The organism is Achromobacter sp., assembly GCF_049647645.1.
GTDB lineage: Bacteria > Pseudomonadota > Gammaproteobacteria > Burkholderiales > Burkholderiaceae_B > Achromobacter.
Window position 1 is genome coordinate 1 of the sequence record NZ_JBARYB010000046.1, and the last position, 57,498, is coordinate 57,498.

At 64.1% G+C, this 57,498-nt stretch carries 49 protein-coding genes, 1 tRNA gene and 1 pseudogene; 32 read left to right on the forward strand and 19 right to left on the reverse strand.

Annotated elements, in window-relative coordinates; all coding sequences use genetic code 11:
- The 8 genes from WBB14_RS04255 to WBB14_RS04290 form a co-directional block, all read left to right on the forward strand.
- On the forward strand, positions 1-455 hold a 455-nt coding region (locus tag WBB14_RS04255), incomplete at its 5' end, for a DNA polymerase III subunit gamma/tau C-terminal domain-containing protein (RefSeq protein ID WP_424238707.1).
- Between the two features lie 45 nt (positions 456-500).
- Positions 501-827: a YbaB/EbfC family nucleoid-associated protein gene (locus tag WBB14_RS04260; RefSeq protein ID WP_057283582.1), complete on the forward strand. Its 327-nt coding sequence runs from the start codon at positions 501-503 to the stop codon at positions 825-827.
- Between the two features lie 19 nt (positions 828-846).
- The gene (gene recR, locus WBB14_RS04265; protein ID WP_424238708.1) at positions 847-1,455 is read left to right on the forward strand and encodes a recombination mediator RecR; all 609 of its coding nucleotides are present in this window, start codon (positions 847-849) and stop codon (positions 1,453-1,455) included.
- 67 nt (positions 1,456-1,522) lie between these two features.
- Positions 1,523-2,782, forward strand: coding sequence for a CaiB/BaiF CoA transferase family protein (locus tag WBB14_RS04270; RefSeq protein WP_424238709.1), 1,260 nt, complete (start codon positions 1,523-1,525; stop codon positions 2,780-2,782).
- An 11-nt stretch (positions 2,783-2,793) separates the two neighbouring features.
- Entirely contained in the window at positions 2,794-3,834 is a 1,041-nt protein-coding gene (locus WBB14_RS04275) for an ABC transporter substrate-binding protein (protein ID WP_332013889.1), read from the forward strand.
- Complete coding sequence (locus WBB14_RS04280; protein ID WP_424238710.1) at positions 3,827-4,636, forward strand: ABC transporter ATP-binding protein; 810 nt, start codon at positions 3,827-3,829, stop codon at positions 4,634-4,636. The genes WBB14_RS04275 and WBB14_RS04280 overlap by 8 nt, the downstream gene beginning before the upstream one ends.
- A 3-nt stretch (positions 4,637-4,639) precedes the next feature.
- Positions 4,640-5,434 (forward strand): ABC transporter permease, encoded by a 795-nt coding sequence (locus WBB14_RS04285; RefSeq protein ID WP_088142186.1) that lies wholly within the window; start codon positions 4,640-4,642, stop codon positions 5,432-5,434.
- Positions 5,435-5,444: 10 nt separating this feature from the next.
- Positions 5,445-5,972, forward strand: a complete 528-nt coding sequence (locus tag WBB14_RS04290) for a carboxymuconolactone decarboxylase family protein (RefSeq protein WP_424238711.1) — start codon at positions 5,445-5,447, stop codon at positions 5,970-5,972.
- Positions 5,973-6,043: 71 nt separating this feature from the next.
- Here the strand turns inward: WBB14_RS04290 and tal are convergent, their stop codons facing one another.
- Positions 6,044-6,997 carry a transaldolase gene (tal, locus tag WBB14_RS04295; RefSeq protein ID WP_424238712.1) on the reverse strand — a complete coding sequence of 318 codons (954 nt, stop codon included), beginning with the start codon at positions 6,995-6,997 and terminating at the stop codon, positions 6,044-6,046.
- Between the two features lie 219 nt (positions 6,998-7,216).
- Here tal and carA point away from each other — a divergent pair, with 219 nt between their 5' ends.
- From carA to WBB14_RS04310, 3 genes are all read left to right on the forward strand, one after another.
- Positions 7,217-8,371, forward strand: a complete 1,155-nt coding sequence (gene carA / locus WBB14_RS04300) for a glutamine-hydrolyzing carbamoyl-phosphate synthase small subunit (RefSeq protein ID WP_424238713.1) — start codon at positions 7,217-7,219, stop codon at positions 8,369-8,371.
- 10 nt (positions 8,372-8,381) lie between these two features.
- Positions 8,382-11,621 carry a carbamoyl-phosphate synthase large subunit gene (gene carB / locus WBB14_RS04305; protein ID WP_424238714.1) on the forward strand — a complete coding sequence of 1,080 codons (3,240 nt, stop codon included), beginning with the start codon at positions 8,382-8,384 and terminating at the stop codon, positions 11,619-11,621.
- Positions 11,622-11,710: 89 nt separating this feature from the next.
- Complete coding sequence (locus WBB14_RS04310) at positions 11,711-12,475, forward strand: SDR family oxidoreductase (protein ID WP_424238715.1); 765 nt, start codon at positions 11,711-11,713, stop codon at positions 12,473-12,475.
- Positions 12,476-12,479: 4 nt separating this feature from the next.
- Here the strand turns inward: WBB14_RS04310 and WBB14_RS04315 are convergent, their stop codons facing one another.
- From WBB14_RS04315 to WBB14_RS04340, 6 genes are all read right to left on the reverse strand, one after another.
- Positions 12,480-13,124, reverse strand: coding sequence for a histidine phosphatase family protein (locus WBB14_RS04315; protein ID WP_424238716.1), 645 nt, complete (start codon positions 13,122-13,124; stop codon positions 12,480-12,482).
- A gap of 18 nt (positions 13,125-13,142) precedes the next feature.
- Positions 13,143-14,051 (reverse strand): LysR family transcriptional regulator, encoded by a 909-nt coding sequence (locus WBB14_RS04320; RefSeq protein ID WP_424238717.1) that lies wholly within the window; start codon positions 14,049-14,051, stop codon positions 13,143-13,145.
- Positions 14,052-14,061: 10 nt separating this feature from the next.
- Complete coding sequence (locus tag WBB14_RS04325) at positions 14,062-15,147, reverse strand: ABC transporter ATP-binding protein (RefSeq protein ID WP_424238718.1); 1,086 nt, start codon at positions 15,145-15,147, stop codon at positions 14,062-14,064.
- Positions 15,144-16,856 (reverse strand): ABC transporter permease, encoded by a 1,713-nt coding sequence (locus tag WBB14_RS04330; protein WP_424238719.1) that lies wholly within the window; start codon positions 16,854-16,856, stop codon positions 15,144-15,146. Before WBB14_RS04330 ends, WBB14_RS04325 begins: the two co-directional genes overlap by 4 nt.
- A gap of 91 nt (positions 16,857-16,947) precedes the next feature.
- Positions 16,948-18,273: an ABC transporter substrate-binding protein gene (locus tag WBB14_RS04335; protein WP_424238720.1), complete on the reverse strand. Its 1,326-nt coding sequence runs from the start codon at positions 18,271-18,273 to the stop codon at positions 16,948-16,950.
- 129 nt (positions 18,274-18,402) lie between these two features.
- Positions 18,403-18,831 (reverse strand): FlxA-like family protein, encoded by a 429-nt coding sequence (locus WBB14_RS04340; RefSeq protein ID WP_424238721.1) that lies wholly within the window; start codon positions 18,829-18,831, stop codon positions 18,403-18,405.
- Between the two features lie 136 nt (positions 18,832-18,967).
- On the opposite strand from WBB14_RS04340, the gene WBB14_RS04345 reads away from it, so the two are divergent.
- A complete protein-coding gene (locus WBB14_RS04345; protein ID WP_424238722.1) occupies positions 18,968-20,278 on the forward strand; it encodes a solute carrier family 23 protein in 1,311 nt (436 codons plus the stop codon).
- 52 nt (positions 20,279-20,330) lie between these two features.
- Here WBB14_RS04345 and WBB14_RS04350 read toward each other — a convergent pair whose 3' ends face one another.
- On the reverse strand, positions 20,331-21,950 hold the full coding sequence (locus tag WBB14_RS04350) for a methyl-accepting chemotaxis protein (RefSeq protein ID WP_424238723.1): 1,620 nt from the start codon (positions 21,948-21,950) through the stop codon (positions 20,331-20,333).
- A 656-nt stretch (positions 21,951-22,606) separates the two neighbouring features.
- Here WBB14_RS04350 and greA point away from each other — a divergent pair.
- Positions 22,607-23,083, forward strand: coding sequence for a transcription elongation factor GreA (gene greA, locus WBB14_RS04355; protein WP_025139566.1), 477 nt, complete (start codon positions 22,607-22,609; stop codon positions 23,081-23,083).
- Between the two features lie 130 nt (positions 23,084-23,213).
- Here greA and WBB14_RS04360 read toward each other — a convergent pair whose 3' ends face one another.
- The gene (locus tag WBB14_RS04360) at positions 23,214-23,813 is read right to left on the reverse strand and encodes a YhbY family RNA-binding protein (RefSeq protein WP_013395592.1); all 600 of its coding nucleotides are present in this window, start codon (positions 23,811-23,813) and stop codon (positions 23,214-23,216) included.
- Positions 23,814-23,831: 18 nt separating this feature from the next.
- On the opposite strand from WBB14_RS04360, the gene WBB14_RS04365 reads away from it, so the two are divergent.
- The 5 genes from WBB14_RS04365 to WBB14_RS04385 all read left to right on the forward strand — a co-directional run bounded on the left by WBB14_RS04365 (position 23,832) and on the right by WBB14_RS04385 (position 29,782).
- Entirely contained in the window at positions 23,832-24,464 is a 633-nt protein-coding gene (locus WBB14_RS04365) for an RlmE family RNA methyltransferase (protein ID WP_175206205.1), read from the forward strand.
- A gap of 213 nt (positions 24,465-24,677) precedes the next feature.
- Positions 24,678-26,564: an ATP-dependent zinc metalloprotease FtsH gene (ftsH, locus tag WBB14_RS04370; RefSeq protein ID WP_424238724.1), complete on the forward strand. Its 1,887-nt coding sequence runs from the start codon at positions 24,678-24,680 to the stop codon at positions 26,562-26,564.
- A gap of 18 nt (positions 26,565-26,582) precedes the next feature.
- Entirely contained in the window at positions 26,583-27,428 is an 846-nt protein-coding gene (gene folP, locus WBB14_RS04375; protein ID WP_041654233.1) for a dihydropteroate synthase, read from the forward strand.
- A complete protein-coding gene (gene glmM / locus WBB14_RS04380) occupies positions 27,425-28,768 on the forward strand; it encodes a phosphoglucosamine mutase (protein ID WP_424238725.1) in 1,344 nt (447 codons plus the stop codon). The genes folP and glmM overlap by 4 nt, the downstream gene beginning before the upstream one ends.
- A 213-nt stretch (positions 28,769-28,981) precedes the next feature.
- A complete protein-coding gene (locus WBB14_RS04385; protein ID WP_424238726.1) occupies positions 28,982-29,782 on the forward strand; it encodes a GNAT family N-acetyltransferase in 801 nt (266 codons plus the stop codon).
- A gap of 174 nt (positions 29,783-29,956) precedes the next feature.
- Here WBB14_RS04385 and ppx read toward each other — a convergent pair whose 3' ends face one another.
- The gene (gene ppx, locus WBB14_RS04390; protein ID WP_207465381.1) at positions 29,957-31,444 is read right to left on the reverse strand and encodes an exopolyphosphatase; all 1,488 of its coding nucleotides are present in this window, start codon (positions 31,442-31,444) and stop codon (positions 29,957-29,959) included.
- Between the two features lie 219 nt (positions 31,445-31,663).
- Here ppx and ppk1 point away from each other — a divergent pair, with 219 nt between their 5' ends.
- The 5 genes from ppk1 to pstB all read left to right on the forward strand — a co-directional run bounded on the left by ppk1 (position 31,664) and on the right by pstB (position 38,008).
- On the forward strand, positions 31,664-33,739 hold the full coding sequence (gene ppk1 / locus WBB14_RS04395; protein WP_424238727.1) for a polyphosphate kinase 1: 2,076 nt from the start codon (positions 31,664-31,666) through the stop codon (positions 33,737-33,739).
- A 348-nt stretch (positions 33,740-34,087) separates the two neighbouring features.
- Positions 34,088-35,128: a phosphate ABC transporter substrate-binding protein PstS gene (pstS, locus tag WBB14_RS04400; RefSeq protein WP_424238728.1), complete on the forward strand. Its 1,041-nt coding sequence runs from the start codon at positions 34,088-34,090 to the stop codon at positions 35,126-35,128.
- 157 nt (positions 35,129-35,285) lie between these two features.
- Positions 35,286-36,302: a phosphate ABC transporter permease subunit PstC gene (gene pstC / locus WBB14_RS04405; protein WP_013395583.1), complete on the forward strand. Its 1,017-nt coding sequence runs from the start codon at positions 35,286-35,288 to the stop codon at positions 36,300-36,302.
- A gap of 26 nt (positions 36,303-36,328) precedes the next feature.
- Positions 36,329-37,183: a phosphate ABC transporter permease PstA gene (gene pstA, locus WBB14_RS04410; protein ID WP_424238729.1), complete on the forward strand. Its 855-nt coding sequence runs from the start codon at positions 36,329-36,331 to the stop codon at positions 37,181-37,183.
- 48 nt (positions 37,184-37,231) lie between these two features.
- The gene (gene pstB / locus WBB14_RS04415) at positions 37,232-38,008 is read left to right on the forward strand and encodes a phosphate ABC transporter ATP-binding protein PstB (protein WP_006221056.1); all 777 of its coding nucleotides are present in this window, start codon (positions 37,232-37,234) and stop codon (positions 38,006-38,008) included.
- Positions 38,009-38,069: 61 nt separating this feature from the next.
- On the opposite strand, the gene WBB14_RS04420 is transcribed toward pstB, so the two are convergent.
- Positions 38,070-38,363, reverse strand: a complete 294-nt coding sequence (locus WBB14_RS04420; protein WP_424238730.1) for a hypothetical protein — start codon at positions 38,361-38,363, stop codon at positions 38,070-38,072.
- Positions 38,364-38,621: 258 nt separating this feature from the next.
- Between WBB14_RS04420 and WBB14_RS04425 the strand changes: the two genes are divergently transcribed.
- Positions 38,622-38,698 (forward strand) — tRNA-Pro (locus WBB14_RS04425).
- Between the two features lie 81 nt (positions 38,699-38,779).
- On the opposite strand, the gene WBB14_RS04430 is transcribed toward WBB14_RS04425, so the two are convergent.
- Positions 38,780-39,298, reverse strand: coding sequence for a TetR/AcrR family transcriptional regulator (locus tag WBB14_RS04430; protein ID WP_424238731.1), 519 nt, complete (start codon positions 39,296-39,298; stop codon positions 38,780-38,782).
- 533 nt (positions 39,299-39,831) lie between these two features.
- Here WBB14_RS04430 and WBB14_RS04435 point away from each other — a divergent pair.
- The 4 genes from WBB14_RS04435 to WBB14_RS04450 all read left to right on the forward strand — a co-directional run bounded on the left by WBB14_RS04435 (position 39,832) and on the right by WBB14_RS04450 (position 44,599).
- Entirely contained in the window at positions 39,832-41,127 is a 1,296-nt protein-coding gene (locus WBB14_RS04435; RefSeq protein WP_424238732.1) for a cytochrome P450, read from the forward strand.
- A gap of 33 nt (positions 41,128-41,160) precedes the next feature.
- Positions 41,161-42,126: a PDR/VanB family oxidoreductase gene (locus tag WBB14_RS04440; protein ID WP_424238733.1), complete on the forward strand. Its 966-nt coding sequence runs from the start codon at positions 41,161-41,163 to the stop codon at positions 42,124-42,126.
- Positions 42,127-42,218: 92 nt separating this feature from the next.
- The gene (locus WBB14_RS04445) at positions 42,219-43,640 is read left to right on the forward strand and encodes an aldehyde dehydrogenase family protein (protein ID WP_424238734.1); all 1,422 of its coding nucleotides are present in this window, start codon (positions 42,219-42,221) and stop codon (positions 43,638-43,640) included.
- A 122-nt stretch (positions 43,641-43,762) separates the two neighbouring features.
- Entirely contained in the window at positions 43,763-44,599 is an 837-nt protein-coding gene (locus tag WBB14_RS04450) for an SDR family oxidoreductase (RefSeq protein ID WP_424238735.1), read from the forward strand.
- A 71-nt stretch (positions 44,600-44,670) separates the two neighbouring features.
- On the opposite strand, the pseudogene WBB14_RS04455 reads toward WBB14_RS04450, so the two are convergent.
- Positions 44,671-45,294, reverse strand: a pseudogene (locus tag WBB14_RS04455) (HD domain-containing protein).
- A 150-nt stretch (positions 45,295-45,444) separates the two neighbouring features.
- Between WBB14_RS04455 and WBB14_RS04460 the strand changes: the two are divergent.
- The 4 genes from WBB14_RS04460 (at position 45,445) to WBB14_RS04475 (ending at position 49,820) form a co-directional block, all read left to right on the forward strand.
- Positions 45,445-47,268 (forward strand): flavin-containing monooxygenase, encoded by a 1,824-nt coding sequence (locus tag WBB14_RS04460; protein WP_424238736.1) that lies wholly within the window; start codon positions 45,445-45,447, stop codon positions 47,266-47,268.
- 83 nt (positions 47,269-47,351) lie between these two features.
- A complete protein-coding gene (locus tag WBB14_RS04465; RefSeq protein WP_424238737.1) occupies positions 47,352-48,410 on the forward strand; it encodes an alcohol dehydrogenase catalytic domain-containing protein in 1,059 nt (352 codons plus the stop codon).
- A 55-nt stretch (positions 48,411-48,465) separates the two neighbouring features.
- A complete protein-coding gene (locus tag WBB14_RS04470; protein WP_424238738.1) occupies positions 48,466-49,353 on the forward strand; it encodes an alpha/beta hydrolase in 888 nt (295 codons plus the stop codon).
- Between the two features lie 32 nt (positions 49,354-49,385).
- On the forward strand, positions 49,386-49,820 hold the full coding sequence (locus WBB14_RS04475; RefSeq protein WP_424238739.1) for a GFA family protein: 435 nt from the start codon (positions 49,386-49,388) through the stop codon (positions 49,818-49,820).
- 57 nt (positions 49,821-49,877) lie between these two features.
- On the opposite strand, the gene WBB14_RS04480 is transcribed toward WBB14_RS04475, so the two are convergent.
- The 6 genes from WBB14_RS04480 to WBB14_RS04505 all read right to left on the reverse strand — a co-directional run bounded on the left by WBB14_RS04480 (position 49,878) and on the right by WBB14_RS04505 (position 57,398).
- Entirely contained in the window at positions 49,878-50,891 is a 1,014-nt protein-coding gene (locus tag WBB14_RS04480; protein ID WP_424238740.1) for an AraC family transcriptional regulator ligand-binding domain-containing protein, read from the reverse strand.
- Positions 50,892-51,179: 288 nt separating this feature from the next.
- On the reverse strand, positions 51,180-53,540 hold the full coding sequence (locus tag WBB14_RS04485) for a TonB-dependent siderophore receptor (protein WP_424238768.1): 2,361 nt from the start codon (positions 53,538-53,540) through the stop codon (positions 51,180-51,182).
- A gap of 155 nt (positions 53,541-53,695) precedes the next feature.
- Positions 53,696-54,691 (reverse strand): FecR domain-containing protein, encoded by a 996-nt coding sequence (locus tag WBB14_RS04490; RefSeq protein WP_424238741.1) that lies wholly within the window; start codon positions 54,689-54,691, stop codon positions 53,696-53,698.
- 25 nt (positions 54,692-54,716) lie between these two features.
- On the reverse strand, positions 54,717-55,220 hold the full coding sequence (locus WBB14_RS04495) for a sigma-70 family RNA polymerase sigma factor (RefSeq protein ID WP_424238742.1): 504 nt from the start codon (positions 55,218-55,220) through the stop codon (positions 54,717-54,719).
- A gap of 108 nt (positions 55,221-55,328) precedes the next feature.
- Complete coding sequence (locus WBB14_RS04500) at positions 55,329-55,979, reverse strand: HD domain-containing protein (protein ID WP_424238743.1); 651 nt, start codon at positions 55,977-55,979, stop codon at positions 55,329-55,331.
- An 87-nt stretch (positions 55,980-56,066) separates the two neighbouring features.
- Positions 56,067-57,398 (reverse strand): purine-cytosine permease family protein, encoded by a 1,332-nt coding sequence (locus tag WBB14_RS04505; RefSeq protein ID WP_424238744.1) that lies wholly within the window; start codon positions 57,396-57,398, stop codon positions 56,067-56,069.
- Positions 57,399-57,498 lie beyond the last annotated feature (100 nt).

Genomic DNA, 57,498 nt, shown 5'->3' on the forward strand with positions numbered 1-57,498 from the left:
GGCGGGAAGGCCCGGCGCCCGCGCGCAAGCGGCAGTCGTCGCGCGCGCGCATGGCGGACATGACTTCCGAGACCTGGCCCGAGCTGGCCGCGCGCCTGCCGGTCACCGGCCTGGCGGCGGAGTTGGCGCGCCAGAGCGCATGGGCCGGCGTGCAGGGCGATGCCATCATCCTGCGCGTGGCCGTCAAGACACTGGCCGAAAGCGAAAGCCGCGTCCGTCTGCAGACCGTGTTGTGCGAACATTTCGGCCAGGGCATACGGCTGGACGTCGAGGTCGGCGTAACGGGCGAGGCGACGGCGCATGCCGTGGCCCAGGCCGAACGCGCCGCTCGCCAGCAGGCCGCCGAAGACGCGGTCGCCGTCGATCCATTTGTACAAGCGCTGGTCGCCGATTTCGGCGGCCAGGTCGTGCCCGGCTCGATCCGCCACGTCGATTCACCCGCCGCCGCTGCCTGAAGCGGCGGCCATCTCTCATTCCCCTCATTCAAGGAAGCATCGATCATGATGAAAGGACAACTGGCCGGCCTGATGCGCCAGGCGCAGCAAATGCAGGAAAACATGAAGAAGGCGCAGGACGCGCTGGCCGACATCCAGGTCGAAGGCGCCTCCGGCGGCGGCCTGGTCAAGGTCACCATGACCTGCCGCCACGACGTCAAGCGCGTGGTCATCGATCCGTCGCTGCTGGGCGACGACAAGGACATGCTGGAAGACCTGGTTGCCGCCGCGTTCAACGACGCACTGCGCAAGGCTGAAGCCACCTCGCAGGAAAAGATGGCATCGGTCACCGCCGGCATGCCGCTGCCCCCGGGCATGAAGCTGCCGTTCTGAGCGCAGTCCCAAGGCCGCAATGGATCCGCTACTGCCTGAACCCGAGCCGCTCGTCTCGCTGATCGAGGCGCTGCGGCGCCTGCCTGGCGTGGGCGTGCGCTCCGCAAGACGCATGGCCTATCACCTGCTGCAGCATGACCCGCAAGGCGCGGACATGCTGGGGCGGGCGCTGGCGGGTGCGGTGCAGGACCTGAAGCATTGCGCCCGCTGCAACAGCTTTTCGGAAGAAGAGGTCTGCGGCACCTGTATCAATCCCAAGCGCGATCCTTCGCTGCTGTGCATCGTCGAGACGCCGGCAGACCAGAACATGATCGAGTCCAGCCATGGCTACCGCGGCCTGTACTACGTGCTGATGGGCCGCGTCGCGCCACTCGAGGGCATCGGGCCGCGCGAGCTGGATTTCGACCGCGTGATCAAGCGCGCGACCGACGGCATGGTGCAGGAAGTCATCCTGGCGACCAACTTCACCGCCGAAGGCGAAACCACCGCTCATTTCCTGGGTGAAGCGCTGAGCGAGCGCGGGCTGCGCGTCACGCGCCTGGCGCGAGGCGTGCCTGCCGGCAGCGAACTGGAATATGTGGACGCCGGCACCATTGCGTGGGCCCTGATGGAACGCAAGACCACCTGATTCCGCAGTGCCAGAACGCCTGCCGGCAACGTATCGGCAACGGCAAAAACAGTGAGGAAGACAAGCCATGTCAGCGCTGACCGGACTGAAGGTCCTGGAACTCGGCACGCTCATCGCCGGCCCGTTCGCCGCGCGCATCTTCGGCGAATTCGGCGCCGACGTCATCAAGGTGGAAACGCCTCACGGGCCTGACGGCACGGGCGGCGGCGATCCCATCCGCAGTTGGCGCCATCTGCACGAGGGCAATTCGCTCTGGTGGACAGTCCAGGCCCGTAACAAGCAATCCATCGCGCTCAACCTGAAGGACCCGCGCGCGCGGGAAATCGCCCGCAAGCTGGCGCTGGACGCCGACGTGGTGGTCGAGAACTACCGGCCGGGCGTGCTCGAGAAGTGGGGCCTGGGCTACGAGCAGCTGCGCGCGATCAATCCCGCGCTCATCATGGTGCGCCTGTCAGGCTACGGGCAGACCGGGCCCATGAAGGACCAGCCGGGTTTCGGCGCCATCGGCGAATCCATGGGCGGGCTGCGCTATGTGTCGGGCCATCCGGACCGGCCGCCCCTGCGCGTCGGCATCTCCATCGGCGATTCGATCGCCGCGCTGCACGGCGTGATCGGCGCGATGATGGCGTTGCGCCACCGCGATGCCACCGGCGGACGCTGGAACGGCAAGCAGGGCGCGGATTGCCAGGCGGGACAGGGGCAGATGGTGGACGTGGCGCTGTACGAGGCCGTGTTCAACATGATGGAAAGCCTGGTGCCCGAGTACGATGTTGCCGGCGTGGTGCGCGAGCGCACGGGCGGCGCGCTGCCCGGCATCGTCCCATCGAATACCTACACCACCCGCGATGGCCAGAACATCGTCATCGCCGGCAACGGCGACGCGATATTCCACCGGCTGATGCGCGCCATCGGCCGCGATGATCTGGCCACGGATCCGGGCCTGGTGCGCAACGACGGCCGCGCCAAACGCGTGGAAGAGATCGACGGCGCCATCCAGCAATGGTGCGGCGAGCGCGGCATCGAAGAGGCCCTGGGCGTCCTGAAGGCCGCCGACGTGCCCGTGGGCAAGATCTACAGCGTGGCCGACATGTTCAGCGATCCGCAGTTCCTGGCGCGCCGCATGATAGAGCAGCATCGCTTCCCCGACGGCACGCCGGTCAAGCTGCCGGCCGTGGTGCCCAAGCTGTCGGAGACGCCTGGCGAGACGCGTTGGGTGGGCCCTGTATTAGGGGAACATACCGAGGAAGTCCTGAAATCGCTGGGGTATGATTCAGCGGCTATAGAAGAGCTGGCAAAGACCGGCGCTATCGGTCTGCCCGACAACTAGGAGACAACCACATGTCAGTCACTCGCCGTGATCTGCTCAAGATGGCCGGCGCCGCCGGCGTCATGGGCATGGCGCCCGCCATCGTGCGCGCGCAGAAGCTGGAGAAGACCAAGGTCCAGATCGCAGTCGGCGGCAAGCCGCTGATCTACTATCTCCCCCTGTCCATCGCGGAAGCCCGCGGCTACTTCAAGGATGAAGGGCTGGACGTCAGCATCGCCGACTTCGCGGGTGGCTCCAAGGCCTTGCAGGCCGTGGTGGGCGGCAGCGCCGACATCGTGTCGGGCGCGTTCGAACACACCTTGTCCATGCAGTCCAAGGGCCAGGCCTATCGCGCCTTCGTGTTGCAGGGCCGCGCACCCATGATAGGCGTGGGCGTGTCCAAGAAGAACCTGCCCAACTACAAGGGCCCCGCCGACCTGAAGGGCAAGAAGATCGGCGTGACCGCGCCGGGCTCGTCCACCAATATGGTGGTCAGCTTCTTCCTGGCCAAGCACGGCCTGAAGGCCTCGGACGTGTCCATCATCGGCGTGGGCGCTGGCGCCGGCGCGGTGACTGCGCTGCGCAGCGGCCAGATCGATGCCATCTCCAACACCGACCCCGTGGTGTCGATGCTGGAAATGCCGGGCGACATCCAGATCATCGTCGACACGCGCACGCTCAAGGACACCCAGGACATCTTCGGCGGCAACATGCCGGCGGGCTGCCTGTATGCGCCGCAAGCCTTCATCGACGCCAACCCCAACACCACCCAGGCCCTGGCCAACGCCCTGGTGCGCGCCGACAAGTGGATCCAGAAGGCCGGCGCCGACGAAATCGCCAAGGTCGTGCCGGAAACCTATCTGCTGGGCGATCCGGCCGTCTACAAGGCTGCCATCGCCAAGAGCCTGGAAGGCCTGTCGCCGGACGGCATGATCCCCGAGGATGGCGCCGCCACCGCGCTTAAGGCGCTGGCGGCCTACCAGGCGGATTTCGATGGCGCCAAGATCGACCCGTCCAAGGTCTGGACCAACGACTACGCCCGCCGCGCCAACGAGAAGTACCCCAATGGCTGAAGCCGCGCTGTCGCTGGAAAACATCAGCTGCACCTTTGTCTCCCGCGACGACCGGTCGCAGCGCTACACCGCTGTCAGCGACACTACCCTGGCCATCGAGCCGGGCGAGTTCGTGTCGGTGGTGGGCCCGACCGGCTGCGGCAAGTCCACCCTGCTCAACGTTGGCGCGGGCCTGCTGGCGCCGTCGTCGGGCAGCGTGAAGGTGTTCGGGCAGCCGCTGTCCGGCATCAACGAGCGCGCCGGCTACATGTTCCAGGGCGAAGCCTTGCTGCCCTGGCGCAGCGCGCTGGACAACGTGGTGGCCGGACTGGACTTCGCCGGCGTGCCGCGTTCGCAGGGGCTGGAACGCGGCCGCGAATGGATGCGCCGTGTGGGACTGGGCGGCTTTGAAAGCCGCTATCCGCACCAGATGTCGGGCGGCATGCGCAAGCGCGCGATGCTGGCGCAGACGCTGATCCGCGATCCCGACATCATCCTGATGGACGAACCGTTCTCGGCGCTGGACATCCAGACCCGCCAGCTCATGGAGAACGAGGTCCTGGACCTCTGGATGGCCAAGCGCAAGGCCGTGCTCTTCATCACCCACGACCTGGACGAGGCCATCGCCATGAGCGACCGCGTGGTGGTGCTGTCGGCGGGACCAGGCACACATCCCATCGGCGAATTCGTCATCGACCTGCCGCGCCCGCGCGACGTGGCCGAAGTGCGCACGCATCCGCGTTTCGTCGAACTGCACGCCGCCATCTGGGGTGTGCTGCGCGAAGAAGTATTAAAGGGCTACGCCCAACAGAAGCGAGCCTAGGCCATGCCCAAACTGATCAAACCCGGTTCGGCCAGCCTGCGCTTCTGGCAGTTGCTGCTGCTCGTCATCATTTTGCTGGTCTGGCATTTCGCCTCGCGCGATCCCAAGGTGGCCTTCTTCTTTGGCGAACCGCTGAAGGTATGGGGCCGCATCTGGGCCTGGTTCGTCACCAATGCGGACATCTATACCCACCTGGGCGTGACGCTGACCGAGACCGTGCTGGCCTTTTTCATCGGCACCATTGCCGGGCTGGCTTTCGGCTTGTGGCTGGGGCTGTCGCCGGGCGCCAGCGCGATTCTGGATCCGTACATCAAGGCCGCCAATTCGATGCCACGCGTCATCCTGGCGCCCATCTTCGGCATGTGGTTCGGCCTGGGCATCTGGTCCAAGGTGGCGCTGGCCGTGACGCTGGTGTTCTTCATCGTGTTCTTCAACGTCTACCAGGGCGTGCGCGAAGTCAGCCCCACCTTGCTGGACAACGCCCGGATGCTGGGCGCGCGCCGGCGTCAGTTGCTGCGGCACGTGTACCTGCCGTCGGCCACCAGCTGGGTGTTCTCCAGCTTGCATACCTCGGTGGGCCTGGCCTTCGTGGGCGCGGTGGTGGGCGAGTACCTGGGCTCGGCCAGCGGCGTGGGCTACCTGATTCTGCAGGCCGAAGGCACTTTCGACGTGAACACCGTGTTCGCGGGCATCATCGTGCTGACGGCGTTCGCGCTGGTGTTGGATGCCGTTGTCGGCATGGGTGAAAAACGCCTGATGAAATGGCAGCCCCGGTCCGGCGAAACCGAAAAGATCTGAAGGAGTTCCCATGGCCCGTCTGCCCTACGCCGACCTGACCCATCCCGAAGCCAAGCCGCTGGTCGACCGCATCGTAGCCGAGCGAGGGAGTGTGTTGCATCTGTACCAGATGCTGCTGCACAGCCCCGCGGTGGCGGGCGGCTGGCTCAACTACCTGACTTCGATCCGCCAGCTCAGCGCCTTGCCGGGCGACTTGCGGGAACTGGTGATCATGCGCGTGGCGGTCATCAACGGCGCGCCTTACGAGGCCGACCAGCATGCGCCGATCGCGCTGAAGGAAGGCGTGTCGCAGGCTCAGTTGGACGAGCTGAATAACTGGGAAGCCTCCGGCCTGTTCGATGAACGCGAGAGGGCGGTGCTGGCCTACACCGACGCCATGACGCGTCAGGTGCAGGTGCCGGAACCCGTATTCCAGGCGGCAAAGGCGGCGATGGGTTCCGAAAAGCTCATCGTGGAACTGACTGCGACGGTGGCCGCCTACAACATGGTGTCGCGCTTTCTGGAAGCGCTGCAGGTGCATTCGCACGATCACCGCTGACGCAGGCGCGCGGCCGCCGGTCGCGCATCTCTTCGCCTGCGTAGCGACGGGCGCCGCGGCGCCCGCCCGGTTCAGGTCCGCTGCGCCTCGATCAGCGCATCCAGCTTGACCGCGTCCGCCACGAACAGGCGGATGCCTTCCGACAGCTTTTCGCTGCCCATCGCGTCTTCATTGAGCAGGGTGCGGAACGTGACTTCGTCCGCGCCGATGCGGGCGATGTCGGCCGGGACGTCGTCCGCGCGCAATTGCGCCGGCGCGTCGCCCTCGGTGCCGGCCAGCTTGGTCAGCAGTTCCGGGCTGATGGTCAGCAGGTCGCAGCCCGACAGCGCCAGGATCTGGCCCACATTGCGGAAGCTCGCGCCCATGATTTCCGTGGGGATGTCGAAATGCTTGTAGTACTGGTAGATGCGGGTGACGGACACGACGCCCGGATCGCGCGCGCCGGCGTTGTCGGTCTCGACCCAGTTGGCGCCGGCGGATTTCTTGTGCCAGTCGTAGATGCGGCCGACGAAGGGCGAAATCAGCTGCACGCGCGCATCGGCGCAGGCCACGGCCTGCGGCAGCGAAAACAGCAGAGTCAGGTTGCAGCGCACGCCTTCCGACTGCAAGGCGCGGGCCGCCTGGATGCCTTCCCAGGTCGAAGCTATCTTGATCAGCACGCGCTCGCGCGGTACGCCGGCGGCTTCGTACAGGGCGATCAGGCTGCGGGCGCGCTCGATGGTGGCGCGGGTGTCGAACGACAGGCGGGCGTCCACCTCGGTCGACACGCGGCCGGGGACGATGTCCAGGATGGCCCGGCCGAAGGCGACCAGCAGGCGGTCCATGAGCTCGGCGGTGGGCGCGCCACGGTGTTCGCGCGCGGTCTTTTCCAGCAGGGGGCGGTAGGCGTCTTGCTGGACGGCCTTGAAAATAAGGGACGGGTTGGTCGTGGCATCGGTGGGACGCAGCGCCTTCATGGCTTCGAAATCCCCCGTGTCGGCGACGACGGTGGTGTGGTTGCGCAGGGCGTCAAGTTGGCTGGACATGGACGGTACGGCTCGCAGCAGGCTAGGGTTGAAGGTGTCCTAGCGTATCACCGAGGCCGCCAGGCCGCTGTCGGCTGGATGAAGGAGGGGGACGGCGGGATGCGGAAAAACAGGCCAAAACGCCGTTTCCGGCCTTATTTGGCGCGGTTCGCCAGGGAAAACGGCCGCTCAGGGTATAATCCGAAGGTTTGATTATCGATTCTAAAACCGGGGTTTACTGTGCTGCCGCAACTCTTTCCCGAGGGGATCAACCGCTTCCCTCCTGCAATTCTGGCTCTGGCGGACGGTACCATTTTTCGAGGCGTGTCGATCGGTGCGCCTGGGCATACCGTTGCCGAAGTGGTGTTCAACACCGCGATGACCGGGTACCAGGAAATTCTCACCGATCCCAGCTATAGCGGCCAGATCGTCACGCTGACCTATCCGCATATCGGCAATACCGGCGTCAACGCCGAGGACGTGGAAGCCAAGCGCGTCTTCGCCGCCGGCCTGGTGGTCCGTGACTGTCCCGCCCGCGTGTCGAACTTCCGTTCCACGCAATCGTTGCCTGAGTACCTCTCCGAGCAAGGCGTCGTCGCCATTTCCGGCATCGACACCCGCAAGCTCACCCGCATCCTCCGCGAAAAGGGCGCCCAGGGCGCCTGCATCTTCGTCGGCGCCGATGCCGAGCGCGCCGTCGAGCTGGCCCGCGGCTTTGCCGGCATGGCCGGCCAGGATCTCGCCAAGGTGGTGTCGGTCAAGGCCAGCTCCGAATGGACCGAAGGCACCTGGCAGCTGGGCGAGGGCTTCTCCAAGCCTGACCAGTCCAAGTTCCACGTCGTGGCCTACGACTTCGGCATCAAGACCAACATCCTGCGCCTGCTGGCCGACCGCGGCTGCCGCCTCACGGTGGTGCCGGCCCAGACCAGCGCCGAGGAAGTCTTCAAGCTCAATCCGGATGGCGTGTTCCTGTCCAACGGCCCCGGCGACCCCGAGCCCTGCGACTACGCCATCGAGGCCACGCGCGCCTTCCTGGACAAGAAGCTGCCGGTGTTCGGCATCTGCCTTGGCCACCAGATCATGGGCCTGGCGCTGGGCGGCAAGACGCTCAAGATGAAGACCGGCCACCATGGCGCCAACCACCCCGTGCAGGATCTCCAGTCCAAGCGCGTGTTCATCACCAGCCAGAACCATGGCTTCGCGGTCGACGCGGCCAGCCTGCCGGCCACCGCGCGCGTGACGCACGTTTCGCTGTTCGACGGCACGCTGCAGGGCTTCGAGCTCACCGACCGCCCGGCCTTCTGCTTCCAGGGTCACCCCGAAGCCAGCCCGGGTCCGCACGACATCCTCGAGCTGTTCGACAAGTTCATCAGCCTGATGTCCGGCCAAAAGTAAAGATTGCATCATGCCCAAGCGTACAGACCTAAAAAGCATACTCATCATCGGCGCCGGCCCCATCATCATCGGGCAGGCCTGCGAATTCGACTATTCCGGCGCACAGGCGTGCAAGGCGCTCAAGGCCGAGGGCTACCGCACCATCCTGGTGAACAGCAACCCGGCCACGATCATGACGGACCCGGAAACGGCCGACGTCACCTACATCGAGCCCATCACCTGGCAAGCCGTCGAAAAGATCATCGAGCGTGAAAAGCCCGATGCGCTGCTGCCCACCATGGGCGGCCAGACCGCGTTGAACTGCGCGCTGGACCTGGCCCACCACGGCGTGCTGAAGAAGCACAACGTGGAACTGATCGGCGCCAACGAGCACGCCATCGAAAAGGCCGAGGACCGCCAGAAGTTCAAGCAGGCCATGACCGACATCGGCCTGGAATCGGCCAAGTCGGGCGTGGCCCACAGCATGGACGAAGCCTGGGAAGTGCAGCGCCGCATCGCGGCCGAAGTCGGCACCTCCGGTTTCCCGGCCGTGATCCGCCCCAGCTTCACCATGGGCGGTTCGGGCGGCGGCATCGCCTACAACGCCGAAGAATTCGAAACCATCTGCCGCCGCGGCCTGGAAGCTTCGCCCACCAGCGAACTGCTGATCGAAGAGTCGCTGCTGGGCTGGAAGGAATTCGAGATGGAAGTGGTCCGCGACAAGGCGGACAACTGCATCATCGTCTGCTCCATCGAAAACCTGGACCCGATGGGCGTGCACACGGGTGACTCCATCACCGTGGCGCCGGCCCAGACGCTGACCGACAAGGAATACCAGATCATGCGTAACGCATCGATCGCGGTATTGCGCGAGATCGGCGTGGATACGGGCGGCTCGAACGTGCAGTTCGCCGTCAATCCCCGTGACGGCCGCATGATCGTCATCGAGATGAACCCGCGCGTGTCGCGTTCGTCGGCGCTTGCCTCCAAGGCCACCGGCTTCCCCATCGCCAAGGTCGCCGCGCGCCTGGCCGTGGGCTACACGCTGGATGAACTGAAGAACGAAATCACCGGCGGCGCCACGCCCGCCTCGTTCGAACCCTCGATCGACTACGTCGTCACCAAGGTGCCGCGCTTCGCCTTCGAGAAATTCCCGACCGCCGACGCGCGCCTGACCACCCAGATGAAGTCCGTGGGTGAAGTCATGGCCATCGGCCGCACCTTCCAGGAATCGTTCCAGAAGGCGCTGCGCGGCCTGGAAGTCGGCGTCGACGGCCTGAACCAGAAGACCACCGACCGCGAGAAGCTGCAGGTCGAACTGGGCGAACCCGGTCCGGAACGCATCTGGTACGTGGGCGACGCCTTCGCGCAGGGCTTCACGCTGGACGAAGTGCACAACATCACGCACATCGACCCGTGGTTCCTGTCGCAGATCAAGGAAATCGTCGATATCGAGCTGGCGCTGGAACAGAAGACGCTGGCCGACCTGGACTACGCCACGCTGTGGGAACTGAAGCGTCGCGGTTTCTCCGACCGCCGCCTGGCTTTCCTGCTGGATTCCTCGGAATCCGAAGTGCGCAAGCTGCGCCACCAGCTGAACGTGCGTCCGGTCTACAAGCGCGTCGACACCTGCGCCGCTGAATTCGCCACCCGCACGGCCTATATGTACTCGACCTACGAGGAAGAGTGCGAAGCCGCGCCCACCGACCGCAAGAAGATCGTGGTGCTGGGCGGCGGTCCGAACCGCATCGGCCAGGGTATCGAGTTCGATTACTGCTGCGTGCATGCCGCGCTGGCGCTGCGCGATGACGGGTACGAGACCATCATGGTCAACTGCAACCCGGAAACCGTGTCCACCGACTACGACACTTCCGACCGCCTGTATTTCGAGCCGCTGACGCTCGAAGACGTGCTGGAAATCGTCCACAAGGAAAATCCGGTCGGCATGATCGTCCAGTACGGCGGCCAGACTCCGCTGAAGCTGGCGCGCGCCCTGGAAGCCAACGGCGTGCCCATCATCGGCACCAGCCCCGAATCCATCGACGTGGCCGAAGACCGCGAGCGCTTCCAGAAGCTGCTCAACAAGCTCGGCCTGCGCCAGCCGCCCAACCGCACCGCGCGCACGGAAGGCGAGGCCCTGGCCCACGCCGCCGAAATCGGCTATCCCCTGGTGGTCCGCCCCAGCTACGTGCTGGGCGGCCGCGCCATGGAAATCGTGCACGAGCAGCAAGACCTCGAGCGCTACATGCGCGAGGCCGTGAAGGTCAGCAATGACTCGCCCGTGCTGCTGGACCGCTTCCTGAACAACGCCACCGAAGTGGACGTGGACTGCCTGGCCGACGGCGAAACCGTCTTCATCGGCGGCGTCATGGAACACATCGAGCAGGCCGGCGTGCACTCGGGCGACTCGGCTTGCAGCCTGCCGCCGTACTCGCTGTCGGCGGAAGTCATCGCCGAGATCAAGCGCCAGACCACGATGATGGCCAAGGCGCTCAACGTCAGCGGCTTGATGAACGTGCAGTTCGCGATCCAGGGCGGCGACGTCTACGTGCTGGAAGTGAATCCGCGCGCCTCGCGCACGGTGCCCTACGTTTCCAAGGCCACCGGCCTGCAACTGGCCAAGATCGCCGCGCGCGCCATGGCCGGCCAGACCCTGGCCGCCCAAGGCATCACCAAGGAAGTCGTGCCGCCTTATTTCTCGGTCAAGGAAGCCGTGTTCCCGTTCGTGAAGTTCCCGGGCGTGGACACCATCCTGGGGCCGGAAATGAAGTCGACCGGCGAAGTGATGGGCGTGGGCACGAGCTTCGGTGAAGCCTTCGTCAAGTCGCAACTGGCCGCGGGCGTGCGTCTGCCGGAATCCGGCACGGTGTTCATCAGCGTCAAGAACCAGGACAAGCCCCTGGCGGTGGAAGTGGCGCGCGGCCTGCACGCGCTCGGCTTCAAGCTGGTCGCCACGCGCGGCACCGCTGCCGAGATCGAAGCTGCCGGCATCCCCGTGCAACTGGTGAACAAGGTCAACGAAGGCCGTCCGCACATCGTCGACATGGTGAAGAACGGCGAAATCGCGCTGGTCATCAACACGGTCGAAGAGCGGCGCAACGCCATCGCTGACTCGCGCACCATCCGCACCCAGGCGCTGGCCGCCCGCGTGACCTTCTTCACGACCATCGCCGGCGCCCGCGCCGCGGTCGAAGGCATGCAATACCTGCGCCAAGGCCTGGGCCTGCAGGTGTATCCGCTGCAGGAGCTGCACGCTTCCTTGCAAGGCTAAGCCGGCAAGCGACACAATAGGGCACGCGTAAGCGTGCCCTATTTTTTTGCAACGCAATTCTGCAACGCCACTACAGGCATCAGGCACACATGGAAAGAGTCTTCATCACCGGCGCCAGCAGCGGCCTGGGACGCGCCCTGGCGCAGCAATACGCCACCGCCGGCGCCACCCTGGGCCTGCTGGGCCGGCGCGAGGACGCCTTGCGGGAATTGGCCGACAGCCTGCCGGGCGAGCACCGCTGCTACGCGGTGGACGTGCGCGACCGCCAGGCTCTGCATGCCGCGGCCCAGGATTTCATCGCCTTCTGCCAGGGGCGGGTGGACGTGGTCATCGCCAGCGCCGGCATCAGCGCCGGCACGCTGACCGAGCATGGCGAGGACTACGACGTCTTCAAGGCTATCGTCGACACCAATCTGCTGGCCACCGTGGCGACCTTCGAACCCTTTATCGCGTCCATGCGGGCGGCAGGATCGGGCCGGCTGGTGGGCATCGCCAGCGTGGCGGGGGTGAGGGGGCTGCCGGGAGCGGGCGCCTATAGCGCGTCCAAATCGGCGGTGGTGACCTACTGCGAAAGCCTGCGGCTGGAGCTGGCGGCTGAGGGCGTGGATGTGGTGACGATCGCGCCCGGCTACATCAAGACGGCGATGACGGCGCATAACCCGTATTCCATGCCTTTCCTGATGGAAGCGGATGCGTTTGCGCGCCGCGCGCGCAGCGCGATCGGGCGAGGCACGTCCTATGTGGTGATTCCGTGGCAGATGGGCATCGTGGCCAAGCTGATGCGCCTTCTGCCCAACGCCGTCTACGACAGGCTGGCGCGCAACGCGCCGCGCAAGCCGCGCCGCGCGCGCTGAGGGCTCAAGGCACCACGTCGTCGCCGACTTCGTCGGTCACGTGGCCCACGTCGCCCCAGTCCAGCACCTGCCACTTGCGGCCCTGTACGCCGACGCGATTGATGCTGACGTTCAGCAGCGAGGCGTCGCGCGGCCCGTTCAGCGGCACGCCCGAGGCATGGCGCCAGATGATGTCCAGCACGCCGCCGTGGGTGAACATCAGGATGCGTTCGTCGTCGTGGCGGCTGGCGATGTCATCCACGGTGGAGATGACGCGGGACTGGAACTGGCCCAGCGTTTCGCCGCCGTCCAGCGGGCGCAGCGGATCGCGGCTTTTCCAGGCGGCCGCGGCCTCGGGGGCCAGCACGTCGATGCGTTCGTGGTCCAGGCCTTCCAGCACGCCGAAGCCGCGCTCGCGGATGCCCGGCTCGACGCGCACGCGCAGGCCGAGCTGCTCGGACACGGGCACGGCGGTGGCATGGGCACGCTGCAGATCGCTGCTGTAGATGGCGTGGATGGGCGTGCGGCGCGCTTCCTCGCGCATGCGCGCGGCCAGCAGGCTGGCCTGGTTGACGCCGAATTCGTTCAGGGGGATGTCTTGCCAGCCTTGCAGGCGCCGCTGGCGGTTCCAGTCGGTTTCGCCGTGGCGGATGAACCAGATTTCAGTCATTACGGTATAGATGCGGGATTAAAGCTGGGCCGGCGCAATGGGCGCGCGCGGTTTCCAGATGGTTTGAATGATCGAGCTTAACGCGACCAGCGCGGGCTCGCTAGCGCGCTCGTAGGGCAGGATGAAGCCCAGCATGGCGTCGACGCGCGCCTGGCCCCAGACGATGAAGTCATTGGAGGCCGCGCCCGCCAGGGCGGTTTCCTCGCGCAGCAGCGCGCAGCCCGCGCCGGCTCGCACCAGCGCGTCCAGGTTGGCCTGGTCGTCATTTTGCATCACGACGCGCGGCGACAGCCCGTGGCGTTCGAACATGTCGCGCAGCAGCAGGTGCGTGTGGCTGCCCGAAGGGCCGTCCAGCCAAGGCAATTGCGCCACCTCGCGCCAGCCGCCGCGCTTGAGCACAGCCGCGTGCTCCTTGGGCATGGCGATGCGGTAGCGCACGCTACGCAGCGGCTGCCAGAGCACGCCGCGCGGCGGATTGGCGGCGATGATCAGGGCCGCCGGCAGGCGGCCGGTGCTAACCTGCTCCGCCAGGGTGGCGGCAGGCAGGGTCTGGGTTTTGAGCTCGACCAGCGGCAGGCGCTGGGTGACGGCCGAGGCCAGTTCGCCCAGGCGCAGGAAATCCGGCTTTTCGCTGGGCACGCCCAGCTCGACCGCGCCGTGCAGGCTGCCCTGCAACTGCTGGGCTTCGGATTTGAACTGCGCGCCCAGCACCAGCAGCGACTCCGCGGTGGGCAGCAGTACCTCGCCGGCCTTGGTCAGGGCCAGCCGGCCGCCGCTACGGTCGAATAGCGCCACGCCCAGGCTTTGCTCCAGCGCCTTGATCTGCGCGGTGACGGCTGGCTGGGTCAGCGACAGCGCCTCGGCCGCCTTCGTCAGGTTGCCCAGCCGGGCGACCGTGACGAAGGCGCGGATCTGATAGATTTCCATGGGCCCGAGTTTAGGCCGCCAACAGCCGCACTTGGGTAGGTTCCAGCCCGATGGAGACGGGAGCGCCGATGGGGAAGGGCGACAGCCCGGCCAGATGCGATTGGTCCGCCGTCAACCGCTGTTCGCCGATCTGCACCTGATAGCGGGTGAATTCGCCCAGGAACTCGCTGCTCTCCACGATGCCCGGCAGCCAGACATAACGCGCGTCGCCCAGCCCGTCCGCCATTTCGATCTGCACGGTGTGCGGACGGAAGCTGGCCGCCAGCCGCGACGCGGCCGGCGCTTCGCCGGCGAGCGGCAGGTGCAGGTCGCCCACGCCTTCCACCGCCAGCACCACGCTACTGCTGGTGCGCTCGCGCACGTTGCCTTCCAGCACGTTCATTGTGCCCACGAAGTTGGCGACGAAGCGGTTCACCGGATAGTCGAACAAGGTGCTGGGCGCGCCAATTTGCTGGACCACGCCATGGTCCAGCACCGCCATGCGGTCGGCGGTGGTCATGGCTTCTTCCTGGTCGTGGGTGACGAAGATGGTGGTGATGCCGAGCCGGCGCTGCAGGCTGAGCAGGTCCTGGCGCATCTGCACGCGCAGCTTCTTGTCCAGGTTGGAGAGGGGTTCGTCCAGCAGCAGCACCTGCGGCTCGATGACGATGGTGCGGGCCAGGGCCACGCGCTGCTGCTGCCCGCCGGAAAGCTGGTTGGGGCGGCGCTTGCCGTACTGGGACAGGCCGACCAGTTCGAGCGCGGCTTCCACCTTGGCGCGGATCTCGGCGCGCGGCAGCTTGCGTTCGACCAGGCCGAAGGCCACGTTGTCCCACACCGTCATGTGCGGCCACAACGCATAGTTCTGGAACACCATGCCGATGTTGCGGTTCCAGGGCGGAGTGCCGCTGATGTCCTTGCCGTCCACCAGCAATTGTCCCGCGCTGTGCCGGTTGAAGCCGGCGATCAGCCGCAGCAGCGTGGACTTGCCGGAGCCCGACGGCCCCAGCAGCGCGAAGAACTCGCCGGGTTCGATGCTGATGTTGACGTCCTTGAGCACTTCCGTCTTGCCATAGGACAGCCGGATGTTGCGGCATTCGACGCTGACTTTCTTCATGCGGATTCCCCTTCATTGCGAGCCGGCCGCTGGCGCACCTGGGCGCGCTCCACCAGCAGGTGCGATACATACGTGCCGATGGCCACCGCGGCCACCGCCAGGACGCCGAGCGCGGCGCCCGGGCCCCGACCCGCCGCGCTCTGCATGTACAGATAGATGCCGTAGCTCATGGGCGCCTGGCTGTCCTTGGTCACCAGCATGATGGTGGCCGACAGTTCCACCGCCGCCGTCACGAAACTGGTCACGAAGCCTGCCAGCATGCCGCCCGCCATCAGCGGCACCACCACGCGGCGTATCGTGCTCATGCGCGTTGCCCCCAGCGATTGCGCGGCTTCCTCCAGCGAAATGTTGATCTGCTGCAGCGACGCCACGCAGGAACGCAGGGCGTAGGGCAGCCGCCGCACCGAGTACGCGATCATGATGATGATCCACGACGATGTCAGCAGGGTGCCGGTGCCGGGCAGTTCGATGCCGCGGAAGGTGCGCAGAAAGCCGATGGCCAGCACGATGCCCGGGATCGCCAGCGCGGCGGAGGCCAGGAAGTCCAGCCACTGGCGCGCCGGCAGGCGGGTACGCAGCATCAGGTAGGCGATGGCGGTGCCGAGAATCACGTCCACGCCCGCGGCCAGGCCGCAGTAGAGCAGGGTGTTGGCGATCATCCCCTGCGATTCGGAGAACACGGCGGAGTAATGCGCCAGCGTGTAGCCGTCCGGCAGCGGCGCGAAGCTCCAGACGCTGGCCAGCGACAGCAGCAGCACGCCCATGTGCGGCGACAGCACCAGCAGCAGCACCAGGATGATCCAGCCATAGGCCAGCACGCTTTCCATCGGACCCAGCTTGCGTTTCTGGATTGAGCTGCCGCCCTTCTGCAGGGTGGAGTAGTCGCGGCCCTTGAGCACGCGCGCCGACAGCCACAGCGCCAGGATCGAGAAGCCGACCATGATGACGCTGATCACATAACCCAGCGGATCCTCCAGGCCCACCTGCGTGATGCGCAGATAGGCTTGCGGCGCCAGCATGTTGGTGGTGCCCAGCACCAGTGGGGTGCCCAGGTCGTCGAACACCTTGACGAATACGAGGGACGCGCCGGCCACGTAGCCCGGCAGCGCCAGCGGGAAAATCACGCGGCGGAACAGGCGAAAACCCCGCGAGCCCAGGTTGAAGGCCGCTTCCTCCATGGCACCATCGATATTGCGCAGCGCCACCACCAGGTTCATCAGGATGAAGGGGAAGTAGTGCAGCGACTCCACGAAAATGACGCCGTTCAAGCCTTCCATGAACGGGATGGTGAAGCCGAACCAGTCGTTGAGCAGCAGGTTCACGCTGCCCGAGCGGCCGAAGATCAGCTGCATCGCGACCGCGCCCACGAAGGGCGGCATGATCAGCGGCAGCACGCCCAGCGTCTGGATCAGCAGCGCGCCGCGGAAATCGAAGCGCACGGTGAAGTACGCCAGCGGCACGGCGATCAGGGACGCCAGCAGCGCCGACCAGCCCGCCACGTACAGGCTGTTGAAGAACGCTTCCTTCATCAGCGGCTGGTTGAAGAAGGCGCCGAAATGGCCCATGGTGAAGCTGCCGTCGGCGTTCACGAAGGCGCTGTAGAACACCGTGCCCACGGGCACGGCCAGGAACAGCAGCAGAAAACCGAACACCAGTAGCGCCGTCAGCAGGGGGCCGACGGGCAGGCGCGAGTGGCCCGAAAAATTCATCGAGATTCCCGAAATCGTTGCCAGGGGAAAACCGCGGCGGCGGACGGGATGGATCCCGTCCGGCTCGCGCGCGTCCTGCGGGTGTAACGGCCTAGAGCGCCGCGGCCTGCTTGGCGAGCTTCACGGCTTCTTCGTAGTTCGCCTTGGAACGGCCGTTCCATTCGCCTTCCAGCTGGGTGATTTGCTGGTTCACGGCGGCGTCCTTCTTGTTGCCCGCGAAGATCGCCAGGAAGGCCGGATCCGCGGCCTTCTTGCCGTCGATCAGCGGCGCCCAGGTCAGCTTGCGGGCCTGCGCCAGCAGCTCGGCAGCCTTGCCGCTTTTGGCCTTTTCGCCCAGCTTGGCTTCGGCGTCGTAAATGGCCTTGGTGGCGGCCTGCAGTTCCTTCAGGCGGAACGTGACCGTCTGGTCATACAGCGATTGCACGACGTAGTAGCGCGACTGCGACAGGTCGGCGTTGAACTGCACCTTGCTGCGCTTGGCGATTTCGGCGGGGTCGGGATAGCCCTGGGGAATTTTGCCGGCCAGCGCCGTGTAGGGCAGCACCGGCAGGCGCGAGATCTTGGGCTCCAGCAGCAGTTCCTGCCCGGCCTGGCTGAGCGTGAAGGCGATGAACTTCTTGCCTTCCTCGGTGTTCTTCGCGCCCTGGATCAGGGCGATGTTGGCCGGCACGATGGCGGTTTCGGAGGGGTAGACGAACTCGACCGGGAACTTGGAATACTTGCTGGACAGGCCGAAGAAGTCGATGACCGGCCCGGCGCCGAACTGGCCGTTGTTCACGCCGTCCGGCACGCCGAACGAGCGCTCGGTGACGGCGCTGCTGTTGCCCGACATGCGCAGCAGGGTACTCCAGCCCTCATCCCAGCCTTCGCCCTGGAGGATGGTTTCCACGGTCAGGTGCATGGTGCCCGAGCGCGACGGCGAGGTGATGCCGACGTGGCCGAACCATTGCGGCGACAGCAGGTCCTTCCATTCCACCGGCGCCGGGATCTTGTGCGCCGCGATGTAGCGCGTGTTGTAGATGATGCCGTAGCCGGCCAGCGCCTGGCCCAGGTACATGCCGCCCGGATCGTTGATGGGGTAGTTGCCGATCTTGTCAGGCACCTGCTTGTTGGCCACGTCGGCGGAACTCGCCAGCAGCTTGTCGCGGCCCAGCACTTCGAAGGCGTCGGGCGCGCTGGCCCAGAACACTTCGGGGCGCTGGCCGGCGGGCGTTTCGCGCACATAGGCGATGCCCGACACGGTGTTCTTGTTCAGGATTTCCAGCGTGATGCCGGGATTGGCCTTTTCGAAGGCCGTCTTGTAGGCCTGGGTGAGGTCTTTGGGGAACGACGTGATCACCGTGACGGTGCCTGCGAGGGCAGGGGCCGCGCAAACGGCCAGCACCGCACCTGCAAGGGCTGTGCGCAATGCATGCATGGTTTGTCTCCGTAGTTTTAGATTTGTCCGGAGACAGTACTGGCAGGCCTGGACAGCGTCCAATCAGAAATTTTGATGCGCGCCATCAATGCGGGCGCCCCGGCCGCGCGGGGCGCCGTGCCTAGCCCGCTAGGCTGTGGCGGATACGCCGCCTTGCATGGCCCGGGCCTGCTTGTCCATCACTGCAGTGATCTGCTGTTGGATCTGCATCGCCTGGGCATTGAGCGCCATCATTTGCTGGGCCTTCATTTCGGCCGGCATGCCGCTGGCCTTGACCTTGGCGATCTGGTCCATCACGCGCTTGAGCTGCTTCTGCAGTTCCTTGATCTGGCGCGTGTATGCGTCGTCGTTGCTGCTGTCCTCGGTTTCCTTGGCTGCCTGCGCACCGCCCACTTTCAGGCCGCCGGGGTTGTTGACGCGGATCTTGCCGTCGGTCGACACGGTGCCCGCTTCTTCGCCGGAGGCGTTCTTGGCTTCTTTGTTGGCCTGGATTTTCTCGGCCCACATGTCTGCCAGCGTTGTGGCGCGGGAGATGCCGTTGATGGGATTGATCGCCATGATTGCTCCTGCCTGTTCAGATGGTCGGGGTTTTCACTAGTACGGCATTCCAGCGCCGAACTTAAGCATTGCCCCCCCTTTGCGGCCCCCTTTACACTGGCGCCCGCTCACACCCAACATCTACTTTGGGATATCCATGTCCAATTCCTACTTTCCACGCTGGCGCCTGGCTGACGACACCGAGCCCGGCGTCATCATCGCGCCCGACGAAAGACTGTCCTGGCCCAAGAACGTGGCCATGGGCGCGCAGCACGTCGTCGCCATGTTCGGCTCTACCGTGCTGGCGCCGCTGCTCATGGGCTTCGATCCGAACGTCGCCATCCTGATGTCAGGCATAGGCACGCTGATCTTCTTCCTGTTCGTGGGCGGCAGGGTTCCCAGCTATCTGGGTTCCAGCTTCGCCTTCATCGGCGGCGTGATCGCGGTGACCGGCTATGCCGGTGGCGGCGCCAACGCCAATATCGGCGTGGCGCTCGGCGCCATCATCGCCTGCGGCCTGGCCTACACGCTGATCGGCCTGATCGTCTGGTTCGTCAACGCGCGCGCCGGGGGCGGCGCAAACTGGATCGATACCTTGATGCCGCCCGTGGTCACGGGTGCGGTGGTCGCGGTCATCGGCCTGAACCTGGCGCCCATCGCCGCCAAGGGCGCGATGGGCGCATCGGGCTTCGACAGCGTCATGGCCATGGTCACCATACTTTGCGTGGGCGGCATCGCCGTGTTCACCAAGGGCATGGTCCAGCGCCTGCTGATCCTGGTCGGCATGATTCTGGCCTGCGTGTTGTACGGCATCCTTGCCAACGGCATGGGGCTGGGCAAGCCCATCGATTTCTCCGGCGTGGCCGCCGCGGCCTGGTTTGGCCTGCCGCATTTCGCCGCGCCGGTGTTCAAGGCCGAGGCCATGGGCCTGATCGTGCCAGTGGCCATCATCCTGGTGGCCGAGAACCTGGGCCACGTGAAGGCGGTCAGCGCCATGACTGGCCAGGACCTGGACCGCTACCTGGGCCGCGCCTTCGTCGGCGACGGGGTCGCCACCATGGTGTCCGGCGCCGTGGGCGGCACGGGCGTCACCACCTATGCCGAGAACATCGGCGTGATGGCAGTCACGCGCATCTATTCGACGCTGGTGTTCGTGGTGGCCGCCCTGATCGCCATCGTGCTGGGGTTTTCGCCCAAGTTTGGCGCGCTGATCCAGATGATTCCGGCGCCCGTGCTGGGCGGCATGTCGGTGGTGGTGTTCGGCCTGATCGCCATCGCCGGCGCCCGCATCTGGGTGGTCAATCAGGTGGACTTCAGCGATAACCGCAACCTGATCGTGGCCGCGGTCACGCTGGTGCTGGGCGCGGGTGACTTCACCGTCAAGCTGGGCAATTTCACGCTTGGCGGTATCGGTACCGCCACTTTCGGCGCCATCATCCTGTACGCCCTGCTGCGCCGCAGGAAGTAGGCGGCGGGCCATGCGCGGGGCTGGGCGTCCCGCGCATGGCCGGCTGGCGCGCCTAGGTGCGCGACAGCCTGGAGGCCGCGGCCGTCCGGGCCAACTCCACCGGCGCAGCCTCGATCACCTGTCCCGATTGCGTCTTGAACACGGAGGTAGCCTCCGCCAGGCGCCGCGCCTGCTCCTCCATCGCGGCCGCCGCGGCCGAGGCTTCCTCGACCAGCGCGGCATTCTGCTGCGTCACCTCGTCCATCTGCGTGATCGCCAGGCTGACCTGGTCGATGCCGCCAGCCTGCTGGGCCGACGCCGCTGAAATTTCAGCCATGATCGCGGCTACGCGCTGCACCGACTCCACGATTTCCTGCATGGTTTGCCCGGTGGCGGCGACTTGGGCCGAGCCAGCGGCGACGGTGTCCACCGAGGCCTCGATCAACGTCTTGATCTCCTTGGCGGCCTGCGCCGCGCGCTGGGCCAGCGTACGGACCTCGCCGGCGACCACGGCGAAGCCCTTGCCCTGTTCGCCGGCGCGCGCGGCCTCCACCGCGGCGTTCAGCGCGAGAATATTGGTCTGGAAAGCGATGCCGTCGATCACCGACACGATGTCAGAAATCCGCCGCGAGCTGTCCGAGATGCCGTGCATGGTGGCCACCACCTGTTCCACGTTCTGGCCGCCGCGCTGCGCCACGTCCATGCTGACCGCGGCCAACTGATTGGCCTGGGCGGCGTTCTCCGCGTTCTGCTTGACGGTGACCGCCAGCTCTTCCATGGTCGAGGCCGTTTCCTCGAGCGCCGCGGCCTGCTCCTCGGTGCGCACCGACAGGTTGGCGTTGCCCGCCGCAATTTCGGCCGAACCCACGTTGATCTCGTCAACCCCCTGTCGCACCGACGTGACCGTGCGGGTCAGGCCTTCCTGCATGCGCTTGAGCGATGCGAAGAGCACGCCGATCTCATTGTTGGAGCGCGTTTCCACGCGGTTCGTCAGATCGCCGGCCGCGATGCGGTCGAAGTGCCTGCCCGCCTCCTGCAGCGGACGCAGCACGGCGCGCCGGATGAAGGTCCAGCACAACGCGGTCAGGAGCAGGGCGGCCGATATCAGCGCGACCGCCGAGATCCGGGCGGTGGCGTAGGTCTGCTCGGAGCTTGCCAGCACGTCGTCGCTGCGCTCCTGGACCCGGGCCAGGAAGGCTTGCATGTCTTTCATGAAGTAGGCGTCGGCCTGGGGCAGCCGCCCCTCGTCCTGGCGATACTTGGCTGGCGAGCGTTCCTTGATGTTGGACTCCAGGGTATCCAGGATGGCGGCGTACTCGGTGAAGCGCCCCTGCAGCGTTTGGGCGAGCTGCTGACCGCGCGGACTCTTGGGTACGGCCATGTAGCGGGCGAAACGCTCGCGCGCCTGCTTCAGATGGCTGGCGGCTTCCTCGCCGGCCAGTCCGGCCTGGTCCATGCCGCCGGCCTGCATGGCGGCCATGCCCGCACCAAGCGCCAGCCGCGCGCGCAGCAGGGCGGCGTTGGCTTCGTAGAGCGGGTCGACCTGATGGACCGCGACATTGTTCAGGTCCTTGATCTCGGTCACGCTTTTCTCGGCGTTCATCCAGCTCAAGCCGCAAGCCAGCGCCAGGGCGATGATGAAGCAGCCCAGAACCAGCAGCATTCCTGTACGGACTTTCAGTTTTTCCAGCATGAGAGCTCCTCGTTCTTGAACGCGATCCGCCGCGTGCGGGAACGGTCCAGGCCGCCCGCCGCGTGGCGGAACGGCGGACGTCGCGCCGGATGACTGCGATGCGTCCGCCACCACTGCAAACACCCGCAAAAACAAGACTCTTGCGTCAGGCTCGTGCTTGCGGTCTGCCAGCCCTGGCCAGCCGAAAGTTCTCTGAGTGCAAAATGTATTTAATTGTTATTAATGACACAATTTGTTGTTTTATACTGCTTCGATCCGGCTTGTCTGGCGTTTTTGAGAGTTGCGCTTCGCCTGTGTTGCAAAAAACTATCGAAGAGTAGTTTTTAAGCAACACCTGCGTCACGCAGCCGCTACAGCGGACCTGCGCCGCCCCCGGCTCCGGGTAAATCCGAAAAACTGGAAGAAATGACGGGTTTTAACGGGTTACAGCGGCGAAATGCGGCGAAAACGGCGTTTTCTCCAGCGGCTTGCAATTCCCGTGGACTTTGACCACAATATGGCCTTGATTGCCCCGGTTCCGACCCGAGCCGGGGTTTTGTTTTGGTCGTCCGCGCCGCTCGTCACTCGATACCCCGATCGACTGCGCGCGCCAGGGTTACGGCCTTCACCGAGAACGCTCCGTCCGGGGCGTTTTCTACTTTTGTTTGGGAAACGACATGTCTGCCATTCCTTTGACCGTGCGCGGGGCCGAGCGCTTGCAAGAAGAGCTCCAGCGGCTGAAAACCGTGGAACGTCCTGCCGTTATCAACGCGATCGCTGAAGCGCGTGCGCAGGGTGATCTGTCGGAAAATGCCGAATATGACGCTGCTCGCGAGCGCCAAGGCTTTATCGAGGGCCGGATTGCCGAGCTTGAAGGCACGCTTTCCAACGCCCACCTGATCGACCCGTCCTCCCTTGAGGCCGAAGGCCGCGCCGTGTTTGGCGCTACCGTCGACATCGAGGACCTGGATTCGGGCGATCGTGTGACGTATCAAATCGTCGGCGACGTTGAAGCCGACATCAAGTCGAACCTGATTTCCGTGTCGAGCCCAGTGGCGCGCGCGTTGATCGGCAAGAGCGAAGGCGATGTGGTCGAGGTCAAGGCCCCGGCTGGCGTTCGCGAGTATGAAGTCCTGGGCGTGCGTTACATCTGACGCCACTGTAGTAAGCTGGATGTTGTCAAAACACCATAGTCCGAACCGTGCGTTCGACTGAATTCCGCGGTTTAATGCGGATCGCTATGGTGGACCGGGCGCGTAAAGCGCCCGTTTTTGTGCCCGGCGCTTACCTTTTCGACGACTTGCGGCTGGTGCCGCTGCGTGCTCCGGCCCGCAGGCTGAGCGCGCTGCCGCCACGGCGGGGAATGCCGTGACCGCTGGCGGTGGTCTTCTTGGTGCCGGGACGCATGGGCTTGCCGTTCTTGTTGAGCTGGTCCTGGGGCACGAAGCGCGTCTTCGGCTTGGGCTCTTCGGATTCGCTGCGGCGCGGGCGCTTGGCCAGGGTCTTGCCTTCGGCGGCCAGCTTCTTGGGCGTATGCGGCTCGGAGGCGCGGCGCTTGGCGGGGCGTTCGGGCTCCATGGCGGCCAGCGCGGCGGGCTTGATATTGCCGGCCAGCGGGCGGAACAGGATCAGCGTCTTGCCCAGGTGGTGCACGGGGGCGCAGGAAAGCGTGTCGCAGATGGTCGACAGCATTGCGTCGCGGGCCTCGCGGTCATCACCGCCGGCGCGCACCTTGATGAGGCCGTGCGAAGTCAGTGCCAGGTCGATTTCCTTGAGCACGGCTTCGGTCAGGCCATTGTCGCCAATCAGGACGACGGGGCGCAGAGGGTGAGCGGCGGACCGAAGGTCGCTGCGCTCACGAGAGGTAAGTTCTAATATAGGCATGCGTGGAATTGTACGGTAATGGCCAAGAATAAATTCTCCAAAGACTGGATTCACCAGCACATCAACGATCCCTATGTGAAGCTGGCGCAACAGAAGGGCTACAGGGCCCGCGCCGCTTTCAAGCTGATCGAGATCCTGGACACCGAAAAGCTGATGCGACGGGGCGACCTGGTGGTCGACCTGGGCTCGGCGCCCGGCAGCTGGTCCCAAGTGGCGCGCGAGCGCCTGGCGGGGCCGGGCGGGATCGTGGACGGACGCATCATCGCGCTCGACCTGTTGCCCATGGAGCCCGTGGCGGGCGTCGAATTCATCCAGGGCGACTTCCGCGATGATGAAGTTTTGAAACAATTGGAAGACATGGTCGGATCGCGCGCGGTAGACCTTGTTATTTCCGACATGGCCCCCAACTTGTCAGGGGTGGGTATTGCCGATTCCGCGCGCATCCAGCATGTGTGCGAACTGGCGATGGAATTCTCCTGCGCCCACCTGAAGCCCAACGGGGCGCTGATCGTCAAGGCTTTCCACGGCAGCGGCTTTTCGCAGATCGTGGAGTCCTTCAAGCAGCGCTTCAAGCGGGTGGTCGAACGCAAGCCGAAGGCATCGCGGGACAAATCCTCCGAAACCTTTCTGGTTGCGCGCGATCTGAAGTAGCCCGGGTTCGGGGCGCGTCGCCCCGAATTCGAAAAACTCACAGCCTGCCGAGACTACGACCAGAAAATTCGCGAATCAGACAAAACTTAGAGGGGCTCAGGCATCCCGGGACGCAATAAGGTCTGACAGGGTAGAATGAGCTATTGACATACTTGTGACTGTGCCATAGCGGGTGCGCGGTCGCCGGTCGGAATCGAAAGCAGGAGATCGACCTTGAATAATTCATTTTCGAAAGTCGCTGTCTGGATGGTGATAGCCCTCGTGCTGTTCACCGTCTTCAAGCAGTTCGACGGACGCGCTCAGACCCAGGACGGCGTGACCTACACGCAGTTCATGGACGACGCCAAGGCGGGACGTATCCGCAAGGTCGACGTCCAGGGCGACGTGCTGTACGTCACCCCTGACGCGGGCCGTGCCTATACGCTGACTTCGCCGGGCGACCTTTGGATGGTCTCCGATCTGCTGAAGTATGGCGTCCAGGTTTCGGGCAAGCCGCGCGAAGAGCAGTCGCTGTTGATGAGCATCTTCGTGTCGTGGTTCCCCATGCTGTTGCTGATCGGCGTCTGGGTATTCTTCATGCGCCAGATGCAGGGCGGCGGCAAGGGCGGAGCGTTCAGCTTCGGCAAATCGCGCGCCCGCATGCTCGACGAGAACACCAACCAGATCACCTTCGCCGACGTCGCCGGCTGCGATGAAGCCAAGGAAGACGTCCAGGAACTGGTCGATTTCCTGCGCGACCCCAGCAAGTTCCAGAAGCTGGGCGGACGCATTCCGCGCGGCGTGTTGATGGTCGGCTCGCCGGGTACCGGCAAGACGCTGCTGGCCAAGGCCATCGCGGGCGAAGCCAAGGTGCCGTTCTTCAGCATCTCGGGTTCCGACTTCGTTGAAATGTTCGTCGGCGTGGGCGCTGCCCGCGTGCGCGACATGTTCGAAAACGCCAAGAAGCACGCTCCCTGCATCATCTTCATCGACGAAATCGATGCGGTGGGCCGTCAGCGTGGCGCCGGCCTGGGCGGCGGCAACGACGAACGCGAACAGACGCTGAACCAGATGCTGGTGGAAATGGACGGCTTCGAGTCCGGCCAGGGCGTCATCGTCATCGCCGCAACCAACCGTCCCGACGTGCTGGATCCCGCGCTGCTGCGTCCGGGTCGTTTCGACCGCCAGGTCGTGGTGCCGCTGCCCGATATTCGCGGCCGCGAGCAGATCCTGAAGGTCCACATGCGCAAGGTTCCGCTGTCGCCCAACGTCGATGCGACCGTCCTGGCGCGCGGCACTCCGGGCTTCTCCGGCGCCGATCTGGCCAACCTGGTCAACGAAGCCGCGCTGTTTGCCGCCCGTCGCAATGGCCGCACGGTCGACATGTCCGACTTCGAAAAGGCCAAGGACAAGATCATCATGGGCGCGGAACGCCGCTCTATCGTGATGCCCGAAGAGGAACGCAAGAACACCGCGTACCACGAGTCCGGCCACGCGATCGTCGCCCGCCTGCTGCCCAAGACCGACCCGGTCCACAAGGTCACCATCATCCCGCGCGGCCGCGCGCTGGGCGTGACCATGCAGCTGCCTGAGACCGACCGCTACAGCATGGACAAGGGCCGCTTGCTGTCCACCATCGCCGTGCTGTTCGGCGGCCGCATCGCCGAAGAACTGTTCATGAACCAGATGACGACGGGCGCCTCGAACGACTTCGAACGCGCTACCGCCATCGCCCGCGACATCGTCACGCGCTACGGCATGACCGACGAGCTGGGCCCCATGGTCTATGCCGAGAACGAAGGCGAAGTGTTCCTGGGCCGCAGCGTCACCAAGACCACGCACATGTCCGAAGCCACCATGCAGAAGGTGGATACCGAGATCCGCCGCATCATCGACGAACAGTACGGCGTTGCGCGCAAGATCCTGGAAGACAACCGCGACAAGGTTGAAGTGATGACCGCCGCGCTGCTCGAATGGGAAACCATCGACGCGGACCAGATCAACGACATCGTCGAGGGCCGCCCGCCGCGTCCCCCGAAGACGCCTCAGGGCCCGTCGGATACGTCCGACACGCCGCCCACGGGCCTGGCGGCAGGTGGCAATACGGCTGCCGCTGTCTGAGGCTGCTCATCCTGAGTTATGGCAAATAACTTCCTTTGCGGGCGCTTCGAGTTTGATCTCGAGCGCCCGCTTGTCATGGGTATCGTCAATGTCACGCCGGATTCCTTTTCCGACGGCGGCCAGCACGACGATACGGATTCCGCAGTGGCGCATGCGCGCCAATTGATCGCCGAAGGCGCCCAGATCCTGGATCTGGGCGGCGAGTCCACGCGCCCCGGGGCCGATCCGGTCTCGGTGGCCGACGAGCTGGCCCGGCTGCTGCCGGTGATGGAGGCGCTGCGCGATTGCGGCGTGCCCCTGTCCATCGACACCTTCAAGCCGGAGGTCATGCGCGCCGTGCTGGACGCGGGCGCGGACATGATCAACGACATCTATGGTTTCAGGCAGCCCGGCGCCGTCGAGGCAGTGGCGCATTCGCGTTGCGGGCTATGCGTGATGCACATGAAGGGCGAGCCCCGCACCATGCAGGCGGCCCCTCCTGAATATTCCGACCTGATCGGTGAGATCGGCCTCTTCCTCGGGGCTCGCGCACACAAGCTGCGCGCGGCCTGGATCGACCCTCGCCGCATCGTGCTGGACCCGGGCTTCGGCTTCGGCAAGACGGGCGACCAGAATTTCCAACTGCTGCGCCGGCTATCCAGCCTGCGCAGCGCCGGCTATCCATTGCTGATCGGCCTGTCGCGCAAATCCATGATAGGCCAGGCTACCGGCCGGCCCGTGGGCGACCGGTTGCCCGGCAGCATCGCCGCAGCGCTTGCCTGCGTGGCGCGTGGCGCTTCCATCGTGCGTGTGCACGATGTGGCGGCCACGGTTGACGCGCTCAAGGTATGGCACGCGGCAGAACAAGGAGCAATCAGTTCATGATTCGACGTAAATATTTCGGTACCGACGGTGTCCGCGGCGAAGTCGGCGGTCCGGTGATCAACGCCGAATTCGCCCTGCGTCTGGGCTACGCGGCCGGCCGCGTGCTGGCGCGCGAACACGCGGTGCGCGGCGGCAGCCGCCCGCAGGTCGTGATCGGCAAGGACACGCGGATTTCCGGCTACATGCTGGAATCGGCGCTGGAAGCCGGGTTGTCGGCCGCGGGTATCGACGTGCTGCTGGCCGGCCCGGTGCCCACGCCCGCGGTGGCCTACCTGACCCGGGCGCTGCGTCTGGTGGCGGGCATCGTTATCAGCGCTTCGCACAATCCATACCAGGACAACGGCATCAAGTTCTTCTCGGCGCAAGGCATGAAGCTGCCCGACGAGATCGAGGCCAGCATCGAAGCCGCGCTGGACGAGCCGCTGGGCTGCGTGGCCTCTGAAGCCCTGGGCCGCGCCCGCCGCATGGGCGACGCGCAGGGACGCTACATCGAGTTCTGCAAGAGCACTTTCCCCAACGATCTGGACCTGAACGGCATGATGATCGTGGTGGATGCCGCCCACGGCGCCGCCTACAACATCGCCCCCCATGTGTTCCGTGAACTGGGCGCCGAAGTGCACGCCATTGGCGTCAATCCGGACGGCTTCAATATCAATAAGGGCGTAGGCGCGATGCACCCTGAATTGTTGGCCAAGGAAGTGCAGGCTCGCGGCGCCCAGCTGGGCATCGCGCTGGACGGCGACGCCGACCGCCTGCAGATGGTGGACGGTGAAGGCCGCATCTACAACGGTGACGAGCTCATGTACGCGATCGTCCGCGAACGCATGCAGCGCGGCAAGGTGGACGGCGTGGTCGGCACGCTGATGACCAACTTCGGCTTCGAGCGCGAAATGCAGCGCCTGGGCGTGGGCTTCGAGCGCGCCAACGTCGGCGACCGCTACGTGCTGGAGCAGATGCAGGCGCGCGGCTGGCTGTATGGCGGCGAGAGCTCCGGCCATCTGCTGTGCCTGGACTGCCATTCGACTGGCGACGGCATTGTTGCCGCGCTGCAGGTTCTGACCGCGCTGCGCCGCAACTCGGTGGGCCTGTCGGAGTGGGTGAACGACCTGCGCATGTATCCGCAAAAGATGATCAACGTGCCGCTGGCCCCGGGCCAGGACTGGAAGACGCATGCCGGCCTGAGCGCCGCTCGCCAGGCGGTCGAGGCGGAACTGGACGGCCGCGGCCGCATCCTGATCCGGGCCTCGGGCACCGAGCCGAAGCTGCGCCTCATGGTGGAGGCCGAAGACGAGGCCCTCGCCGTCTCTTGCGCCGAGAAGCTTGCGGCAAGCCTGGGGTAAATGCCGGCTTCCGATTCTGGACAAAGGCCACCCGTCACGCGTCGGGTGGCCTTTGTTTGTTCAGGGCCTGTATACATTTGTAAAGTTTTGTCGATTTCGGCGGGAGATTGATTTATCTGCCCCGAACTAAACTTCATAGTCACGTAACATATTGGTCAAGTCTTTGACATACAGGGCGTCCACACTGGCTGGACTCTCTAGGAGCTTCGCGCAATGCTGGAATTAGCACGCATCAATCCGAGCCGTAATGCAGCAGAACCTTGGACCGGCGCCGCCACCAAGGTGCTGGTGGTGGGCTTGGCGCGCACTGCTGAAGAAATCGAGCAGATCCAACGTCTGCGCTACGACGTCTTCACCGCGGACATGGGCGTGGTGTTCCCCGATGCCCAGGACGGCATCGAGCAAGACCGCTTCGACCCGTTCTGCGAACACCTGATGGTCCGCGAGCTGGATACGGGCCGCGTTGTCGGCACCTACCGAATCCTGACGCCGGAAAAGGCGCGCGAGGCCGGCGGCTATTACTCGCAGTCCGAGTTCGACCTGTCCGGTCTGGGCGCGATCCAGGACGAGCTGGTCGAAGTCGGCCGTTCCTGCACCCACGCAGACTACCGTGGCGGCGGCGTCATCATGCTGCTGTGGTCGGGCCTGGCTGAGTATCTGCGCCGTGGCGGCTACCAATACGTGCTGGGCTGTGCCAGCGTCAGCCTGCGCGATGACGGCGTCACCGCCGCCGAAGTGTGGCGCACCATTTCCAAGCAGTTGCCGCAGGGCGACGAACCGCGCGTGGCGCCGCTGCACCGCTATCCGGTGGAAAAGCTCAACAGCGCCTTGCCGGCGCGTGTGCCGCCGCTGATCAAAGGCTATCTGAAGCTGGGCGCCAAGGTCTGTGGCGAGCCCGCCTGGGACCCGGACTTCAACGCCGCGGATTTCCCGGTCCTGCTCAAGATGGACCGCATGGACGAGCGTTATCGCCGCCACTTCGGGCTGGACCAGCCCGCCACTGCTCAGCGCTGAACATCATGCGCCGCCTGTTCCGCCGCATGAAGATCAGGCTGATACGGCGAGCCACCCGGCCCTTGCGCATGGAGCTCAAGCGGCTGGACCGCGAAACGGATCTGTCGCCGTTCTAGCGCGCCGGCCCCGCAGTGCGGGGCCGGGTGCAAACGATGCGGGCTCCCCGCCTGGTCCTCAGAACTCCAGCAGTTCGAACGAAAATCCGACCTTGTTCCACTCGGCTTCTTCCGCGCGCAAGGTGAAGTCGCTCAGGGGATGCTGCGCCAGCCATTCTCGGTTGACCCGCACCACGATGGAGTTGTCGCGCACCGAGGCCGTCAGCGGCAGCGGCTCGATTTCGTTGCGGCGGCGGAACAGCAGCACCGCCAGGCGCAGGCTGAGGATGGCCTTCCATTGCGCACGCGAACGCACCAGGGGTTCCAGCTTGGTCAGCTTGCCCTGGTGGCCGAGCGCCAGCAGCGCCAGCAGCTGCTGGTCGGCGCGCGAGAAGCCAGGCATATCGGCGTTTTCCAGCACGTAGGCGGTGTGCTTGTGGTACGCGTTGTGGGCGATGGACAGGCCCACTTCGTGCAGGTCGGCCGCCCAGCCCAGCGCGGGGCGCAGCTCGGCGCGTTCCGGGCCGTCCGGGAACAGCGCGTCGAACAGCGTGAGCGCGGCGTGATGCACGCGGCGCGCCTGGTTGACGTCGACGTGGTAGCGCTTCATGAACTGGCGCACCGATTCGTCGCGCTTGTCGTGCTCATCGTCGCGGCCCAGCAGGTCGTACAGCACGCCCAGGCGCAAGGCGCCGTCGCCGGTGTGCATGACGTCGATGCCCAGTTCGTCGAACAGGGCGCTCATGATGGCCAGGCCGCCCGGCAGCACGTCCGAGCGTTCGATCTTGATGCCGGGCAGCTCGGACGGAACCACGCGGCCCGAGCGGATGATGCGCTCCTTCAGCTTGTTCAGGCCGGCGCGCGTGATGCCGCGGTCCGAGAAGCGGCATTCGGTCAGGATGGCGAACAGCGCCTTGGCCGTGCCGGAGGAGCCGTAGGCCTCCTTCCAGCCCATCTTGCGGTACTGCTTGGCGATCACTTCGATCTCGCGCCGGGCCGCCAACTCGGCCTGCTTCATCTGGTGCGCGTCGACCACGCCATCGGAGAAGAACTGGCGGCTGTAACTGACGCAGCCCATGTAGAGCGAGGACATCAGGCCGGGCTCATGGCCCTTGCCGATGATGACTTCGGTGGAACCACCGCCAATGTCGATGACCAGGCGCTTGTTGGGCGAGGGGGGCAGGGTGTGGACCACGCCCGAAAAGATCAGGCGGGCTTCTTCGCGGCCGGCGATGACTTCAATGGGAAAACCCAGCGCGGCTTCGGCGCGCGGCAGGAAGTCGCGGGTGTTGCGGGCGACGCGGAAGGTATTGGTGGCGACGGCGCGGACCCGGTTGGGGTGGAAGCTGCGCAGGCGGTCGCCGAAGCGTTCCAGCACGGCGATGGCTCTGTCGATGGCGTCATCGCCCAGCCGTTTTTCGGAGTCCAGGCCAGCCGCGAGCCGGACGGTTTCCTTGAGGCGGTCGATCTGATAGATCTGGGGCGTACCGTCCTGTTGAACGATGCGTCCGATGGAGAGGCGGAAGCTGTTGGACCCGAGGTCCACCGCGGCCAGAAGTTGATCCATGCGGCTCGTAATATTGGCTGAGAGGTGGGCCGATTATAGAGACCCCATGTGACAGCGCTTCCGATTGCGACTTTTTTCTTACGGAACAGAGGCTTGCGGCGCGCAGTCGCCCCGCTATATGTCCCGCTTTTAGCGTACGCTACGTTTTTGGCGTAGTGTCATGGAACCGTCACTTTTTTGCAGTAAAACTCCACGCTCTCCCTACGTATGGAATCCGGTATGCCCTCACGCCCTCCTGCCGAGCCTTTGCTTCTGAACCGCGAGTTGTCGCTGCTGAAATTCAACGAACGCGTGCTGGCGATGGCGGAGAGCCCCAAGACTCCCTTGCTGGAACGCCTGCGCTACGTCTGTATCGTCAGCTCCAACCTGGACGAGTTCTTCGAGATCCGGATATCCAGCCTGAAGGAGCAGCAGCGCCAGTCGCCGAACCTGGTGGGGCCGGATGGCATGACGCCGGACCAGGCGTTCGAGAACGTGCAGCAGGCCGTGCACGAGCTGGTCAACCGCCAGTACAACCTGCTCAATGACGAAATCCTGCCGGCCATGCAGGCCGAGGGCATCTCGCTGCACCACGCGTCTGAATGGAATCCGCAGCAGCAGGAATGGGCGCGGGACGTATTCAACCGCGACGTGATGCCGCTCCTGACGCCTATCGGGCTGGACCCGGCGCATCCGTTTCCGCGCGTCTACAACAAGAGCCTGAATTTCATCGTGTCGCTGTCGGGGGCCGACGCCTTCGGCCGCCAGGCCTCGATCGCCGTGGTGCAGGCGCCGCGCGCCTTGCCGCGCCTGATCAAGATGCCGCAGGAGCTCTCGGGCCAGCCCGAGGGCTACATCCTGCTGACCTCGTTGCTGCGCGCCTTCGTGGGCGAGCTGTTCCCGGGGCTGGAGATGCTGGGCTGCTACCAGTGGCGGGTCACGCGCAACAGCGACCTGTTCGTGGACGAGGAAGAAGTCACCAACCTGCGCCATGCCTTGCAGGGCGAATTGTCGCAGCGCAACTTCGGCGCCGCGGTGCGCCTGGAGATCGACAAGCTGACGCCGGTCGAGCTGGAGCACTTCCTGCAGCGCGAGTTCTCGCTCAAGGCTGAGGATACCTACCGCGTACCCGGACCGGTGAACCTGTCGCGCCTGATGCAGCTGTGCAATTCGGATTCGCGGCCGGATCTGCTGTTCCCGGATTACCGCGCGCCCGTGCCGGCGCCGTTCGACCGCGTGGGCGACAAACCGGCCGAGCTGTTCGAGGCCGTGGCAGAGCAGGACCGTCTGCTGCACCATCCCTATCAGTCCTTCCAGCCGGTCATCGATTTCCTGACTGCCGCCGCGCTGGATCCGGACGTCATGGCGATCAAGCAGACCATCTACCGCACCGGCGAGGATTCCGAGCTGATGAAGATCCTGCTGGCGGCCGCGCGCGCCGGCAAGGAAGTGACGGTAGTGGTGGAGCTGATGGCCCGCTTCGACGAGCAGACCAACATCAACTGGGCCTCCAAGCTGGAAGAGGTGGGGGCGCACGTGGTGTACGGCGTGGTGGCGCACAAGACGCACGCCAAGATGGCCGTGGTGCTGCGCCGCGAGAAAGGACGCCTGCGCCGCTATGCCCACCTGGGCACCGGCAACTACCACCCGCGCACGGCGCGGCTGTACACCGACTTCGGCCTGCTCACCGCCGATCCGAAGCTGTGCGAGGACATGGACAAGGTGTTCGCGCAACTGACCGGGCTGGGCGCGCGCCGTTCGCTCAAGGCGCTGATGCAGTCGCCCTTCACCATGCATGACGGCATGGTGGCGCTGATCCGCGCCGAGGCCCGTGCCGCCAAGGCCGGCAAGCGATCGCGCATCATGGCCAAGATGAACTCGCTGCTGGAAGAGCAGGTTATCGAGGAACTCTACAAGGCCGGCCAGGCCGGCGTGAAAATCGACCTGATCGTGCGGGGCGTCTGCGCGCTGCGCGCCGGCGTGCCAGGGCTGTCCGAGAACATCCGGGTGCGCTCCATCGTCGGCCGCTTCCTGGAGCATTCGCGGGTCTTTTACTTCTATGCCGACGGCGAAGAGACCGTGTATCTGTCGTCCGCCGACTGGATGGACCGCAACTTCTTCCGCCGGGTCGAAATCGCCTTCCCCATCTACGACAAGACCCTGAAGAAGCGCGTCATCGACGAGGCCTTCACCTACGCCCTGCGCGACAACCAGCTGGCCTGGCAGCAGCAGGCCGACGGCGACTACGCCCGCGTCAAGAGCCGCCGCGAGCCTTTTAACCTGCACCAGTACCTGATGCAGAAGCTGGGCGTGTAACGTCCCGCTGCACCGCCCCGGTCCCGGGGCGGTGTTCCGAAGCAAGACCTTCCCCAAAAAAATCTGTCCGTGCTGGCCCGATCGAGGGGCCGGCGAGGCACTCGCATTTTCCGTCCCTAATTTGCAGAAGGGCTTTCGAGGCAAGTCCTCCCAAGCCGGGCCGCGCGGATCCGGCTCCGCCGGTCCGCCACCGGCGCCCCCTTTGGGGGGGGGGGCGCAGCGCCTCGGGGGGGACAATATGACTGTCACTATCCTGTCATCTTGGGCTTCTAATATTCGAGGGTCGCTGAAAGACAGGCAGTTTCCAAAGCCTGCCAGACTCCTCCAACGAGCACAGAAGGAACCCTGATGTTCAAACGTGTCTTCAAACAAGTTTCCCTGGGCGTCGCGCTGAGCGCCGCCGTGTTTGCCGTCCAGGCCGCCGACGTGACCGGCGCCGGCGCATCGTTCCCGTACCCGATCTACGCCAAGTGGGCGTCCGACTACAAGGCTGCCACCAACAGCGCCGTCAACTACCAGTCCATCGGTTCGGGCGGCGGTCAGCAGCAGATCATCGCCAAGACCGTCGATTTCGGCGCCTCGGACGATCCCATGAAGGCAGCCGACCTGGAAAAGAACGGCCTGCTGCAGTTCCCGGCCGTCATCGGCGGCACGGTTGCCGTGGTGAACGTCGACGGCATCGAACCCGGCAAGCTGAAGCTGTCGGGCCCGGTCCTGGCCGACATCTTCCTGGGCAAGGTCAAGAAGTGGGATGACGCCGCCATCAAGGCGCTGAACCCCGACCTCAAGCTGCCGTCGGCCGACATCATCGTCGTGCACCGTTCGGACGGCTCGGGCACCACCTTCGGCTGGACCAACTACCTGTCCAAGGTGTCGCCGGACTGGAAGTCGACCGTGGGCGAAGGCAAGGCCGTCAAGTGGCCCGTGGGCCAGGGCGGCAAGGGCAACGAAGGCGTTGCCGCCTACGTCGGCCAGCTGAAGAACTCGATCGGCTATGTCGAATATGCCTACGCCAAGCAGAACAAGCTGGCCTGGACGCAATTGCAGAACAAGGACGGCAAGTTCGTCCAGCCGGAACAGAAGGCTTTCGCCGCCGCGGCCGCCAACGCCGACTGGAAGAGCGCGCCGGGCATGGGCGTGGTCCTGACCGACGAGCCGGGCGCCGATTCCTGGCCCGTCACCGCCGCCACCTTCATCCTGATCCACAAGTCGCAAGACAAGCCGGCGCAGGGCAAGGCCGTGCTGGAATTCTTCGACTGGGCCTTCAAGAACGGCGCCAAGTCGGCTGAAACCATGGACTACGTGCCGCTGCCGGAAGCCGTGACCAAGGAAATCCGCGCCGCCTGGGGCGAAGTCAAGGCCGCCGACGGCAAGGCTGTCTGGAAGTAATGGATGGAGCGCGGCGCAGGCCGGCAGCGATGCCAGCCCGCGCCGCGCAACCCGTCAGCGGCCGTCCCCGGCGTTCTGCAATAGCGCAACGGCAGGGGCGGTCCGCAGCAAGACCTTCGAAGTTCTCCCCCCAAGGTTTCCTAAGGAAAGTCCATCCATGAGCGCGGTAATGGATAATAGTGTGCCGCTTCCGCCCAGCGTGGCGGACTCCGTGACTACCGGCACGCCTTCGCCTATGAAGCAAAATAAAAACGCGCTGATGGATGCGCTATTCAAGAATCTGACCCGCCTGTTCGCCTTCCTGGTGTTCATCCTGCTGGCGGCGATTCTTGTTTCCCTGATCTACGGCAGCCGCGAATCGCTGGCCAAGTACGGCCTGTCGTTCCTCTGGCTCAACGACTGGGATCCGGTCAATTCGAACTACGGCGCCGTGGTGCCCATCATCGGCACCTTGCTGACCTCGGCCATCGCCCTGATCATCGCCGTGCCCGTGTCCTTCGGCATCGCCATCTTCCTGACCGAACTGTCGCCCACCTGGCTGCGCCGCCCGCTGGGCACCGCGGTCGAAATGCTGGCCGCCATTCCGTCCATCATCTACGGCATGTGGGGCTTGTTCGTCTTCGTCCCCGTATTCCAGCAGTATGTGCAGCCGTTCATGATCGCCACCCTGGGCAGCCTGCCCGTGATCGGCGGCATTTTCGCGGGACCGCCCTTCGGCATCGGCATCTTTACGGCCGGCCTGATCCTCTCGATCATGATCATCCCGTTCATCGCCGCCGTCATGCGCGACGTGTTCGAGCTGGTGCCGGCGATGTTGAAGGAATCCGCCTACGGCCTGGGCAGCACGACCTGGGAAGTGATGTGGCGCGTGGTGCTGCCCTATACCAAGTCGGGCGTCATCGGCGGCATCATGCTGGGCCTGGGCCGCGCCCTCGGCGAGACCATGGCCGTGACCTTCGTCATCGGCAACGCCTTCAAGTGGTCCGGCTCGCTGTTCTCGCCGGGCAACTCGATCGCCTCGGCCCTGGCCAACGAATTCAATGAAGCGGGCGGCATACAGAAATCGGCGCTGCTGGAACTGGGCCTGATCCTGTTCCTGATCACGACCATCGTGCTGGCCCTGGCCAAGATGCTGCTGGTTCGCCTGTCCGCCGGCGAAGGCAAGAAAACCTGACGCGCCGCGAGCACAAGGAAAAGATCATGGCTGTATCCGTACTCAATATGCAGAACGGCACCTACCGCCGGCGCCGCGTGGTCAACCGCATCATGCTGACCGTGTCGCTGGGGACGCTGATGTTCGGGCTGTTCTGGCTGTTCTGGATCATTCTGACGCTGTTGATGAAAGGCGCTCCCGCGCTGTCGTACACGCTCTTCACCGAGATCACGCCGCCGCCAGGACAGACGGGCGGCCTGATCAACGCCATCTTCGGCAGCGTGATGATGGCCGGCGTGGGCACGCTGATCGGCACGCCCGTGGGCATCCTGGCTGGCACCTACCTGGCCGAATACGGCCAGCGCGGCTGGCTGGCGCCCGCCACGCGCTTCCTGAACGACGTGCTGCTGTCGGCCCCGTCCATCATCATCGGCCTGTTCATCTACGCCGTGTACGTGGCCCAGGTCGGGCACTACTCGGGCTGGGCCGGCGCCATCGCGCTGTCCATCCTGGTGATCCCGGTGGTGGTGCGCACCACCGACAACATGCTGCTGCTGGTGCCCAACAGCCTGCGCGAGGCCGCGGCCGCGCTGGGCTGCCCCAAGTGGCGCATGATCACCCTGGTGTGCTATCGCGCCGCCAAGACCGGCATCATCACCGGTGTGCTGCTGGCCATCGCCCGGATCTCCGGCGAAACCGCGCCGCTGCTGTTCACCGCGCTGTCGAACCAGTTCATGTCCTTGAACATGAACGGTCCGATGGCCAACCTGCCGGTCGTGATCTACCAATACGCCGCCAGTCCCTTCAAGGACTGGAACAACCTGGCATGGGCCGGCGCCACGCTGATTACGCTGCTGGTGCTGGGCATCAACATCATTGCCCGCAACATGTTCCGCAAGTAAAGATCGCTTTGCCGGCGCGCTGGGCGCGCCGGAGCCAAGGGAAACCAAATGGAAAACACCGCTACCGCCGTCAAGAACAAGATCGAGGTCAAGAACCTGAACTTCTACTACGGCAAGTTCCATGCGATCCGCAATGTGAACATGTCGATCCAGGAGAAGAAGGTCACCGCCTTCATCGGCCCGTCGGGCTGCGGCAAGTCCACGCTGCTGCGCACCTTCAACCGCATGTTCGAACTCTATCCCGGCCAGCGCGCCGAGGGCGAGATCATCCTGGACGGCGAAAACCTGCTGACGGCCAAGACCGACATCTCGCTGATCCGCGCCAAGGTCGGCATGGTGTTCCAGAAGCCCACGCCGTTCCCCATGAGCATCTACGACAACATCGCCTTCGGCGTGCGCCTGTTCGAGCGCCTGTCCAAGGGTGAAATGGACGAGCGCGTGGAATGGGCGTTGAGCAAGGCCGCGCTGTGGAACGAAGTAAAGGACAAGCTGCACCAGAGCGGCAACAGCCTGTCGGGCGGCCAGCAACAGCGCCTGTGCATCGCGCGCGGCGTGGCCATCAAGCCCGAAGTGCTGCTGCTGGACGAGCCGTGTTCGGCGCTGGACCCGATTTCGACCGCCAAGATCGAAGAGCTGATCGCTGAACTGAAGAACGACTACACCGTCGTCATCGTGACGCACAACATGCAGCAGGCCGCGCGCTGTTCGGACTACACCGCCTACATGTACCTGGGCGAGCTGATGGAATTCGGCCAGACCGACCAGATCTTCGTGAAGCCTTCCCGCAAGGAAACGGAAGACTACATTACGGGCCGCTTCGGCTGATTGCCGGGCTTTGGCTCTACGAAAATGACGGCGCGCTTTTCGGAGCGCGCCGTTTTTTCTTTTACTGCTGCTGCAGGGCCTGCTTGGTTCCCGCCCCGGCTTGTTCCGGGAGCGTGCCCGCATGGCGGCCGGGAATCAGCACCACGAACACTGCTGCCAGCACGTAGCTGCCCAGCACGCCCAATTGCAAAGAGGTCAGGCCCCAGCTTTTGTCCTCGGCCAGCGCCGGCAGCACGGCTCCCATCACGCCAACGTCGTAGCCCTCGAACAGAATGGCCAGCCAGCAGACGAATAGCACGGTATGGGTGGTCCGCGCGGGCGTGGCCCAGGCGGATGGGACGGAGGCGTTTGCCATGTGTTTCCCGATGCATGCGTTTTGGGTTGTGCCTGTGTGCCCGCTGATTCCAGCAGGCATTCCGGCGCGAAAACACAGGGCGGACTGGCCTGGCGGCCAATCTCTGGCGGCTATCCACCGCCGCGTCGGAAGCCGCATTTAATTTAGGATTCAAATATATGGGTGTCAATCAGGAATCGCCCGGCGGGTGGGTGTCATGGCGCGCGGCGGGAGCGGGAATAGTCCGCCCGCCCGGTATCTGGTATAGTTGCCACCCTTCGGGGCGTAGCGCAGCCTGGTAGCGCATCTGCTTTGGGAGCAGAGGGTCGTGAGTTCGAATCCCACCGCCCCGACCAATGAAGAAAGGCCGTCAGCGATATATCGCTGACGGCCTTTTGCTTGTGCGCGCGGATTTCGGCGGTCGAAAGCCGTCGGCCTCAGACCAGCCGCAACAGCCGCCGCATCATTTCAGTCAGCTTCGGTTTGATTGCATCGTCTTCGAGGCGCAGCGGGCCCGGGTTCGCCAACATCATCAGCGAGATAGTCCCTATCAGCATCTGCATGGCGTTGCGGATTTCCGATTCGACGTCTTCGCCTGCCTTGGCTTTCATTTTGCGCGCCAGGGCGGGCACGAACACGGCGTGGATGTGGCTATTCAAGACGCGCAATGGATGCGAGTCCGGTGCACCTACCGCAAAATCCCGCAGTACTGCCTTGTACATCCCCTGGTTCTGGCGGCAGGCGTCGACGTAAAAAACGACAATGGCGGCGGCGATATCCGACGCGGTGCCTTCGGTCCAGACGGCGTCTTGCCAGACCAGGTTGTCGGCTTGGGCTTGCGCCTCCGTCACGGCGGCATCCAGGACGGCCGCCAGAAAGGACTCCTTGTCCTGGAATCGGCCGTAAAACGCGCCGATGGATGTACCCGCGAGGCGTATGACGTCGCCGATCAGCACCAGGTCCAGGTTCGCGTGCCGCTCTATCAGCTCCCGCCCAGCCTGGATCATCTTGGCCAAGGACTCTTCGCTGCGCAACTGCCGGGGAGGGCGGGGCGCGGGCAATGATCTTGCGGCCGCGCCAACCACCTTCCGCGCACTAGGGGCCTGTGTCGTCTTGGTTTTTTCTTCTGGCAATGGAGGGGCAGCCATGGCAACAACTATCCTGGTTTGAAGCAATGTGGAACATTATGCCGTAGCTGACCATGGCAACCACAAGCCAGACATGAAGCGGTGTGCAACATTCCGCGGTAGTAGCGGTTGTCTCTATTAACGATCTGGTCCTGGCTGCCGCAGGTCTGTGCCGGAGACCTGGCGCGGGGCGCCACGTTGGTGTCGGCCTAGGGAAACTCCGCATTGAACAGGTGCGGGCACATCTTAATAATAGAATCAGAATTTGAGTTCTGATTTAAAGTGAATTATGCCCGCATGATGCTCAGCCGTCCAGGCAAGGATCAGCGCCTCGCACCGCTCCAACCTTCTCGCCCGATACCATGAACCACACTGATTTCGATCTTCCCGGCGACGTCGCGAAAGCCCTGGTGAATGCACAGCTCTATACCAACCTTGACGAGCTGCATTCCACCTACGCATGGGCGCGCGCCAACAACCCGTTGGGGCGCGCCATCGCCGAAGGCTTTGACCCCTTCTGGGTGGTGACCAAGCACGCAGACGTGGCCGCCATCTCGCGCGACAGCCAGCTTTTTCGCAACGGCGACTATGCGACTGTCTGCTCGCCCAAGGTCACCATAGACAAACTCCAGGCCTTGACCGGCAGCTACAACGGCGGCATCAAGACGCTGGTCCATGTGGACGGGGAGGAACACAAGGGGCTGCGGACGTTGACGCAGGCATGGTTCATGCCGAACAGCATACTCAAACTGGATGAGCGGATCCGGGACCTGGCTTGCCGCACGGTAGACAAGCTTGAGGCAGCTGAGGGGGAAGTCATCGACTTTGCCACGCAGATCGCGCTGCATTATCCGCTCCACGTCATCATGGACATTCTGGGCGTTCCGGCCGAGGACGAGGCCAGGATGCTGCTGCTGACGCAGGAATTGTTCGGCAGCGAAGACCCCGAACTCAAACGCAAGGGGAAGGAAACGGCCACGAACGATGATGCGCTGACGCTGAATGTGCTGGCGATCGTGGCCGATTTCCGCGCCTACTTCGAGAAGGTCACCGCCGATCGGCGCGCGAATCCGCGCAATGACGTGGCGACGCTGCTCGCGAACGCGGTCATCGACGGCGTACCCATCAGCGAGGACAGCCGATTGGGCTATTACGTGATCATCGCCACGGCAGGGCATGACACGACCTCGTCGTCGACAGCCGTCGCCATGTGGGCGCTCAGCCAGTATCCCGAGCTGTTGCCGCGGCTGCAAGAGAATCCCAGCCTGATCCCGCAGTTTATCGACGAAGCGGTGCGATTGGCGTCCCCTGTGCGGCATTTCATGCGCACAGCCGCCGCGGACACTGAAATCCGCGGCCGCCAGATTCGCAAGGGCGACTGGCTGATGCTGTGCTACGGCTCAGCGAATCGGGACGAAGAGGTCTTCGAGAATCCCTTTGAATTCAACATCGATCGCAAACCGAATCGTCATCTGTCATTCGGCTTGGGGGCGCATATCTGTCTGGGGCAACACCTGGCAAAAATGGAGATGCGCATTCTGTTCGAAGAGATGATTCCACGGCTGCAGCGGGTGGAACTCGCAGATGACATGACCATGAGCGCCTCGCGCTTCGTTGGCGGTCCCAAACATCTGCCTGTTCGATGCTTCATGAACTAGCCGTTCTTCATCACCTTCAGTAGAGCATTCGCAATGCAATCTCAAGTAACGAGCACCGTGCGCGTCGCGCACCGGCGCCAGGAAACCGACGACATCATCACTCTGGAGCTGGAGGCATTGGACGGCGGCGTCTTGCCGCCCTTCGAGGCGGGAGCTCATATCGACATACACGTCGCTCCCGGCATCGTGCGGCAGTATTCGCTGTGCAACCCGTCGTCGGAGCGCCATCGCTACGTCATCGGCATTCTGCGGGATCCCCAATCTCGCGGCGGTTCGGTGGCGATCCACGAACGGCTGCAACCCGGATCCGTCGTCGAGGTCAGCTCACCGCGCAACCACTTTCCGCTGAAGCCGCAGGCTCCGAGCATGTTGATCGCGGGAGGAATCGGCGTTACGCCCGTGCTGTGCATGGCCGAAACGCTGCACGCGGCAGGGACGGCGTTTTCGTTGCACTACTGCGCCCGCGATCAGGCCAGGGCGGCTTTTCTTGACCGCATCGCCCAGTCTCCGTTCAGTGAAAACGTCGTCTTCCATTATGACGATAAGCCTGATGATCAAAGACTGCATCCGGATGAACTGTTTTCTCAAATCGGAGCTGAAGAAGAAATCTACGTCTGCGGCCCCGGCGGCTTCATCGAATGGGTCTGCCAGGCGGCGGACCGGGCAGGCGTCCCGAAACATCGAGTGCGGTATGAGCACTTCAGCGCCAAGCCCGTGGATACCTCGCAGGACGGCGCCTTCGAGGTAAGGATCGCCAGTTCCGGACAGCTCTTTCATATTCCCGCGGACCAATCCGTGGCTGACGTGCTGCTGGCTGCGGGCGTGGACATCTATACCTCCTGCGGCGAGGGTTCATGCGGCTCCTGCGTCATGCGTCTGGTGGAAGGGGAGGCCGATCATCGCGACGTATTCCTTACCGACGAAGAGCATGCCAGCGGCAACCAGTTCACCCCGTGCTGCTCGCGTGCGAAATCGCCGCTGCTTGTGCTTGATCTCTGATTGTTCGTCATGGCCCTCGGCAACGAGGTCCGTCAGCCAACGCGCGGCCGCTGGAAGTTCGCCAGGTCCGCAACTTTGAGGTCCGAATCACCATGGGCAATCCCATCGAATTCAGTATGACCATAGATGGAAAGGCCGTTTTTGGGTCCAGGCACATCGACGTGCTGAATCCGGCCACCGAGAACGTCGTGGCCCGCGCGCCGGATGCGGCGCCGGAGCAACTGGATGAGGCCGTGGCCAGTGCGCGACGAGCAGCGCCGGCCTGGGCCGCGCTGCCATTGGACGCGCGAAGAACGCTGGTCGCCCGTGTGGGCGAGATCATCCTGTCCAATCAAGAAGCATTGGCGCAGCTGCTGACGCAGGAGCAGGGAAAGCCACTTGCCGCGGCGCGCCGGGAGGTGATGACAGCCGCATACTGGTGCGCGGAGACCGCCAAGCTGGATCTCCCCGTGGACGTGAGCAGCGAGTCGCCCGAGGAATGGGTCAGGGTGCTGCGTGTGCCCCTCGGGGTGGTTGGCGGCATTGTGCCTTGGAACTTCCCGCTGGTGCTGGCAATCTGGAAGGTGGCGCCAGCGCTCGTCACGGGCAACACCATGGTGCTGAAGCCCTCGCCATACACGCCGTTGACCACATTGAAGCTGGGCGAATTGCTGCGCGGCGTGCTGCCGCCGGGGGTGCTCAACGTCATAAGCGGGTCCGACGCGTTGGGTCCGCTGATGTCCGAGCATTCGGGCATAGACAAAATCAGTTTTACCGGGTCCACCCAGACCGGCCGTGCCGTGATGGCGTCCGCCGCCGGCAATCTGAAGCGGTTGATGCTGGAACTAGGCGGAAACGACGCGGCCATCGTCATGCCGGATGCCGATATCGACGCGATTGCGCCCATCATCTTTTGGGGAGCCTTCACCAACAGCGCCCAATACTGCCTTGCCATTAAACGCTTGTACATCCACGAGGATGTTTACGACCAGATGTCCCAGGCGCTGGCCAGGCTGGCGCGTGAAACCAAGGTCGGGCCTGGCAATGAAGAGGGGGTACAGCTCGGTCCGGTGCAGAATCGACGCCAATTCGAGCGGCTGAAGAATCTGCTTGAGGACACGCGCAACCAGGGTGGACGCTTTCTGGCGGGTGGCGACGTTCCCAAAGGCAAGGGCTATTTCTTTCCGATCACGTTGGTGGACAACCCTCCCGATACCGCACGCGTGGTGCGCGAGGAGCCCTTCGGCCCGATATTGCCGCTGCTCAAGTTCCGCGACGAGGAAGAGGTCATTGCGCGGGCCAACGATAGCGAATACGGCTTGGGCGGATCGGTGTGGGGCGCTGACCATGCTGCGGCCACGAGAGTCGCGCTTCGATTGAACACCGGTACCGTGTGGATCAATCAGATCCACACCCTCAAGCCTGGCAAGCCCATGGCCGGGCACAAGCAGTCTGGCATAGGCATAGAGAACGGCGCCGACGGCTTGCTGGAGTACACGGCGCTGCGGACGGTGTCATCGAAGCGGCCGCACTGAACGCAGGGCGGCATGTGGCTTCTCAGTGCGCCGGTTGGCGCAAATCACGGCAAGTCGCGCCACATCCAGGACATGCTGCGTGGCGCGGCTTCCATACATAGCGGTAGTCCAGGAATAGAACGATGAGCGATTACATCTCAGGCAAGACCATAGTCATTACCGGCGCTGGCGGCGGCTTCGGGCGTCTTGTTGCGCAGAAGGCCGCTGCGCGTGGAGCGCTGGTGACTTGCGGGGACATCAACGCGGAGGGGGCGGAAGAAACTGTCGCGGGGATAGTCGCGGCCGGCGGCCGGGCGCAGGCGCTCGTCGCGGATGTCCGCAATCTGGATGAGCTGAAGCGCCTGGTCGATGCCAGTGTGCGGGAATACGGCTCGATCGACGTGATGCTCAATAATGCAGGCATCATGCCTCTTGCCTTCATTGCCGACCACGCCCTTGCCTACGATGCGTGGATGCGTTGTATCGATATCAACATAAAGGGCGTGTTCAACGGCATGGTTGCCGCCCACGATGCGATGATTTCCCAGGGGCGCGGCCACTTCGTCAACATTTCGTCTATATACGGGAATTTCCCTGTAGCGGGCGCGGCAATTTATGGCGCCACCAAGGCGGCAGTCAATTTCATGTCGGAAGCCGTGAGAAAAGAGGCGCGCGGGAAGATCAAGGTGACTACCATCAAGCCCACAGGCGTGCCAAGCACGGGGCTTGGCGGGTCCGTCGTCAACCGGGCGGCCATCGTCGGCATAGTTGGGCACAACATTGAGCCATTCATGGCCTTGGCAAAGGGCATGGCGGAAGGCCCCTTGCCATCCGATCTGAGTGATCCCGAGCGCATATCCCACATGCCGCTGGGGCCCGAATCCATCGCCGATGCGGTACTGCTGGCCATCGATCAACCCTGGGGCGTTTCGGTCAGCGACATGACCGTGCGCGCGTCGGCGGATTACTTCGTGCTTTGACGGCGCAGTCCGATGCCGCAAGGAGCTACTGGCCGCCCACGTTGCCTGCCGTAGCCCTGTGACGTTCCGGCTCAGGTCGACCTGTCCGCCACGAACTCGTCGCGGAACCGGCGTATCCAGGCCAGCCTGGATGCGGCCAGGCGGCGGCCTCCTTCGGTCCGCCTGGTGCGGGCAATGCGTACCACTTTCAGTTCGATGTGATCCAGCGCCTATGCGCCGTCGTCCAGCTCCCGGTGCCGTCCCATGGGATCGGAGGGATGGACCAGTGCGCGGCCGAGCTGTCCGCCGACCTGGAACATGCGCGCCAGTCCCACCGGCCCAAGGGCGTCGAGGCGGTCGGCGTCCTGCGCGATCCTCGCCTTGATGTACCGAGGTGGGATGTTGGCCGAGTAGCTGTGCGCCTCGATGGCGTGGAATACGCCAGGGAGTTTGGATTCTGGGTAATCGACGGTGCGAAGCGCGTGCACGGCCTGTCCCGCCGCCATCGTTGAGGCGCGCGGCCGGTGGGGATGGCTATTGGGCTGATTGACCAGGTCGTGCAGGTAGCAGGCGGCCATGACGATCGCGGCATCAGTTTCTGGGTGGTGCGCCAGCGTGGCGTCCGCCGCTTTCCATACTCGCTGCAGATGGCTCAAATCGCGAGCGCCGTCGCCAGTCTTGGCGCTGGTCGCTATCTGTATCAGACGGGAGCGCATACGCGCTGTCGCAATGCGCCGCGATACATGTCGTCATCGGGCAAGACCCAATCGTCTCGCGCTGCCTATCATCCACGCAGTAACCACAACAAAGTCTCATGGGCGCGGCACCGCATTGGGCGCAGGTCTGCAGAGACAGAGAGGAGAAACATGGATCAAGCGGCAGGGAAACTCAATGATGCGTATCGGGGAGCCGGTGCTGGTCTGAACCCTGAATGGCTGCGGAAAAAGTATGCGGAAGAACGCGAGAAGCGTCTCAACCCGCAGGGAAACTATCAGTACAACGAGATCAACGGAAGGTTCTCCCGGTACGAGGAAGATCCACACATCGACGGGCGGTTGGTGCGTGAATGCGTCCAGCGCAGTGTCGAGGTTCTCATCATCGGCGGCGGCTTCGGCGGGTTGCTGGTCGCAGCCAATCTCCATAAGCGCGGTATCCACGACGTGCTGATTGTCGAAAAAGCCGGAGATTTCGGCGGAACCTGGTACTGGAACCGGTATCCGGGCGCTCAATGCGACGTCGAGTCCTACATATACATGCCATTGCTCGAGGAGACTGGGTACATCCCAACCGAGAGATACGCCCATGCGGAAGAGTTGTTTACGCATGCGAAGCGCATCGGCGGCCATTTCGACCTGTACGAAAAGGCCCTGTTCCAGACGCAGATACTTGAACTGCGATGGTTGGAGGGCAGCGGCCAGTGGCAGGGAACCACGGATCGTGGAGACCGGATTCTGGCGCGTTATGTTTTCGGGGCGAGCGGCCCCCTCAGCCGGCCGAAACTACCGGGAATCCCCGGAATCGAGAATTTCGGCGGAAAGTCCTTCCATACAAGTCGCTGGGATTATGGATACACCGGCGGCAACGCTCGTGGCGGATTGACGGGCTTGGTCGGCAAGCGGGTTGCTGTAGTCGGCACGGGGGCCACGGCGATTCAATGCGTACCGTATCTGGCACGCGATGCCGGCCACCTATACGTGGTGCAACGTACTCCCTCCACCGTTGATGTCCGAGGAAACGGCCCTACCAATTATGCGTGGGCGAGGTCGCTGGCTCCCGGCTGGCAGCGGGAAAGAATGGACAACTTCAATGTTCTTGTTTCCGGACAGTGGGCGGAACAGGATCTGGTGCAAGACGGATGGACCGATTTGTTCCGCGAGATGCATTTGTCCTGGATCCCCCGTGACGGCATCGTCCTTACTCCCGAGGAAATGGCGCGGCTGTCCGAGCTGGCGGACTTCAGCAAGGGCGAGAAGATCCGCGGAAGAGTCGACCAACTGATACGCGACAAAAACGTCGCGGAGGCCTTGAAGCCTTGGTACCGCATGCTTTGCAAGCGTCCAACTTTCAACGATGAGTATCTGCCGGCGTTCAACCGTCCAAATGTCACGCTGCTTGACACGCGGGGGCGGGGCCTGGAGCGCATAACCGAATCAGGCATCGTCTTCGATGATGTCGAACATAAGGTCGATTGCATCGTATTCGCGACGGGTTTCGAGGTCGGCACAGGCTTTCACAAGCGTGCGGCACTTGAAGTGATAGGTAAGAACGGACGCAAGCTGAGCGAGCATTTTGCAAATGGCATGCGGAGCCTGCATGGCTTTTTTGTGCACGGATTTCCCAACTTGTTCATGTTGGCCCAAGGGCATGTGGGTTTCAAGCCGAACGTGACGGACATGCTTGCTGAGCATGCGGAGCATATCGTCGCGGTGATTGCCGCCGTAAAAAAGAAAGGGTTGAGTCGCATTGAGCCAACAGCGCAGGCCGAAGCGGACTGGTGCGAGACGATACGCGAGAGCGTACAGAAGAAACTGGCATTCCTGGACGGGTGTACCCCGGGTTACTACAACGGGGAAGGGGACGTCTCAAAAGGCAGCGCCGCGCAGCAGTACGGTCACGGATCCATCGCATTCACTGCTGTGATCACGAAATGGAGGTCGGAAGGAAAGCTGGAGGGGCTGATGCTCAGTTAGCGCCCAGCGCCTGGCTGACCTATCCCTCGCCAGCCAGGCGGACGCCATTAGAAACCCATTCGTGAACCGACCATGGAGAAACCATGAAAGCGCTGGTGTATCGAGGCCCTAAGGCCATTGAACTGGAAGATGTTCCCGATCCAAGTATTGCCGATGAGCGAGACGTCATTGTCGAAGTCAAGGCTTGCAGCATCTGCGGCAGCGACCTGCACATCTTCCGCGGACACACCTTCACCGAGGATGTCGGATATTGCGTGGGCCATGAGGCCGTCGGCGAAATCGTCGAAGTTGGAAAAGGCGTCCAGAACCGGAAGGTCGGCGACCGGGTCATGATGCCCGGCGCAATCTGCTGCGGCGCATGCGGTCCCTGCCTTGCCGGATTCGTCACGCGGTGCGTCCGGACGGCGCGGCCGGATTTCGCCATGTACGCAAATTGCTATGGAATTTCCAGTGCCCTGCAAGGGTCTCAGGCCCAGGCGCTGCGAGTGCCCAATGGTGACTTCAATGCCCATCTAATTCCCGATGGCGTGACGACCGAGCAAGCAGTCCTGATGACGGATGCGGCGAGCACGGCATGGTTTGGATGCGAGCTGGCCAAGGTTCAGCCAGGGGCGGCGGTGGGCATTCTGGGGGCCGGGCCCATAGGCCTGATCGCGATAGAAATCAGTTTTGTGCTGGGCGCTTCGCGTGTGTTTGTCATTGACCCTGTTCCAGAACGGCGAGCCATGGCGGAAACATTCGGCGCGATTGCGTTCAGCCCGGACGAAGCCGAGGAGTCCATACGCGAGACGACCAGGGGATTCATGCTCGACTCCGTTCTGGAAGCCGCCGGATCCGAGGCGGCATTGCGCCAGGCGTTCCGCCTGGCGGGGCGGGAACGGACCATAGGCGTGATCGGCGTAATAGGGATACAGACTTTTGCGTTGCCCTTTCGCCGCTTGATGCAGCAAGGTCTAACGCTTTCCGGAGGACCTTGCCCTATTCCAAAGTTCTATCCGAAGTTGATTCCGCAGATACAGCAGGGACGCCTCCGTCCCGAGAAGGTCATTACCGCCCGTCGGCCCTTGACGGAAGGGGTTCAAGCATATCGTGACGCGGATGAGCGCGCGAATGGAACACTGAAGACGATACTCATCCCGTGATGCCACGCGTATCTATCCAGGGTTGACCCAAGGTCCGACGGATAATGGAAAAAAAATGGATGCAAAAGTTCCTGTTCTCGACGAAGAATTCGTGCCTTTGATGGCGCTGTTGCAGCGGCCCGGGCGGCAGACTCTGGCGGAAAACGGCCCTGCCGCCGCACGCGCCCACTACTCGGCGGTCACTTCGGGAATCGGCCCCGACGTGGCGATCGTGAGGGATGTCCAGGCCGGAGGCGTCCGAGCTCGCGAATATCTCCCGGAATCGGCGGGCGCCACGATAGTCTTCTATCACGGTGGCGGTTGGGTAGTGGGGGGCGTCGATGACTACGATCGCTTCGCCCGTACGCTGGCAAGTGCAAGTGGCATGCGGGTACTGTCGGTTGAGTATCGACTCGCGCCAGAGTATCCGTACCCGGCAGGAGTGGACGACGCATGGGCCTTTTTGCAGGCGGTCGAACCATTGGGGCCGCTATTCGTTGCCGGAGACAGTGCGGGAGGCAACTTCTCGGCGGTCATGGCGCAATTGGCGAGGGACATCGGCGGGCCCAGGATTGCGGGCCAGGTACTCATCTATCCTCCTGTCGCGGGGGACGTTCCCTACGCTGGGAAGCAAGACGTTCCGCAGTCCATAGCGGCGACCCGCAAGAACATAGCCGCCTTCTACGATTACACCCTTCCCGCTGCAAGGCGTCATGAGCCGCGCTTTGCGCCGGCGCTAGGCGAGCTTCATGGGCTGCCTCCCGCATTAATCGTCACCGCAAGCATGGATCTTTTTACGCCCGAGGCGGAAGAGTACGCAGTCAAACTTCTGAAGTCTGGAGTCGAAGTGCGACTGCATACTGCAGTTGGCGCCCCCCACGGCTTTCTGACGCTGGCGCCCGAATCCCGCGCCACGCGAACGGCGATGGCGGCAATTTGCCGCTTCCTGGCTGATCACCGATGACAGCCGGGCTACACGAAGGATACGCATCCATCATGAAGAATCCATACACATCAGGTCGGGACGGGCGTGGTGGAGGTTGCCTCTGCGGCAAGATTCGATACATGCTGATGGCGGAGCCGGCCGTTGTTGCCATTTGCCACTGCACCAACTGCCAGAAGCAGGGAGGAGGGGCATTTTCAGTCAATCTGGCCCTTGCTCGCGCCGATGTCCGGATGTCGGGCGAACTGTCGGTATTTGAAGACAAGGCGGATAGCGGGGGAGTAGTCCTTAGGGGCTTCTGCGGGGCTTGTGGATCTCCCATACTCTCCGAGCTTCCAGGCAGACCCAAACACGTCTACGTCAAGGCGGGAACGTTGGATGACCGGTCAGGCATCGTTCCCACAATGCAGGTGTGGTGCAGGAGCGCTCAGCCGTGGGTCGAACTGAACAAGAACCTCCCGACCTTTGAGCGTCAAGCCCTTGCCTGAGTGATCGCGAGTCTATTTCTGCCTGGCGAAAAATGCAGGCGCGGAATCAGCGGGGTTTCATCCCGCGTTCTGGAAGTTTGATTTGTCGCGCGCGAGCTCACGCAATCCTGTTCCGAACTGCCGTTGCAAGAACCGGCTGGCAGCGCTGGTTTCGGCATAGCCCAGCCGCATGGCAAGTTGCGTCAGATGAGGATTGCGTTCAGTCTTGAAGAACTGTTCGGCCAGTTTGAGGCGGGCTTGCTCCACCAGCAGGGAAAACTCTGTTCCTTCGGCGGCAAGGCGGCGTTGCAGAGTGCGTGGCGTAACCCCTGCGGCCACGGCCGCATTTTTCAGCGTGGCACGGCCGCAAGAGAGCTCCTGATCGATCATTCGCGCAACTTCGGCCGAGGATGGCGCGGATGGTTCACGTTCGAACGCGTCGAGTTGGCGAACGAGGTAATCGAGCACCCGCGGGTTGCCCCGGCTCGTGCGGATGAAGAGATCGGCCGGCCTGATGACGCAGGCTGATATTTTCGACGCGAACGCGACGGCGCAACCGAAAAACTCCGTATGCCTTCTGGTATCCGTGGGCGCCGGGTGCCGAATTTCGACGCGGATTGGATTCCATTTTTCGCCCAGTATCATCCGTGAGAATCGAACTGAAATGGCCAATAGGAATTCTGTGTACTGAACGCCGCCATGCCGCGTTGGGGCGAGAATTGTGTAGTGAATCATGGTTTCGTCCCCGGCCGGCTCGATTCGGGAATCGTAGGATGTAGTTTCGATATGACGATATCGCCTGGACAGCCGTGAGGCTTCCAGCAAGGTGGTGCAATGATCTCCCAGCAAGCAGAACAGGCTGAAGCCATGCAGGTCGGACCAGTGCGCGAATTCAATGCCCAGCGTCGGGATGTTTGCAGCAAGGGCACAGTGATCGAGTACGTCGATAAAAACGCTTTCAGGAATCCGGTTTTGCTCTTCGGCAAGTTTGACCAGATGGTGAAGATCTTGATCGAGAATACTGTCCAGCTTCAGGCCTTTGACTGCCGCGAAGCGCACGAACTGACGTATGGCGCCTGCATCTGCCGACATGGGAGCTCCCTGGTGGAGTGAGAGCGCGCCAGCCACTCGTTCGAGTCGTCGAATCGTGTAGGCGCAGCGCTTGGATACTTACCTTTCGGGCTTCAAGTTTAATCAGTCATCCATGAGGCGAAAAGGGCTTTTTTGTGAGCGGCTTGGATTGTTGCGCACTGTTTGGGCGCGCTTGAATCGTCCATGCCTGAGCTTCTTGCCGACCAGGGCTAGCCGCCCTGCGCCGCGGCTCCTGACTGGGGGATGGATGCATCGGCTGGTCGCTTCGCACGGCGAGACACTGCAGGCTTACCATCGATAGCTTACTGACCCGATCACCCGTCTCGGTTCGCCATAGAAGCACCCATAGGTGCAATTGCCGATGTAGGTCTTATCCGCCAGGTTGGTGCCGTTGAGCGCCAAGCGCCAGGGGCCTGTGCTGTAGCTGATCATGGCGTCGAACAGCGTGAAGGCGGGCACCTCGGCGTTGGTCTGGCTGCGCGTGCTGCCCACATAACGCATGCCGGCGCCTGCCTTCAGACCGGGCAGTCCGAAACGGCCGAAGCTGTAGTCAGCCCAGATCGAGAGCTGGTTGTACGGGATGCCGGGGGTGCGCTGTCCTTCCAGCTCGGGCTGCAAGGGGCTGGAGCGCGTGGTCCGGGCGTCGGTATAGGCGTAGGCGGCGATGAGGTTGATGTCGCGAGTGAGGGCCGAGCGGACTTCGAACTCGAATCCACGCGAGCGGACTTCGCCCGCCTGTACCGAATACGTCATCGTCGGATCGGAAGGATCGGCGACAAGCTGGTTCTTGCGGGTGATCTGGTAGAGGGCGGCCGACACCAGGGTGCTGGAGCCAGGTGGCTGGTAGCGCAGGCCGGCTTCGTATTGCTGGCCGGTGGTCGGCTTGAAGCGGCCGCCGGTGCGATCGTTGCCTTCGGTGGGTTCGAAGGACTCGCTGTAGCTCAGGAAGGGCGCGAGGCCATTGGGGGCGAGATAGACCAGTCCGGCCCGCCCGGTGAAGGCCTTGCTCTTCTCGTTGTCGGCGGTCTTTTCGCCCGTGAAGAAGTTGCTCGAGTCGAACCGTACCCAATCCTGGCGGCCGCCGAACAGGACCACCCACCGGTCCGCGATTTTCATTTGGTCCTGGAAGTACAGGCCCAGCCGATTGGTATCGCTTTTCCAGGAATAGGGATTCTGTGTTTCGACCTCGCCTATTGGAGTGCCGTAGACAGGATTGAAGATGTCGATGTTGCCGAGCTCGCGCTGATAGCGCTCGGATTCGTGATGGGCGACGGAATAGTCGATGCCGGCAAGAAAGGTGTGTTCCACCGGACCCGTGCGCAACTGGTATTGCAGCGATGTGTCCGAGACGACGCCTGAAGAGCGATCCCAACGCGGCGCCGCGCCCCGATAGGCGGTAGTGCGGCCGTCGTCCTGCAGGCCGCTGATCCAGACCGAGCGGTACTCGTTGCTGGCATGCATGTAGCGCAGGCTGTTGCGCAGCTTCATCTGATCGTTGAAGGCATGTTCGAACAGATAGCCGACCGAGTAGCGCTCCAGGTCGAACTTGTCGTAGCCCGGCTCGCCGGTGAAACGCTCGCGCGGAATCCTGCCGTTGGGGTTGGGCAGGATGGTGCCGCTTTCGGGCAGGCCGTAAACGTAGCCGGTGCGGTCCTTCTGGTAGTCGGCGAGCAGGGTCAAGGACGTGGCGGCGCTGGGCCGCCACGTCAGCGCCGGTGCAACGAAGGCCCGGCGATCCGGTACGTGGTCGATGAACGTGTCTGCATCGCGGCCCAGGAAGGTCAGTCGGTATGACCAGACGCCGCCCTCGTCCAGCGGACCGCCAAAATCTCCAGAAACCTGCTTGCGGTCGAAGCTGCCGGTTTCGACGTTCAGGTCGCGCAGCGCCGTGGCGGTCGGCCGCTTGCTGATGGTGTTGATGATGCCGCCGGGCGCCGCAGCGCCGTAAAGCACCGAGGACGCGCCCTTGAGCACTTCGATGCGTTCCAGGCCATAGGGTTCCTGCTGGCCGTTGAAGATATTGACGGTGTACTTGGTGCCGTCGCGGTATTGGTTGCCGTTGCCGTCGAGCTGGAAGCCGCGGACGAGCAGCGTGTCCGAGGTGCGATCCAGCCCTTCCGAGCGGTTGACCCCGGCGACATAGCCCAGCGCGTCTTGCAGGTTCTGCGGCTTGAGCGTTTCGATTTCCTCGGCGCCGACCACGGTGATCGATTGCGGCGTCTCCATCAGCGGCGTGTCGGTCTTGGTGCCGGTGGCGCTGCGCGTGGCCGCGTAGCCATAGAAGGGGCCTGCGGCGGTTTCGTGCGCGCCGAACACCTCGACGGCGGAAAGCACCTGGGCGCCGCTTGGCCGCAGCACATAGCCGCCGCTGGGCCGCGCGGCGGCCTCGAAACCGGTGCCCGCGAGCAATGCCTGCAAGCCATTCCGCGCCGTGTAGCGGCCCTGGATTCCCTTGCTCACGAGGCCGTTGGTCTGTTCGGTCGAGAAGGACAGCATCAGGCCGGATTCACGGCCGTAGCGGTTGAGCGCGGCGGTCAACGGGCCTGCGGGGATGTCGTAGTACCGTTGTTCCTCCGCGGGCTGCGCTTGCGCCATGGGAGCGCTCACGACAAGCGGGACGATGGCGGCGCAACCTGGCAGGCCACGCATGGCCATGCTGGCCAGGACGTGCAGACGCAAGCGCCTGGCCGCTGGAGTGGAAGTCATTGGTGTCGGGCGGTTCAAACCCATGTGCAGTTCCCCGGAGCAAGAATGAAGGCAATGTGTGGTCCTACTCTTCTTGCCCCGCGAAAAACGAAAAGGGATCAACCGCTGCGAATTTTCTCGGCCGGCCGGGCCGCACGGGACCGCACGGTCACCCAGTAGCGGGTCAGGTAGCTCAGGCTGATGGGCAGGGTATCGGCGAGCATTTCCAGGACGCGGTCGGTGTCGGCGGTGGGATAGGTGCCCGTGACCTTGAGATGGGCCACCGTGTCGTCCCAGGCCAGGCGGCCGGGGCGATAGCGTGCAAGCTCGGCCAGGAATGCCGCCAGCGGCATGTCCTGGGCGACGATGATGCCTTGCGTCCAGGCCAGCGTGTCTTCGTTGGCGACACCCGTTGCGGCAGCAGCATGGCGTCCAAGCCTGCCTTGGTGCCCAGCGCGCAGGAGGGCAGGCGCGCCGCTGGCTGGAGTCAGTTCCACGGAGCCTTCGAAGACGGCGACCAGGCTTTCCGCACTGCTGCGTCCGTCCAGGTCGCGCACGGAAAAGCGCGTGCCCAGGGCGCGGATGCTGCCTTGGCCAGTGCGCACGATGAAGGGACGAGGTTCGTTCGCCGCGGAATCCGGCGCGGTGGTGACCAGCAGCTCGCCGCTGATGAGGCGCAGTGCGCGTTCTGCCTGCGTAAATTGGATATCGATGGCGGTGCCGGCATTGAGCGCGACCTGGGTGCCGTCCGGCAGCAGGCGGTTCAAAAGCTCGCCCGTGCCGCTCCGGCTGTCGGCCGTCCAGCGCCGCCAGGCGCGCTGCTCGTCCAGCATTGAGGCCGCGCCGCCCGCAAAGGCAGCCAGCGCCAGCGCCTTGATGAGCCTGCGCCGCGCGGGGGAGCCGGGCGCGGTGAGGGCCGCTCGCGCCAAGGGCGCGGGCACGCCCTGCAATCTGGCCTGAAAGCCTTCGATATGCTGCCATGCCCGTTCGTGTTCGGGGTCGGCCGCGCGCCATTCCCGCCAGCGCCGAAGCGTGTCAGAGGCCACGCTGTCGCCCTGCAGTTCGACCAGCCATTGCGCTGCCTGAAGACGGACGCCGGAGGCGATGGGAGGCATGGGCCGGGTTCCAGGTAAGTCGGGGTTACGCGAAACAGCAGTGCGCCAAAGCCTTGGCGATGTAGCGCTTGACCGTGGGAACCGACACCCCGAGTTCGACCGCGATCTCGCTTTGGCGCTTGCCGTCGATCTGGGATAGCAGAAAAGCTTGCCTCACCAACCGGGGCAGGGCGTCGAGCAGGCGATCTATCTCGAGCAGGGTTTCGAGCAGGATGGCCTGGGTTTCCGGCGAAGGCGTCTGGGGTTCCGGCAGGAGCGCGAGCGCTTCCAGGTAGGCCTGCTCGATGCGTTGGCGGCGACGCAGATTCAAGACCAGCCCGTGCGCGATGGTGGTCAGCAGCGCACGCGGCTCGCGTATTTCGGGCAAGGCATCTTTTGCAAGCAGGCGCACGAACGTGTCATGCGCCAGATCGGCGGCACTGCTGGCATCGCCGAGCTTGCGGCGTAGCCAACCTCTCAGCCAACCGCCATGGTCGACGTACAGGCCTTCGATGTCCTGCTGCGGTAAGGCGAATTTGTTGGCCGACACGGCAAGTCCCCCACTGTGCATCGGGCTTGGATTCGGCCGGCATCAGCGTTTATGAGAATAGTTCTTATTATATATCATGGGCACTTGTAGATCGACGAGAACGCCATTTCAGGCCGACCAATCCGCCACGAAATCGTCGCGGAACCGCCGTATCCAGTCCATGCGGGACCGGGCCAGCAACCGGCCGCCTTCGGTCTGCATCGAAGCGGCGATGCGCGCGAGCTTCACTTCGATGTGATCCAGGGCATAGGCGCCATCGTCCAGCTCCCGTTGCGTTCCGAGAGGATCGGCGGGATGGGCCAGGGCGTGTCCGAGTTGCCCGCCGACATGGAACATGCGGGCCAGTCCCACCGGCCCGAGCGCGTCGAGGCGATCGGCGTCCTGCACGATGCGGGCCTCGATCGAGCGCGGCGGTATGTTGGCGGAATAGCTGTGGGCTTCGATGGCGTGATGCACGCCTTCGAGCTTGGCGGCGGGGTAGCCAATGGCCCGCAGTTCCCGCACGGCCAGGCCGGCGGCCAGCGTCGAGGCGCGCGCCCGCTCGGGATGGTTCTTGGGCAGGTTCACCAGGTCGTGCAGGTAGCTGGCGGCCATGACGACCATGGCGTCGGCTTCGGGATGATGCGCCTGCATGCTGCAGGCGGCCTTCCAGACGCGTTCCAGATGGCTCAGGTCATGGGCGCCGTCGCCGGTATCCGCGCTCTGGGCAATCTGTATGAGTTGCGGCCGCAAGGCCGCCAAATCTTCGCGCAGGTTCATTTCTTTCCATCAGTTCCGGGACTGGCTGAAAGTGTACACAGGCAGGTTACAGGCCGCGCCGGCGCGCGGCACGGCCCGAGAGCGGCATCAGCCGCCCTGCGCCTGCATCCGTCCCGCCGCCGTGGAGCAGATCCGGTACACCAGCGCCGACACCACGAAGCTTGCCGGCGCGGCCAGGGTGGCCGCGAAGCCGGCCGTGTGCATCAGCGCCAGGCCGCAGATCGCGCCGGCGAACCATCCTGCCAGGCCGGCGCGGTTGAATGCCGCGCCGCCGCCATGCTGGGGCGCGGACTCCTGGGCGCCCAGGATGTGCACCAGCGCCACCGCCACCCACGACACCACGAAGATGCCCTGATAGGCCAGCGCCTGGAGCAGATACGAGAATACGTCCAGCAGCATCAGCGCGTAGGTGACTGCGCCCACGATGACCGCCCATATCGCCTTGGGCCAGCGCATGCCCGGCCAGCGCGAGAAGAACGCCTGCATGTTGATGGTGGCCAGGTAGTAGTTGGCCGTGTTGATGCGGGTCTGCGTGATCCACACGAACAGCAGTCCGCCCAGCCCCATCAGCTTGAGCAGCGCCAGCACTACCGACACTTCCGATAGCGCGGCGTCGCTGGGAATGGTGCTGACCAGGTATATGCCGGCGACGCCATTGAGCAGGAAGGTCACCAGGTAGAACGGCATGCCGAAGTTGTAGCGGCTGTGGTAAGCCTGGTCCTCGCGCTTGCCGAAGCGGGCGTAGTCGAAGGTGAACATCATCAGGACCCACACGCCCATGTAGTACACGAAGGCGTCCCACCAGCCGCCGGGGACGGGGCCTTCGGGCGGTCCGAACGACAGCCAGGCGTCGCTGTAGCCGTATTCCTGCGTTGCCATTACGACGGCCACCAGCAGGCCCAGCAGATAGAACGGAAGCAGCACGCCGTTGAACTTGTCCAGCCAGCGCTGCACGCTGCCGAAGATCAGCAGCACGCTGTAGGCGACCACCACCAGCGCCACCAGCCAGTACGGCACGGCCGGATAGAGATGATGCGCCGCGACCGACATGACCGCGCCTTCGAACACCGCGTAGTAGATGGCGGTGGCGAAGAAGATCAGGGTGGCCAGCGCCGCGCCCGAGGTGCCGAACAGCCGGCGCGAAAACAGCGCCACCGACAGGCCGGTGCGGATGGCGTATCGGCTGATGACGCCGTTGATCAGCCCGTAGCTGATCACCGACAGCACCATGCCGATGATGGCGTTGCGGGCGCCGTATTTCAACGCCAGCGTCGCGCCGACGACGATATAGAACACGGCGCTGCAAACGGCCCACCAGGCCATGGTGAGCGCGTAGCGGGGCATGCGGTCGCTGTCGGCGACCGCGTGGAGCGAGTTGTCCGTCTCGGCGGACGGTTTGTGCTGGGTCAGATTGGCCATGGCGGATCTCCTGGCGGGATCGGATGCTGCGGTTCGACTGCGGAACGGGCGCGCGTCGCCCACCGGCCTTGCCAGGGGCAAGGCCGGGATGCTGGAAAAA

Bases quoted from the DNA above. Each gene is read 5' to 3' on its own strand.
- WBB14_RS04475 (WP_424238739.1), top strand. From the start codon at position 49,386: ATGAAGAATCCATACACATCAGGTCGGGACGGGCGTGGTGGAGGTTGC.
- glmM (WP_424238725.1), top strand. From the start codon at position 27,425: ATGATTCGACGTAAATATTTCGGTACCGACGGTGTCCGCGGCGAAGTC.
- folP (WP_041654233.1), top strand. From the start codon at position 26,583: ATGGCAAATAACTTCCTTTGCGGGCGCTTCGAGTTTGATCTCGAGCGC.
- WBB14_RS04325 (WP_424238718.1), bottom strand. From the start codon at position 15,147: ATGAAGAAAGTCAGCGTCGAATGCCGCAACATCCGGCTGTCCTATGGC.
- WBB14_RS04465 (WP_424238737.1), top strand. From the start codon at position 47,352: ATGAAAGCGCTGGTGTATCGAGGCCCTAAGGCCATTGAACTGGAAGAT.
- WBB14_RS04270 (WP_424238709.1), top strand. From the start codon at position 1,523: ATGTCAGCGCTGACCGGACTGAAGGTCCTGGAACTCGGCACGCTCATC.
- ppx (WP_207465381.1), bottom strand. From the start codon at position 31,444: ATGGATCAACTTCTGGCCGCGGTGGACCTCGGGTCCAACAGCTTCCGC.
- WBB14_RS04345 (WP_424238722.1), top strand. From the start codon at position 18,968: ATGTCCAATTCCTACTTTCCACGCTGGCGCCTGGCTGACGACACCGAG.
- WBB14_RS04490 (WP_424238741.1), bottom strand. From the start codon at position 54,691: ATGCCTCCCATCGCCTCCGGCGTCCGTCTTCAGGCAGCGCAATGGCTG.
- WBB14_RS04385 (WP_424238726.1), top strand. From the start codon at position 28,982: ATGCTGGAATTAGCACGCATCAATCCGAGCCGTAATGCAGCAGAACCT.
- WBB14_RS04420 (WP_424238730.1), bottom strand. From the start codon at position 38,363: ATGGCAAACGCCTCCGTCCCATCCGCCTGGGCCACGCCCGCGCGGACC.
- ppk1 (WP_424238727.1), top strand. From the start codon at position 31,664: ATGCCCTCACGCCCTCCTGCCGAGCCTTTGCTTCTGAACCGCGAGTTG.
- WBB14_RS04280 (WP_424238710.1), top strand. From the start codon at position 3,827: ATGGCTGAAGCCGCGCTGTCGCTGGAAAACATCAGCTGCACCTTTGTC.
- WBB14_RS04500 (WP_424238743.1), bottom strand. From the start codon at position 55,979: ATGAACCTGCGCGAAGATTTGGCGGCCTTGCGGCCGCAACTCATACAG.
- WBB14_RS04365 (WP_175206205.1), top strand. From the start codon at position 23,832: ATGGCCAAGAATAAATTCTCCAAAGACTGGATTCACCAGCACATCAAC.
- WBB14_RS04260 (WP_057283582.1), top strand. From the start codon at position 501: ATGATGAAAGGACAACTGGCCGGCCTGATGCGCCAGGCGCAGCAAATG.
- WBB14_RS04460 (WP_424238736.1), top strand. From the start codon at position 45,445: ATGGATCAAGCGGCAGGGAAACTCAATGATGCGTATCGGGGAGCCGGT.
- WBB14_RS04290 (WP_424238711.1), top strand. From the start codon at position 5,445: ATGGCCCGTCTGCCCTACGCCGACCTGACCCATCCCGAAGCCAAGCCG.
- carB (WP_424238714.1), top strand. From the start codon at position 8,382: ATGCCCAAGCGTACAGACCTAAAAAGCATACTCATCATCGGCGCCGGC.
- pstC (WP_013395583.1), top strand. From the start codon at position 35,286: ATGAGCGCGGTAATGGATAATAGTGTGCCGCTTCCGCCCAGCGTGGCG.
- WBB14_RS04450 (WP_424238735.1), top strand. From the start codon at position 43,763: ATGAGCGATTACATCTCAGGCAAGACCATAGTCATTACCGGCGCTGGC.
- WBB14_RS04445 (WP_424238734.1), top strand. From the start codon at position 42,219: ATGGGCAATCCCATCGAATTCAGTATGACCATAGATGGAAAGGCCGTT.
- WBB14_RS04335 (WP_424238720.1), bottom strand. From the start codon at position 18,273: ATGCATGCATTGCGCACAGCCCTTGCAGGTGCGGTGCTGGCCGTTTGC.
- WBB14_RS04435 (WP_424238732.1), top strand. From the start codon at position 39,832: ATGAACCACACTGATTTCGATCTTCCCGGCGACGTCGCGAAAGCCCTG.
- pstS (WP_424238728.1), top strand. From the start codon at position 34,088: ATGTTCAAACGTGTCTTCAAACAAGTTTCCCTGGGCGTCGCGCTGAGC.
- WBB14_RS04350 (WP_424238723.1), bottom strand. From the start codon at position 21,950: ATGCTGGAAAAACTGAAAGTCCGTACAGGAATGCTGCTGGTTCTGGGC.
- WBB14_RS04470 (WP_424238738.1), top strand. From the start codon at position 48,466: ATGGATGCAAAAGTTCCTGTTCTCGACGAAGAATTCGTGCCTTTGATG.
- pstA (WP_424238729.1), top strand. From the start codon at position 36,329: ATGGCTGTATCCGTACTCAATATGCAGAACGGCACCTACCGCCGGCGC.
- recR (WP_424238708.1), top strand. From the start codon at position 847: ATGGATCCGCTACTGCCTGAACCCGAGCCGCTCGTCTCGCTGATCGAG.
- WBB14_RS04485 (WP_424238768.1), bottom strand. From the start codon at position 53,540: ATGCGTGGCCTGCCAGGTTGCGCCGCCATCGTCCCGCTTGTCGTGAGC.
- WBB14_RS04340 (WP_424238721.1), bottom strand. From the start codon at position 18,831: ATGGCGATCAATCCCATCAACGGCATCTCCCGCGCCACAACGCTGGCA.
- WBB14_RS04315 (WP_424238716.1), bottom strand. From the start codon at position 13,124: ATGACTGAAATCTGGTTCATCCGCCACGGCGAAACCGACTGGAACCGC.
- WBB14_RS04310 (WP_424238715.1), top strand. From the start codon at position 11,711: ATGGAAAGAGTCTTCATCACCGGCGCCAGCAGCGGCCTGGGACGCGCC.
- tal (WP_424238712.1), bottom strand. From the start codon at position 6,997: ATGTCCAGCCAACTTGACGCCCTGCGCAACCACACCACCGTCGTCGCC.
- WBB14_RS04480 (WP_424238740.1), bottom strand. From the start codon at position 50,891: ATGTCGGCAGATGCAGGCGCCATACGTCAGTTCGTGCGCTTCGCGGCA.
- WBB14_RS04360 (WP_013395592.1), bottom strand. From the start codon at position 23,813: ATGCCTATATTAGAACTTACCTCTCGTGAGCGCAGCGACCTTCGGTCC.
- WBB14_RS04330 (WP_424238719.1), bottom strand. From the start codon at position 16,856: ATGAATTTTTCGGGCCACTCGCGCCTGCCCGTCGGCCCCCTGCTGACG.
- WBB14_RS04505 (WP_424238744.1), bottom strand. From the start codon at position 57,398: ATGGCCAATCTGACCCAGCACAAACCGTCCGCCGAGACGGACAACTCG.
- WBB14_RS04285 (WP_088142186.1), top strand. From the start codon at position 4,640: ATGCCCAAACTGATCAAACCCGGTTCGGCCAGCCTGCGCTTCTGGCAG.
- WBB14_RS04320 (WP_424238717.1), bottom strand. From the start codon at position 14,051: ATGGAAATCTATCAGATCCGCGCCTTCGTCACGGTCGCCCGGCTGGGC.
- greA (WP_025139566.1), top strand. From the start codon at position 22,607: ATGTCTGCCATTCCTTTGACCGTGCGCGGGGCCGAGCGCTTGCAAGAA.
- WBB14_RS04275 (WP_332013889.1), top strand. From the start codon at position 2,794: ATGTCAGTCACTCGCCGTGATCTGCTCAAGATGGCCGGCGCCGCCGGC.
- WBB14_RS04440 (WP_424238733.1), top strand. From the start codon at position 41,161: ATGCAATCTCAAGTAACGAGCACCGTGCGCGTCGCGCACCGGCGCCAG.
- pstB (WP_006221056.1), top strand. From the start codon at position 37,232: ATGGAAAACACCGCTACCGCCGTCAAGAACAAGATCGAGGTCAAGAAC.